Below are 57671 nucleotides of genomic sequence, written 5' to 3'. Positions count from 1 at the left end.
CTGGATCTCGTTGAGGTTGTCGCTGGTGGGGGTGGTTTCATTCACCCCTGCTGGTGTATTTGGGTTTGTGGTCAAGCTCATAGTGTTTTCTGCTGTGGGCTTCAGTGTGTTGTTTGATGGTTTTTGGTCCCTAGTGCGCTGTTGGTGCGCCTGGGGGCGTGTGGCGGATGCTGGTGGGTGTGGTGGGTGTGCTACACCATGGTCTGGGTGTGGGCAAGGGTTGTGTTGCCCACCGCGGGTCTGGGTGTTGTTTTGCCTGTTCAGGAGGGGTGTGGTGGGGGTGGTGTTCCGGTTGTGTTCAAGGTGTTGTGCGTGGTTGCGACCCTGGTAGCGGGTGTGCTCGCTGGGTAGAATGAGGGCTATACAGTACATAGATGTTCGGGAAGGGTTTCGGGAGGTGACGCGGGGCGATGACGACACAACAGGTGGATCCGGTGGATTCGGTGGTGGGGTTTGTGGTGGATGATCCGCAGAATTTCATTGGTGCTGCCGAGTTGGAGGCCAATCGGGTGTTTTTACATAATTGGTTGTTGGCGACCTTTGGGTTGGATGTGCACCGGTTGAATATCCGCGCGTTGGTGAAGGAATTCGCGGTGCATAGTGGCACGTATTCTGAAGCGCGGATGTATAACATTGTGGGTGGGTGTTTCCTGCTGCATGAGCGGCTTCCCGGGTTGAAGGCGCACGCGCTGGAGCACAATTATTTGAATTATGAGCGGTTGCGGACGATTTGGTTTGCCTTGGTGACGGTGTCCTTGGATGCCCCGGGGTATGTGTGGCGTGATATCGATACTGTGCTGGTGGGGTTGTTTACCCCAACCAGGGCGAATCAGCCGTTGCCGAGTACGCGGCGGATCCGGCAGGTGCTGCGCGATACCCTGATCCGGTTACACATTGTGGAGGAAACCCCGCCGGAGGAGGCGTTAACCGAGGAGGCGATGGCCGCCCGGATTACGGCGATGTGTGGGGTGGAATTGTGGGAAAGCCCGCATGCTGGGGTCAGTGTGCTCAATGTGACCCTACCTAGTGATGAAGCCCATGAGATTAAACAGCGCCTTCAAGCTGGGGCGAAAAAATTAAACCTGCGGGAAGATGAGATCATTACCAATCGTATTTGCGGTAGTGGGGAGCAGCGGGATGCTGGGTGTACTGTCCACCTGTTTGGGCTTGGTACCCTTACCGAGGCCACGAAGGTGATCCCGGAGCGGGTGCATGGGGTGGGATTACTCACCGGGGCCCAACGCAGGCGGATTAGCGGCCGGGATATTGCCTACACCAATATTGGCGATGTGGCTGAGGTGTTGCGGGCTGCGCATGATCCCACCGAGGAGCAACGCTTGTTGATCATGGGCCGGGATGGCACCTGCCGGTTCCCGGACTGCACCATGGACGCTACCTTTTGTGACATTGATCATGTGATCAACCATGAGGTCGGTGGGTGGACCACCGCGTCGAATCTGCAGTGTTTGTGTCGGCATCACCATAATTTCAAAACCGACCGGCATGCCACCGCTTCCACCGATGCTTATGGCAATGTCACGTGGCGGTTTGCCACGGGTGCGACGATTACCACGATTCCGCAGGGGGTGCTTGCCGGCCATGTGGTGGGCTGCCCCGCAGGGATTACCACCCGCCATGGCCAGCCGACGAAAACCGATGCGGACTACCAGCAGCCGCCGATCCGGGAGGATTTCGGCCGGTGGGGCACCACCTTAATCAATTACCGCAACCGGCAACGCGCCCGCTACCTCGCCCGCCACCGGCTGGTTGCCAATATCCCCACCGAATTGCCGCCCCTACCCGAAGCCCCACACCCCGAACCCCCACCGGATGATCAATGGCCCCAAGAACCACCCACAGACTACGTACCACCCAGGCCATCATGGGCCAAACCACCCTGCCAACTGGCGAAACTGCAGAAACGCGCCCGCCAAGCCAAACACCACCGGCGAACCAACACACCGCGCAAACGCCAACGCCGCAGCTAACCAACACCCCAGCCAGCTGCGGCGTCGATAAGCGCATGGGCGATCACGTCGCGGAACCGTTGCTGCATCGGCGGCAGGGCGGTGAGCGGAAACCATGCAACGTTGGCATTTTCATCGTCGGCGATGTGCGCCTCGCCCTGCACCGGTGAACAGCGGAATGCGGTATCCATGTAGGAAGCGCGGTCGCCGTTCGGATAGGTTAATGGGCCGACGGCGCGCACCCACAATAACCGCTCGACGCGCACCGTTACGCCGGTTTCCTCCGTGCATTCGCGGCGGATCGCGGCGTCGGGCTGTTCGGCGGGGTCGCAAATGCCGGTAATCGGCGTCCACTGAAAATTATCGTTACGCTGCACGAGCAGCACCCTATCCCCCTCAATCACCACGCCCGTCACGCCCGGCAGCCACAATTCATCGTGGCCAATGCGCTCGCGGAGACGCACAATAAACTCCGGCGTGGCCATGCGTTACTCGTCCGACGCCGCGGCCGCACGACGAGCCGCATCAAGGTCAATCTGCACGCCGCCCTCGCACGCACCATTCAATGAGCACGAACCGCAACCTCCCGAAACCCCGCAATCCGACGCCGGGTCTTCCGCAGGTTTTTCGGAACAGCACCCGCGGGCATCCATCAAAGCAACAGTGTGTGCCGCCATGCCCGCGCCCATGCCCAAAAACACCAGCCACGCGGCGACGGTGACCACGACAAGCAGCCACATCCAGCCGGTGGCGCTAAAGGCTAAGAATCCCCCGAACATAAGTGTGATTCCGGCGAGGGTCCAGAGGGGGCCAGCGATGCTGTGCGCGGTATCCCAGTACTCCTTTGATTTCCGCACTTCCGGAACGCGAATGCCGATCACGCTGTTGCCGGGCAGCTTCATCCGCCATGCCAGCACCCCGACCACGGTGGTAAAAACAGCGAGCACCAGCAGCAACACAGCAAACACGATCATAGCTGTCAGTGTAGTCATCGGGCCCAAGAATCCAGCATTCCGGGCTGGCGTGAAATCCACCTCAATGAATCTGCCGGTGAGGTGCGTGCAGTAACGTCTCCCAGTGAACCAGTGTGAAGAAAAATTGGACACTATGGAGTACTCATGGACCTACTAAGAGTGGCAGCGCAATCCTTGCTGTTCCGGATCATTGTGGCGATCATCTTAGGTATCGTATGCAGCTTGTTTTTCCCAGCGGAACTCGCTCGCGTGTTCGTAACCTTTAACGGGTTGTTTGGAAACTTCCTTGGTTTCTTTATCCCCGTGCTGATCTTTTCGTTGATCACGCCAGCCATCGCAGGAATCGGCAAGGGCGCAGGAAAGTGGTTGGCCATCACCACCGCAGTCGCCTACGCATCGACCATCTTTGCCGGGTTTGTGGCGTACGGTGCCGCACTGTTCATCTACCCCAGCCTGCTCGCAGGCGAAACGGTGATGAAGAGCGTGGATATTGAGAAAGGCGCGCTGGAATCCTACTTCACCATTGAGATGCCGCCACCGATGGGCGTGCTCACCGCGCTATTGCTGGCCTTCTGCATCGGCGTCGGCATGACGGCCGTAAAGAGCGACACCATGTATGCCGGGCTGCGTGACCTAGAGCGCGTGATCATGCGGGTGATTTCTAAGTTTGTGATCCCGCTGCTGCCGGTGTTTATCTTCGGTGTGTTCCTGTCCATGGGCATGAACGGCAACCTGATGATCGTGCTGCAGCAATTTGTAAAGGTGCTGGTGCTGGCGATTGTCCTGACCGTTTTGCTATTGCTCGTGCAATTCGTTGTCGCGGGTGCCGTCTCCGGCCGAAACCCCATTACGTGCTTGATGCGCATGATGCCCGCCTACGCTACGGCGCTGGGTACCTCTTCTTCCGCCGCAACGATCCCCGTGACCTATGAGTGCGTGAAGCGAAACGGCGTGGCACCGGGCGTTGCCGGGTTTACCGTGCCATTGTGCGCAACCATTCACCTTGCGGGTTCGATGCTGAAGATCGGCCTGTTCGCGTTCGCCATCGTCTATATGGCGGGCATTGAAGTATCCACGGGGAAGGCAATCGGCTTTATCCTGATGCTGGGCATTACCATGATCGCCGCCCCCGGCGTGCCAGGCGGTGCGATCATGGCGGCGGTGGGTCTGTTGGGATCCATGCTGGGCTTTGATACCGACCAGGTGGCGCTGATGATCGCCGCCTATATCGCCATCGACTCCTTCGGTACCGCGTGCAACGTGACCGGTGACGGTGCGATTTCGCTCGTGATTAATAAGCTGGCCAAGGGCCACATCGACCGCGTGGCCCAAGAAGAAGACAGCGACGGTTTGGAATTCATTGCAGCGGACGTGCGGGCTTCCGAAGGTACCTAATCTAAAGCTGTGAATCCAACGGATTACACTGTTCTGCATGAACAATCCGAGTGAGTCACCTGCGTTTCGTTATTCCCCTCAGTTGGCCGGCACTATTGAACGGCACTGGCAGCACTATTGGCGGGACAGGGGCACGTTCCATGCCCCGAACCCGGTTGGTGCGCTGGCCACTGAGGAACCGTTGCCGCAGGACAAGCTGTTTGTTCAGGATATGTTTCCGTTTCCATCGGGGGCGGGACTGCACGTGGGTCACCCATTGGGCTATATAGCCACCGATACCTTCGCGCGTTTCAACCGCATGCTGGGCAAAAACGTGCTGCACACCCTCGGCTACGATGCGTTCGGGTTGCCCGCCGAGCAATACGCGATCCAAACCGGCACCCACCCGCGCATTAAAACGCAGGAATCCATTGACAATATGGAACGCCAGCTCAATCGCCTGGGCCTGGGCCACGATAAGCGTCGCGCCGTGGCCACAACGGACACCGACTATTACCGCTGGACGCAATGGATTTTCCTGCAGATCTTCAACGCTTGGTTTGATACCGAGCAAAACAAGGCCCGCCCGATCGCGGAATTGATTCCGTTGCTGAAGTCCGGCGAGCGCCCCGTCCCCGCAGAGTTTGGCGCGGCGGATTTCAACGAGCTTGACCACGTGCAGCAGGCCCAGGTTATTGATTCCTACCGCCTCGTTTATCGTTCGAACTCAACGGTGAACTGGTGCCCCGGCTTGGGTACGGTGCTGGCCAATGAGGAAGTGACTTCGGACGGCAAGTCCGAGCGCGGCAACTACCCGGTGTTCCGTAAGAAGCTGTCCCAGTGGATGATGCGCATTACCGCGTACGCCGATCGTTTGATCGATGACCTAGACAAGCTCGACTGGCCCGATAAGGTGCGTTCCATGCAGCGCAACTGGATTGGGCGCTCCCGGGGTGCCGAGGTGGAGTTCCGCTGCCAGGGTTACCCGATCACCGTGTTTACGACCCGACCCGATACCCTGTTCGGCGCCACGTATATGGTCCTCGCCCCCGAGCATGAGCTTGTCGACGCCCTGGTGGCCGGCGGCAGCGGTAACTACGACGGCGTCGATACGCGGTGGACGTATGGTGCGAACACGCCTGCGGAAGCCGTGGCACGGTATCGCGCGGACATCGCGGCGAAATCCGACCTGGAACGCCAAGAGAATAAGGAAAAGACGGGCGTATTCCTCGGTGCGTACGCCGTCAACCCCGTCAATGGCGCGGAAATCCCCGTGTTTATCGCGGATTATGTGCTGACCGGCTACGGTACCGGCGCCATTATGGCCGTGCCCGCCCACGATGAGCGCGACTATGAATTCGCTACGGTGTTTGGGCTTCCGATCATTGAAGTGGTCGCGGGTGGAAATGTCGCCGAGGCCGCCTTTGTGGAATCCGGCACCGGCGTGAATTCCGCCAATGATTTCGGTTTGGATATCAATGGCATGGCTAAGGACGAGGCGATCGCGGCCACGATCGCGTGGCTCGCCCAGCACGGTGTCGGGCGCGAAAAGATCCAATACAAGCTGCGCGACTGGCTTTTCGCGCGGCAGCGTTACTGGGGTGAGCCCTTCCCCATCGTGTATGACGAGGACGGCATTGCGCACGCGCTACCTGCATCGATGCTCCCCATCGAATTGCCGGAGGTGGAGGATTACAAGCCGGTATCCTTCGACCCGGACGATGCGGATTCCGAACCTCACCCGCCGCTGGCGAAGGCGCGTGACTGGGTGGAGGTTGTGCTGGATCTCGGAGACGGCCCGCGGAAGTACCGCCGCGATACGAACGTAATGCCGCAGTGGGCGGGTTCTTCCTGGTACCAGCTGCGGTATATCGACCCGGCGAACAATGACGCGTTCTGCGACCTCGAAAATGAGCGCTATTGGACCGGCCCTCAGTTCGATGGCGATTGTGGCGGCGTGGACCTGTATGTCGGTGGCGTCGAGCACGCGGTCTTGCACCTGCTGTACTCGCGCTTCTGGCACAAGGTGCTATTCGACCTTGGCTACGTAAGCTCGTTCGAACCCTACCGTCGCCTGTTTAACCAGGGATACATCCAGGCCTTCGCCTACACCGACGCCCGCGGGGTGTACGTGCCGGCCGCCGAGGTGGAAGAAAAGGACGGCAAGTTCTTCTACAACGGCGAGGAAGTCGCACAAGAGTACGGCAAGATGGGCAAGTCGCTGAAGAACTCCGTCTCCCCCGACGAAATTTGCGATAACTACGGCGCTGACACCCTCCGCGTGTATGAAATGTCGATGGGCCCGTTGGACACCTCACGCCCGTGGGCCACCAAGGACGTTGTCGGCGCGCAGCGTTTCTTGCAGCGGCTTTGGCGGTTGGCCGTCGATGAAAACACGGGTGAACTTGCGCTTATCGACGCCTCGCTCAACGACGCCGACAATAAGGCCCTGCACCGCACAATCGCAGGTGTGCGCGAAGACTATGAGAATCTTCGCATGAACACCGTGGTGGCCAAGCTCATCGAGTACGTGAATTACCTGACCAAGACGTACCCGCAGGGAGCCCCGCGTGACGCCGTGGTGCCGCTGGTCCTGATGGTTGCCCCGGTGGCCCCGCATATCGCGGAGGAAATCTGGTCGCGCCTGGGCAATGCGGATTCGTTGGCGTACCAGCCGTTCCCGTCCTTTGAGCAGCGATGGTTGGTCGATGACAGCATTGAGCTGCCCGTCCAGGTCAACGGCAAGGTGCGCGGACGCATCAATGTGGCCGTGAATGCGACGAACGATGACGTGGTCGCAGCGGCGCTTTCCGATGAAAACGTTGCCGGGCATGTGGCTGGTAAGACATTGGTGAAGCACATTGTTGTTCCCGGCCGCATGGTGAACCTTGTGGTGAAATAGCGAGGTGACTTGGTACACACTCGGAAAGAAAACAATGCGCTTCAGCTGCAGCTTAAGTACACTCTGAGTATTTCCTCGGAAGTGCCCCTTTAAAATACTTAGGGCGATCCGATAGTGTGATACCTAGCTTTGCCGACAATACCTAGGGAGCTTTGAATGACAGATCCGTATAACCCGTATGACCCAAACGCGCAGCAGCCGCAGTACAACAACCAAGGCTACGGCGGTTATCCGGGCGGTGCTCCGATGAAGCCGGAGAATTACCTGCTCTGGACAATCCTGACGACCATTATGTGCTGCCTTCCGCTTGGGGCTATTGGTATCTACTTCTCCATGCAGGTGGATAAGAATTGGGAGATGGGTCTGCCCGCTGAAGCGGCGGAGAGCGCTCGCAAAGCAAAACTATTTGCTATCGCTAGCGCGGCGAGCACGGGCGTGCTTGCTGTCCTGTACTTCGTATTTGTGTTGGTTGCCATCATTTCAGGGGCAGGCGGTACCTCCACGTACTGATGCCTCTCACAGCACTTGGCCGCGTGACGTCGACGCGGCCATTGTTGTTTTCCCCGTATGGCCTAGGACACATTTGACAAATCGCTTTTGAAAATCATTTCTGGGCGTCCGGTGTCGCCTTTGCTATGTGTCGATTTTGGCCGCGCGGATCCGGCGAGCTGAGTCGGGTCTTAAAATTTAAGCTTTGGGGAGGTAATAAAACTTAATTGCGAGCATTACCGATGCTGTGAATACCCCAATAAAGGGGTAGAAAAGGTGCTTGCAAAAGGTGTATTACTTGAGCGGCCAGAAGCGATGTTGATATGGTCGAATCGTTTTTGTGTAAAACAATCGATTCGACTAAGGAGTTCATATGACGAACCCGTTTGCTAGCGAGCCAGCATCTAACGCTGGTGGCCAAAAGCCGGAAAACTACCTAATTCTAACGATCCTCTCCACCCTCTTTTGCTGCCTCCCGATCGGCGCTTACGCGATCTATCAGTCGCTGCAGGTAGACAAGTTGTGGGGACAGGGGCAGGTTGTGGAAGCGGCGCAGGCTTCTGAAAGCGCTAAGAAGTTTGCCATTATCTCCGCGGTCTGCGGTGTCGTGGGCCTCGTCCTGTACCTGATCCTGAGCGTCTTCGTTGCAGGTTCCGTGAATGCGGGATAACGCGGACCATGCGTTAAATTAAGCACTATGCAAACTCACACTCATACATGCACCCATCAGTCACCGGCAGCTCCGCTGGCGGTGGCGGCGGGAGCGATGTGTGGGTGTTTTTTGCTGACATTGGCGGATCCAACGACGCCGGGCGGCCCGACGCCGCTGTGCCCAACCAAGGCGCTGCTGGGGATCAATTGCCCGGGCTGCGGCACCGCCCGCATGATCTATTCGCTGTGTCACCTGGATATTCCTGCGGCGGTGCACTACAACGCGGTGGGTTTCCTCGCGTTGATCCTGGTGGGGTGGAGTTGGCTTTCCTGGTTCGCCACTACCCTGGGGAAGCGGATCCCCAAGTGGAATGACTGGCGGTATTCGTCGATCGCGGTGGGGGTCGTGATCACGGTGTGGTTCGTGGTGCGGTTGTTGCCCTGGGAACCGTTCGCCTCACTCCAAGTTTAGGTTTTGGGCTTCCTATCACCGGCTGATTAGCATAGCCGATATGCCTCGACAAAACTTAAGGTTTTTGCGCTCAGCGTTAACCTTCTATGTGCTCGCCATGCTGTTTCTCACGCTCGGGAAAACATGGTTCACCATCGGCGGCCTGTGGAGCACCGGCGCGCACCAGAGGCGATCCCTTGAACTCATCCCCTTTGCGGACTTTATCACCGCGAGTACCTGGTTCGCGCCCATAGTGAACCTGGTGGGAAACCTCAGCTTGTTTTTTCCATTTGGCCTGCTGTTCGCGCTGCTTTATTTCCGCAAAGATGTTGTGCGGCAAGTATCCTTCGCCGGGTTTGGGTTCAGTTTTTTGCTGGAGACCCTGCAGTACATGTTTCGGATCGGGTATTCGGATACCGGGGACCTGATCGCCAACACGGTTGGTGCGGCGCTCGGCGCCCAAGCGGCGGTGGTCCTGATGCGCCGCGCGCAGCGGTGGCTCCGGCAGGCGGCGGTGTACGCGTGCGTGGCGCTAACGGTGTTGTTGTTTATCAAGCTAGATGTCGGCCCCACACTGCTTGATTCGCTGAATCTGGCCACGAAACTCGCGGGACCGACCTTGGGTGCGACGGGGCCGTAACAAACCCGCAAAAGGGCCTTAATCAGTTGCGCGCTGGCAATTCGGGCACCAAAACAGGTTTCTGCCCTCCAGCATCGCGTGCGCGATCTCGGCCCCGCAGCACCAGCACGGCTGCGCCGCCCGCCGGTAGACGTACACCTCTCCCCCATGATCGTCCTTGCGGGGTGGGCGGCCCATGCGCTCCGGGGAATGCTCGGGGCGCACCGTGTCGATGCGCCCAGCCGTCACCCCGTCCGCCATAAGCTGCACCAGGTCATCCCAGATAGCGTTAAACTCCGCTTCGGTCAGCGTCCGACCCGGCGCAAAGGGGTTGATGCCCAGGCGGAACAAAGTTTCGGCGCGGTAGATATTGCCCACCCCGGCGAAGAGTTTTTGATCCATCAGCAGCGACGCGATGGAGCGCGTGGAACGCTGCACTTTGTGCCAGGTTGCGGCAGGGTCGGCGTCGTCACGCAATGGGTCGGCGCCTAACTTGGCTATCGCGGCGTCCATCTCCGCGGGGGTAAGCAGCCGGCACCACTGGGGTCCGCGCAGGTCAGCGGCGGTTTTAGCGTTTGCAATGCGGAGCCGCACCTGGCCGGTCGGCGGCGCTAACGGTGCCAGGCGAAACGTGCCGATCAAACCTAAGTGAATGTGCACAATATGCTCGGGCTGCGGCGCGTCGAAGCTCACGAATAGGTGTTTGCCCCACGCTTCGGCGCTGGGAATGCGGTGGCCGGTGAGCTTGGCCGCGGCGTCGCTAAACCGTCCCTGCGGGGAGCTTACCTCCACAGCGCCGTCGGTGAAAGCAGTTTCGATGTCTGCGGCAAGCCGGTGTATGACGTGGCCTTCGGGCATAGTAGTCACATCCTAACGCTGCGGAAACGTGCACGTCGAATCCGAATTACATGCTTAGCCGACCGGCTCATGCAATAGATTGCGCGCGATGAGGACTAAGATATCCACGGTTAAGGAACCGCCATACATACGGAAGGCCAAACACATGCCGCAAGCAATTGGGTTCGATCGCGAACGTTACATTGAGATGCAATCACAGCACATCAACGAGCGGCGTCGAGCTATCGGTGGGAAACTCTATCTGGAAATGGGCGGGAAACTCTTCGATGATATGCACGCCTCCCGCGTGCTGCCCGGCTTCACCCCAGACAATAAGATCGCCATGCTGGAGCGCATCAAGGACGATCTGGAGATCGTCGTGTGCATGAACGCCAAGGACCTGCAGCGCAAAAAAGTGCGGGCCGACCTCGGCATTACCTACGAGGAAGACGTGCTCCGGCTCGTGGATGCGTTCCGCGAAGGGGGTTTCCTAGTGGAGCATGTGGTGATCACGCAGCTGGAAAAGGACAACCAGCCCGCGCACGAGTTCAAGGAACGCCTGCAGCGGCTGGGGCTAAAGGTTGCGTGCCATAAGGTGATCGCCGGCTACCCCACGGATATTCGGCGCATCGTGTCCGAAGAAGGGTTCGGGCAAAACGATTACGTGGAAACCTCCCGCGACCTCGTGGTGGTCACCGCGCCCGGCCCGGGTTCCGGCAAGCTGGCCACCTGCCTTTCGCAGGTGTACCACGAGCACCAGCGCGGGGTGAACGCCGGGTACGCCAAGTTTGAAACCTTCCCGATTTGGAACCTGCCGATCGAGCACCCCGTAAACCTGGCGTACGAGGCGGCGACCGTGGATTTGGACGATATCAACCTCATCGATCCGTTCCACCTGACCACCTACGGCAAGCAGGTAACCAGTTACAACCGCGACGTCGAGGTGTTTCCGCTGCTCAAGGCGTTGCTGATTGAGATTTCCGGGGAGTCGCCGTACGAGTCACCCACCGATATGGGCGTGAATATGGCGGGCTATTGCATCTCCGACGACGAGGTTTGCCGCGTGGCCGCCGAGCAGGAAATTATTCGCCGCTACTACAAGGCGCTCGTGGAGGAGCGGCGTTCCGACGCCGATGACACAACGCAGTCCGACCGCGCGGCGATGGTGATGAGCAAGGCCGGCATTGATACCCAAGATCGCAGCGTAGTGGCACCGGCGTTAGCGTTGGCGCAGGCTACCGGTGCGCCCGCCGCCGCCATGCAGCTTGCCGACGGCGCGATTATCACTGGGAAAACCTCCGCCTTACTGGGGTGCTCGGCGGCCGTCGTATTGAACGCATTGAAGCATCTCGCGGGGATCGATCGCGCCATTGACTTGCTTGAGCCCAGCTCGATCGAGCCGATCCAGACGCTCAAGACTGAGCACTTGGGGTCTAGGAACCCGCGCCTGCACACGGACGAGGTGCTGATCGCGCTTTCCGTTTCCGCCGCTACCAGCGACGATGCGCGTAAAGCCTTGGCTGAGTTGCGGAGTTTGCGCGGGTGTGACGCGCACACCACCACGATTTTGGGGCCGGTAGATGAGGGGATCTTCCGGAATTTGGGCGTGCTGGTGACTTCTGAGCCGGTGTATCAGCGGAAATCCCTGTACCGCAAGCGGTAACTAAGAGTTGGCATGGTAGAACAACTGAATTACTAAGAGCTCATTAGGTTTCGCTGAAAAAGAAACAAAGAAGCTATTATAGTTCAGTTGTTCTTCCGGCGTTGGCGCCATGAAAAGTCAATGCAAGGGGGATTTTGTGCAACTCTACGCATTTTCTTATCGAAGATTCTTGCTATCGATTGCGTGGAATCAGTTTTGTAACTTCATTGACTATGGTGGTTTCCGCGCAGCATAACGAGCCGCTGCCTTATAAGCTCTGTTTCTCCCCTGGGGGTGGGGGGTGTTTTGTGCCCTGGCCTGCCAAGTTTAAGAAGCGCTACCCCCACCATGTGTGGTCGTTGTTACCTTGAAAGGGGTTCTTCTGTGTGAGCACTGAAAAAAATGTCAGAGTAACGGGAGAAAAGACGTCGAAAGGAGGGTGTCTTGGTCGTGCGCGATCCGATAGCTGAAGCGCTTGCGCTGCAAGCCGCTGCCACCGAAAAAGCGTCGTGGTCATTCCTGCGTTCGCCCTTGGCGCCGGTTATTGCAGCTGCTCTAGGGGCGGTGTATACCGGTGACCGCCGCAGCATTACTGGTATCGAACTGATAGATGAATTAGACCCCTTATTGGGGGAAATGCGCGAGGCGGGATTCGAACTTCCCCGCAGCACGGCAGAGTATGTCAATGAGTGGGTTCGTGCAGGTTATCTGAATCGGCACAGCCCGCGCGGCTCCGTTGATGAGTTCTATCAATTGTCCGCCGCAGCGCATCGCGCCATGAACTATCTTTCGCAGGTTCGGGAGCCGTCGCGTTTTGCCACGCGCTCACGTTTGAATACGGTGATCGAGCAGCTGGAAAACCTTGCCTCCGATACCGACGGCGATGAGGCCCGCGTTCTCGCAGGTATTGACGATCAAATTGAAGCCCTCGAGCGCCGCAAGGAGATCATCCGGGAACGCGGCGTGGATGTGATTTCTGAGGAGCAGGCGCGCGAGCGGGCGGAGAATATCCTGCAGCTGGCCGCTGAGATTCCCGGCGATTTCGCCCGCGTGCTTGCGGAAACGGAGCAGCTGGATCAGGAATTGCGGGAGCAGATCCTGCTGAAAGAGATTTCCGCGCGCGATGTCTTGGAGAATATTTTCCGCGGCGTGGATTTGATCCAAAACTCCGAGGCGGGCCGTTCCTTCCGCGGCTTCTACGAACTTTTGTTCGACAGGGAGACTTCCGCATTATTGCAAACAACCATGGACGTGATCTTGGAGCGTCCGTTTGTCGCTGGCCTCACCCCCGATCAGCGCTCCCAACTCCGCTGGCTGATCCGCAACCTTGAGGATCAGTCCGGCGATGTTTACATTGCCATCAATGGCTTGTCCCGTTCCCTGCGGCGGTTTGTGCAATCCCGCGACGCGGAGTCTCAGCAGGCGCTGGCCACCGCCATCGCCGGCGCGCAGGCAAAGGCCCGCAAGCTGAGCCGCAGCCTGGATTGGGAATTGCCCGTCGACGTGGATATCGAGCTCACCTCGCGCGAGTTTTCTTCGGTGGGCGTGTGGGTGCTCGACGATCCCACGGATTACCGCATCGAGGGCGGCATGGAGGTCGCACCGCAACGCGAAACCGACCTGCTGGAGCTTTTCCAGCGCGTCCGGGAATCCGAGATTGACTGGGGCGACCTAGAAGCTTCTCTAAAACTTGTACTTTTGGATTATCCGCGGGCGAGCATCGCGGAAATATTTGAACTTCGACCACCCACACAGGGTCTTGCCAGTGTGGTAGGCATGTTAAAGCTTGCGCTCCAATATGCTGAACGCGGTGAAGGTACAGAGGAAGTCATGTGGACCACATCCTATGGGAATCGAAAGGTAGCACGGTTGCCACGGTATGAGTTCACGCAGTCGCCAGATTTTGGTAATTCGAGTTTGAGTTTGGATCGATTGGTGCCATGGAACGGCAGAACCGTCACAAAGGAGCATCCATGACGGAACGTAAAGAACGAGCAACAACGCTGCGGGATGGTGATTCCGGCACGTTGAGCGCGATGCAACGCCAAGCTTTCGCGGCGTTGCTGCAGGGCCCTTACGTGTCGGCGGAGCAAACACCGGAGCTATTCCGAACCATTTCCGCGAACCGGGAATTGCTTGCTCAGCAACTAGATAATTTGTTCCTTTCCCTGCATGTGGATGACTCTGCCGGCGTCGCCTACGCGAAGACGTGGGACGTCGACGTCGAGGGCAAAACCACGCTGATGCGGCGCACGCCGCTGACGTTGCTGGAAAGCGCGATATTGCTGCATTTGCGCTACGCCCTTGTGATGACTAGCCCCAGTGAACGCGCCGTCGTGGGTGCGGAGGAAGTTTTCGAGGCGATGCTTCCCTACCAGGAGGTGTCCGGCACGGAGGAATCCGCGCTGCGTGAAAAGTTCGATGCGGCGTGGAGCAAATTGGAGGCGAACGCTATCGTGCGCGCCGCCTCTACCGCTGGTCGCTTCGAGATTTCGCCCGTGTTGCGTCTGATTTTCAAGGGCGAGGAAATTTCCGCATTGTCGGCGAGCTATGAGCGCTTGATCGGTGAACACAGCGCGACCCTGAAAGAAACCTCTGAGGACGACGATGAATAGTGACGTCAACGGACAATTCCGACTATCCCAAATCCAGCTTTATAACTGGGGTACCTTCCACGGCCTGCATACCGTTGACATTGCCCGCGCTGGCCACCTGATTACCGGCGCATCCGGCTCCGGCAAATCCACGCTTATCGACGCCGTCTCCGTAGTGCTGGTCCCGCCCGTCACCGTGCGCTTCAATGCGGCGGCCCAGGATTCCGGTACGCGCTCCGGCCGTAACCTGATCACGTATTGCCGCGGCGCGTGGCGTCGAGAGCATTCGAGCGAGTTCGACGAGCTTACGCAATCGTATCTGCGTACCGGCCCGCAATGGTCCGGCGTCGCCCTGACCTACGATGACGGCGCTGGGCACCTTGTTACGGCCATGCGCCTGATGTTTTTGAGCGCGCAATGCCACCACCCGAGCGATATAGTCAACCTGTTTTTGCTGTTCCCGCGCGCCGCGGACCTTGCCGAATGCGAGGAGCTTGCCCGCGATGAGCTGAACCTGCGCCAGGCCAAGCACACGTGGCCGGAGCTATTGGTGGTCCAGCGGAACCACGCGCCGTTTATGAACGCCTTGCGCAAGGAGCTCGGCATCGCCGACCAGGGCGCGTTGACGCTTCTGCACCGCACGCAATCCGCGAAATCTTTGGGCGATCTCAATGCCTTGATGCGCGATTTCATGCTGCCGGAGCCCCCGACCCTACAGACGGCGGCCGCCGCCGTGGACGGCTTTACCGAGCTGAATGCGGCGTATCAGGCGGTGCAGAACGCGCGCCTGCAGATCAAGGCGCTGACCCCGATCCGCAAGGCCAACGAGGGCATTTCCGCCACCCGCAAGGAGCTGGAACTCGCCACCGCGGACCGCGATCACCTGGAACGCTTTATCACCGGCCACCGATTGACGGAGGCGGAAAAGAAGACGCTGGAGGTGCGCGCCTGCGTGACCAGCGTGGAGGAAGAGCTCACGGCGGCGAAGCAGCAGGTGGAGCATTACCAGCACGAGCGCGATCAGGTCCGCGATCTGATCCAGGGCCGCGAAGGGCTCGGCCTGGTGAACGCGCGGCATGACCACGAGCGCGCCCAGATCCGGCTCTTGGCCACCCAGAAGGAGCGCGACGAGTTCGAGGCCAATGCCGAGGTGCTGGACGCCACCGTCCCGGAAACCCGCGAAGGGTTTATTGATATGCGGCTCCAGGTGCAGGAGCTTTGTGAGGAACTCGAGCAAAGCGCCCTGAAATACAGCGCCCGCCGCCAGGAACTCTACGGCGCCCACCGCGTGATCCAGGATCGTCTGGAAATGCTGCGTGCGGAGCTTTCGGCCGTGCGCACCTATCATTCGGCGATGGACAGTGACCTGCTTACGGCCCGGGAGGAGTTGTGTTCGCTGCTTGACCTGCAGCACAACGATCTCCCCTTTATCGCCGAGCTAATCCAGGTAGACCCGGACGAGCACCGCTGGCAGGCCGTCGCGGAGCGCGCCATGTATGAGTTTGCCCGCACGATGCTGGTCCCCGATGAGCATTACGCGGATTTCACCGAGGCGGTGGAAAAGACCAATCTGGGGGCCAAGCTGAGCTATGTGCGTTCCACGGGTGCGGACGATCCCCGCAACCAGGCGGTGTTCCGCGCCGGAACATTGGCCACGAAGATTCAGGTGGAGCCCGGCCGTTTCCACACGTGGATTCAGCAGCAGCTGGCGCTAAAGTTTGATTACAATTGCGTGGATTCCGTCGAGGAGTTTCGCCGCCAGCGCCGCGCCGTGACCCGCAGCGGCCAGGTGAAGCACAGCGCGCGGCAACACGAGAAGGACGACCGCCAGCTGCTTACAGACCGCACGCATTGGGTGCTCAGCAGCAGCAACGACGATAAGATCGACGCCCTGACTTCCGCCATCGCCGCCGCCGAGCAACGCCTGGCCAAGGCCGATGAAGACGCCGCCGTGTTCGAGGAGAACACGAACCGCGATTACGAGTGCCTGCGAGCCGGCCGCGAGATTATCAATGTCACCGACTTCTCCGCCATCGATACTGAGGCGTGCAAGCGGGAGGTGCACCGTTGCCAGGGCCGCATCGACGAGCTTGTCGACGCCCAGGTGGAGCTGAAGCAGCTTAAGCAGCGCTTTACCGGGGTTGAGGACCGCCTCCGCGAATCCATGACCCTCGCCGAGGAGCTGACCAGCCAGCGCGGTGGCTACCTGCAGGAACTCCGTCAGTCCGAAGACCTGTGCCGCGAGCTCAAGGAAAAGGCTGAGGACTTTGGGGAGCTTACCGACGAGGTCAAGGAACGCCTGAACGGCCGCTTCCTCAACTACACGCGTTCCATCCGCTCGGACAATATCCTGCAGGTCAAGGACCGCGTGAGCAAGGAACTCAACCAGCAGATCACCAAGTGTAACCGGGAGATCCAGCGCCAGGAGCGGCTTGCTATGGAGGCCATGCTCGGCTTCCTGAGCCGTTGGCCCGAGCGTTCCGGCGACCTGGTTGCGGAGCAGGCCTACCGCGGGGATTTCGCCGCCCTATTGGCCCGCCTCGAGGAGGATGACCTGCCCAACTTCGAGGCCCGCTTCCGCGAAATGCTGCGGGAGCAGACCAAGCAGAACCTAAACAAGCTGTTGTACCAGATCCAGAGCGCCCCGCGGGAGATCCGGGATGCTATGGAGCTGATCAACGAGTCGCTTTCCACCACGGAGTTCGAGCCGGGCGCCCACCTGCAGATCGAGGCCCGCGAGGCCCTGCCCGCCGAGGCGCGCGACTTCGTGGCAAAGCTGCGCGAGGTTGTGGACGGCGTGCTCAATGACGAGGACGCCCTGGATAGCGAAGAGCGCTTCCTCAAGCTCAAGGAAGTCATTGAGCTGCTCAAGATTTCCGATGAATCCCCCGAGCGGATCTACCGCCTCCGCCTAGATACCCGCAAGCACGTCACCTTCCTAGGCGTCGAGCTGAACCTGGACGGTTCCCGCGGCGCAGTGTACGACTCTGCCGAGGGCTTGTCCGGCGGCCAGGCGCAAAAGCTCGTGTTCTTCTGCCTTGCGGCCGCCCTGCGTTACCAACTCACCGGCGCTGGCTTGAGTGAGGCCCGCGCCCGGACGTGCGTGGTCGGCGATTGCTCGCGCTACGGCACGGTGATTCTCGACGAAGCGTTTGACCGCGCCGACGCCCGCTTTACGCGCCGCGCGATGGACGTGTTCACCAAGTTCGGTTTCCATATGGTGTTGGCTACCCCCGAAAAGATGCTGCAAACCGTGCAGGATTATATCGGCGGCGTGACCGTGGTGACCTGCGCGGATCGCAAGAAATCCATGACGAGCCAGTTCCTAATCCAGGACGCGCCGGAGCCGGCTGCCGACACGGACGAAGAACAACCGGAAACCGCCACGGAACAGGATGAAGAGAGTGTAGAATCTCTACTAGATGCGGATGACGCAGAGACCACTATTGGTGAGGAAGAGGAAGAATAAAGCTCTTAGGTGAGCTAGGTACGGGCAGCGCCGCGCTTCCAGTATCCAGAGAACAGGATCCGTTTTTTCGGAACCTGCTGGGCTACGAGGGCGCGGCGCATGCCTGTTGCCAGGGCCGCTTCCCCGCACAGCCACGCATAACTTAACTCGGCGGGGTCTAACCTAGGGTGGACAGTGATCGTACGAGGTTGCGGGCTTGAAAGTTACACTGGGAAGGTGAGTTCCGATCCACAATTGGTCGCTTACGGTGATGAGTCATCTGTTTTGCGCAGTCCTGAGTCGCAGGAATATCTTATCTGCGCGACAATTCTAGAACGTGCCCAGTTTGAGCAGCTGCGCAACCAACTGTTGCCCCTGTTACTACCGGGCCAGATTAAGTTGCACCGGACTGATGAAAGTGCCCCTCGGCGACGCTCCATCGTTAAGACCATCTCCGAGATTGAGTCGATCCAAGTGATTGTGACCAACAGCAGCGAAAAGAGCAAGAAAACCGAACGCTACCGTCGCAAATGCCTTGAAAGACTTTATTACGAGCTGGTGGAACTGAAGGTCTATCACCTCACCCTAGAGTCTAGACAGGAAGCTCAGAATCGGAAAGATATTAAGCATCTCGCGGCTTTGCAGAGTTCTGGTGTGTATAGAGGCTTAAGAATCTCTCATGCACGCGGTGGCGATGATCCATTGTTGTGGATCCCTGACGTCGTGTTAGGTGCTTTGAACGCCACAAAGCAGGGGAATCCCGAGTACTGGGATTTGCTGAAAGGTAATGTTCTTTCTTTCTGCAAGGCAGAAGATTCGCTGTAGAACAAAGCGAGGACCCTGGGTCCAGTCGTCCGGCTGGGGTCCCAAGGCCCTCTTCCTCTCCTGTCGTAACAGGCGGTTCTGGCTCAAAGGTATCACACGTTGCGGGAAAGCACCATAGAACCTTTCTAGGCACCACACAAACCGGGTGACTAAAACAAATTGTGAAAGTCAGGAGCTAGGTACGGGCAGCGCCGCGCTTCCAGTATCCAGAGAACAGGATCCGTTTTTTCGGAACCTGCTGGGCTACGAGGGCGCGGCGCATGCCTGTTGCTAGGGCCGCTTCCCCGCACAGCCACGCATAACTCAACTCGGCGGGGTCGAACGGTAGATCCTGCATATATTCTTCCACGCTTTGATCCCGTGCCATCGAACCCAGGCCAGCGGTGGGGAAATGTGGTTCCAGTTCGTCAGCCACGCCGTTGAGAAGCACGTGGGTGCGGGCCTTTTCCGCCGCCGGTAGGGTTTCCAAGATGCTGCGCAATGCGGGGGCCGCGGCCGGATCCGCCAAGTAGAATTGCGGCCCGGTGTGCTGGTAATGGCAGGAATTCATAAAGCGCACGCCCACCTCGTCACCGGCCTTTGCAAGTAATGTCCAGGTGGAGCCGGGCCCCGAGGTGCCGTGGGTGACTATGTCAAGGTCGACCTCCGCGGCGTCGTTACGCAATTCGCGGATGGTGTACCAGCGTAAGTTCACGGGCAGGTGCTTTACCGCCGCGCGCACGTTCAACACATTCGGATCGGGCATCACCAGCGTCTCCCCCGGCTTCGGCATAATCAAGCCCACGTATTCATCGGCACCGCCCAATTCAATATCGTGGAACAGCGCGGCACTTAAGGTGATCCGGCGCAATTGCGGGGCTAAATTCACCGCGCGCACCACCCGCGCCTGGCATAATTCCGTGCGGGGCTCGCGGTCCGGCAAGTCCATGTTTCGTGACACCGCGCGGGTCATCCCTTTCACGGTGGCCTTGTATAACGTGTTTTTAAGCGACATAAACAAAGGGTAGCCTAAATCGAATTTGGGGCGGGTACCGGGGATTACACTAAGCACATGGCCCAGAGCAAGATTCTCCTGTACTACAAATTCCAGCCCATTGCGGACCCCAAGGCGATCATGCTTTGGCAGCGTGACCTGTGCGAATCCCTCGGGCTGCGGGGCAGAATCTTGATCTCCGAACACGGCATCAACGGCACCGTCGGCGGGGATATGGCCGCCTGTAAACGCTACGTGCGCAAAACCAAGGAATACTTCAGCGGAATCGAATTTAAATGGTCCGAAGGCGGGGCGGAGGATTTTCCGAAACTATCTGTGAAAGTGCGCAATGAGATCGTTGCGTTCGGGGCGCCAGGGGAACTGAAGGTCGATGCGGAAGGCGTTATCGGCGGCGGCGTCCACCTCTCCCCCGCCGAGGTAAACGAACTGGTTGCCGAACGCGGCGACGAGGTGGTCTTTTTCGACGGGCGCAACGCCATGGAAGCCCAGATTGGCAGGTTTAAAGGCGCGGTGGTGCCGGACGTGCGCACCACCCACGACTTTATCCCCGAGCTGGACTCCGGCAAGTACGACCACCTGAAAGACAAACCCGTGATCACGTACTGCACCGGCGGGATCCGCTGCGAGATCCTGTCCGCGCTGATGATCAATCGCGGGTTTACCGAGGTGTATCAGGTCGATGGCGGCATCGTGCGGTACGGCGAGAAGTTTGGCAACCACGGGTTGTGGGAAGGCTCCCTGTATGTGTTTGACCGCCGCATGCACGTGGAGTTCGGTGACGACGCTGCGCAACTCGGCCATTGCATCCACTGCAATGCCCCGACGAACACGTTTGTGAACTGCGATAATGGGGAATGTCGGGAGCAGGTACTTATGTGCGAATCCTGCGCGGGCACCCCGGAGCTGGTTCACTGCGGAAATGATGCATGTCAAAGTTAGTTTTAGGGTAGGCTACGGCGTATGAGCATCGTGAAAATTAACGCACTTACTGTTCCCGAAGGTGAAGGCGCGGAACTTGAAAAGAGGTTCGAAGCCCGCAAGCATGTGGTGGATGACTCCCCCGGCTTCGAAGGCTTCCAGCTACTCCGCCCCGTTGCTGGTGAAACGCGCTATTTCGTGGTTACGCAATGGGCCGACGAGGAATCCTATGTTGCGTGGCGGGATGGCGACGCCCGCAAGGCCCAAAAAGACAATTCGCCCGCACATGGTGGCGAAAAGAAGCCGGTAGCAAGTAAGGCCGAACTCTTAGAGTTCGAGGTGGTACTTGGCTCAGGCGCCTAAGCTGCGCCTCGCCGCAGACACCGTATTGCTCGACCCCCGCGACGTCGATAAGCTCGTTCCGGGGGTTGTTGAGCTGCGCGCCCCGGCAATAGCGCAGGTCAGTGGGCATATCCTCGTGGCATGCGACGCGCGCACCCCGCCCGTGCACGCCGATTGGGAAGCCATCGGAGGGGCCATGGCAGCCGACCTGCCCAACCCAAACTCCCTGGTCATGATGCGTGACGGCGTTGTGGAGGTGCTGCGGAGCGGGGCAGTTGAGCCGCAAACGGGGTTTTCGGACCCATCGCTGATATCCGACGGCGCGCGGGTGGTCCTGTTCCATGCCCGCAGCGCCGATGTTGGGTTTTTCGGTTCGCGGCCGTGGCGGGGCGATGACGCGCGCGATACCTTGCACGTGGATATCGGTAGGTCCGCAGATGGCGGATTGACCTGGGAGTTTTCTACGATTACCGGGGCGGTTGCGGGGGAATATAGCGGGGTATTTGCCACCAGCGGGCACGGCTTGGTTGTGGGATCGACATGGCTGCAACCTGCGGTGATGCGGCTGGCGGACGGTAGGACGCGGCACGCCACTTGGCGCAGCGAAGACGCCGGCAAGACCTGGAGCTCGGGGGCCGCGTGCGGACACGATTGCGATGAATCCGCGCTCGCATATATTGGCGGACGGCTGGTGATGTCTGCCCGTTCGACGGCGGCCTTTCGCAGTGGTGCTTTGGGTCGTTGGTGGAGCGTATCGGAAGACCTCGGCCTGACCTGGGCGGAACCGCACTGGAGTTCGGAAATCCCGGCGGCGGCATGTAATGCCAGCCTCGTGGACACGCCCCATGGGCTCGCATGCATTTACGCCGAAGCCGGGCGGATCGGGGGCCGAATCATGCTGCTAGACCATAGGAATCAATGGCGCGAATGGGCCAAACTCGGTACCGGCCGTGCGTTCGGATACGCGGACGCGCTGTGGGCGGGCGATGAACTGGTGGTGGTGTATGAATCCGATGGGGCGTTGCGGCGGGTAGTTGCGGTGGCGGAGTGACGGCGCGGGTTAGCGTTGGCCGATGATAAGCATGGTCCCGAATCCGGTCATCCACGCGAGGGTAAAAGGCATAAGGAACCAGATGATCGCCAGCCACGGACGCCACCGCCTGTAGGCGCGCCATTTCAGGTAGGTGATCCAGGCTGCGAGGATGGTTCCCGAAAACGCGATGACCCCGGGGATGACCGGGAACAGGATTTCAAATTGGCGGCTGCAAATCCAGTCGGAGATTCCGGCGTCGCACAGCGGGCCGCCGGAAGTGCGAGAAATGATCGCAATGATAAAGGCGGTGAGGAAGGTCACGGCCGGAACGGCCACGGCGAAACCGATAGCCTGGCGGGTGGAGTCGCGGTTACGTTCGAGCCTTAGCAGCGGATCACTGGCGTCGTCGGGTTTCTGTTCCCCGGGTTCTTTTCCCATGGGCGTTTCGATGGCACGACGCAGCTCTTCCGAAATCTCGTGGATTCCCGGAAGGTCATTTTCTGGGTGGTGGGGGAAACGCTCATGGGGGTCGTGCATACTTTGACTCTAATGGGTACGGGGGCGAAGTATCATCTCGTTTGGCTCACAATCATCGGGGGTGTTTAATGCGTACACCACCGCAGCCGCCACCGTGCTCGCCCGGAGATACTGGGCGGGATCGTAATCGCCTTGTTCCTGTTCGACGATGTGTTTTTGCATTGGGGTATCGATGCGGCCGGGATGGACACTGGTCACGCGGATTACTGGTTCCTCTGCGCGCAATGCATCACACCAGGCACGCGCTGCGAACTTACTTGCGGCATAAGCCCCCCAATTGGGGTTAGCCCGATGTCCTGCTCCCGAATTCAAATAGACAACGTGGCCGTGCGCGGCCCGCAAGGCGGGCAGCAACGCATTGGTCACTGCGACCGGGGCGTGCAGGTTCACTGCCATTGCGGTCAACCAATCTTGCTGGGGAGCTTCACTGACCCTGCCCAGTGTGGCCACCCCGGCGCAATGCACGAGCGCATCGAGTTCGTGGATTTCCGGTAATTCGTATTCGGCGCAGAGATCCGCCTGCCACCAGGTCACGCCGTCGATTTCCCTCGGTTGGGTTCGATAGTGCGCGATCACTTGCCAGCCTGCATCGCTCAATTGGCGGGCAACTTCTAAGCCAACCCCGCCACTTGCTCCTGTAATAAAGGCTTTCCTCATGTTTGCAGAGGCTACCTTGAAGCGGCGGGTTTAATCAGCATGGGAACGCGTGTGTGACGGAGAATTTCGTTGGTGGCCGAGCCAACAAAGACCCTTTCAAAGTGCCCAAGCGGGGTTGAACCAACGTATAACAAGTCCCCCTTTTTCCATTTGAGGGCGTTAATCGCGCCGGACCAGCCTTTGCCGGAGCCAATTTCAGTAGTAATGGAAAGCTGTGGATGCCGCTCGAGGACCATGTCATGAATGCGGTCAAGGAACGCCAAAGAGTGTTCCCGCCATTCGTGGGATAACTCATTTTCTAGGTCAAAGTTACGGCCGAGGTCTTCGGTGAGCTCGTCGGGGGCGAAGGTGACAATCCGAAGGGGGACGTTCCACAGCTCGGCGAGATCGGCCGCGCTGTTGATGAGCGAGTCCGCGTCTTCAAGATCGATAAAGGCACACGTGATACGCGTGACGCCTCGTTTCGATAGTTTGACCGAGCGGGGCGTGAGGCCAAGCGGCAGGGGCGAGGAATGCAACATGGCGTCGGCGGTAGAGCCGGCGCGAAACTTTCCTTTCGGTGCGCCGCCATGGGAACCTAATACGACCAGGTTGGCCTTAAATGCGGTGGCGGCTTGCGTGAGCAGCGCGGTCTCGGAGGTGCCGTCAAGGAAGACGGAAACCTCATCGTCCCAATACTCTTTGGGGACGCCAGCGTTGGTCAGCTCTTTTTTGATAGCTGCGGAGTAGCGGGCAGACTCCTTTTTCAGCCACTTGTGGTACTTAGTGCCGATTTTGTTCAGCGAGGCGGTGGGCCACGGGCGGGTAAATACCGTGACCGCGCGAACTTGGATGGGCGTGGTTCGCGCCAACCAGGCTGCAAATTGAATAGCTTCGGTGCCGGAATCCCCGTCACGCCAAGCGATGAGTACACGTAACGGCTCGAGCGCACCAGCGTTTTTGCGAGCGCTGGTTGGGTGCTTCTTGGGCATCGAGCAGCTAAACCTCCGGGCTGATGTTAGTCCTTGGCGTCGTCCTTAAACGTTGCAGAGGTGTAATTTACTGCCAGTTGCTGGATGAGTGGGGCCAAGGCGCTGATGGTTTCCAGTTGTTCTGGTTCCAGTGTACTGAGCATCTCGGCGAGATATCGGGTGCGTTCTGCACCCACGCGTTCTAGTTCGGTGCGGCCCAGCGCCGTAAGTCTCACCCGCACCCCACGGCGATCTGCGGTATCGCGCAATCTTTCGATCATGCCGCGTTGTTCAAGTTGGTGGAGCGCATTGGATGCGGTGGGCATCCGGATACCCTCGCGGCGGGCAACTTCATTAATACGCGACGGGCCGTTTTCGGCGAGGCGCGTCATGATCGTGAGCTGCGGTCCGGTGAGATCGGATTGATCGGCACGACGGAAGTAGGTCACATACAACTGGGTCAGGGACGGACGGATAAGGGCGGCAATTTCCTCAGGCGAAGCATTCGACATGGCTTATATAGTACTCCTTAGCGCGCAACAATTAGGTCAAAGTCAACGGTTTTTCAAAGTTTATCGCTGATGAAAGTCGAGGTCATGGCCACAAAGTCTCAATTTTGCCAGTACAAAAAATCTTTGCGGCGTTAGCCGCACGTGTCAAATACAATAGCGAATCTGGGGTCGGCGCGGAGCCGTGTGTTCTAGGGTGTCGTATAAACAATCGTGTCCTTTCCAGCACAAAGGGGTGTGGAGACACCAAAAGAATCAGTAGAGATGCTTGCTATGGGCGTTAGACTGGCGGGGTGGTCGTATATCGTAACGAAGTAAGTCACCAGTGGGCGCGGCGTCGCCTGCTGGAGCAATGGCGTTCGGGTGCGGTACCTAAGGATGCTGTATGCGATGCGAGTTTCCTGTTAGTGACGGCAGCCCGCTTTCATGGTCGCCCAGCGGGCCACGTTTGTCCTGTCTGTGCCTCTGATGAGTTGCGGGTGGTGTTGTGGGTATTTGCCGATACCCTAGGGAAAGCATCAGGTACTGCCCGTAGCGAAGAGGAGATTGCTGCATTTACAGAGTCTGGGCACGATGTAACAGTTCATACGGTCGAAGTATGCCCGGCATGCAGATGGAACCATCTGGTCCGGGCAACAACAGCCTCAGCAGCGTGACACCGTGATTGCGCTTCCCCGTGAGGGAGCGTTCGGGCATAAAGAAGCAAACAATGGAGTGGAACCCTAGGTGAACGAACAAAAGCAACAAAAAAGAAGGACGAGGACGAAGGAGAAAAAGTCCCGGCTTGGCCGGAACGTCGGCATTACCTTCCTCGTGGTCACCCTGGTCGCGGTATTAGGACCAGTTGTGGCGTTTATGGTCGCATATGTCACCGCTCAGGTGCCCAAGCCCGATGAGCTGGTGAACAAGCAGATTTCTTATATTTACGCAGCTGACGGCTCTACCGAATTGGCGCGCGTGGTGCCGCCGGAGGGCAACCGCCAGCAGGTGAAGTTTGATGATATTCCCAAGCACCTTCGCGATGCCGTCCTCGCCGCCGAGGACCGCGAATTTTACAGCAATGCCGGCTTCTCGATCTCGGGTTTCGGCCGCGCGGTGCTGGGCCAACTTACCGGTAACGACAGCGCCGGCGGCGGTTCGACTATTACGCAGCAGTATGTGAAGAACGCTGTAGTGGGTAATGATCGCACCATGACGCGCAAGTTTAAAGAGCTCGTCTATTCGTCCAAAATGGCCAATGAGTGGTCAAAAGACGAAGTGTTAGAGGCCTATCTAAACACGATTTATTTTGGACGCAATTCATACGGCGTTTCCGCCGCCGCGCAAGCCTATTACGGAAAGCCGCTCGGCGAAATCACCGTCTCCGAGGCGGCCTTCCTGGCTGGCGCAATTCAACGCCCCAGCCAATTGGATCCATGGATGAATCGCCCAGATGCGGAAGAGCGGTGGAATTACGTTCTCGACGGCATGGTTCAGACCGGCGCGATTACGCAACAGGAACGCAATGAACAAACGTTCCCAGAAGTTATCGACCCCGCTCAGAACAGCGCCTATACGGAGGCCGCGGGCCCGAACGGCCTGATCAAAAACCAGGTTATTTCGGAGCTGGCTACCCTCGGCATTTCCGAAACGGATGTGCAAACCCGCGGCCTGCGCGTGATCACCACCATCGATCCGGTCGCCCAGGAAGGCGCGGTGGATGCTGTGCATAGCGTGATGCAGGGCGAGCCCGACAAGCTGCGTGTCGCCGTGGTGGCGATCGAACCGGGTAACGGTGCGATCCGCGCCTACTACGGCGGCGAGGACGCCACGGGTTGGGATTACGCCAATGCCGCCCTGCAAACCGGCTCCACGTTCAAGGTGTTCGGCCTAGCCGCCGCGCTGCAGCAGGGCATTCCGCTGTCCAAGCTGTATAGTTCGGCGCCGGTGCAAACGGGCAATATCACCGTGACCAATGTGGAGGGCGTGGGCTGTGGCACCTGTGCCATCCAGGAGGCGTTGAAGCGCAGCCATAACACCAGCTTTATTCGCCTGCAGCAGGACCTTGAGAACGGGCCGCAGGACGTTGCTGATATGGCTCACGCGCTGGGCGTCGCAAAGTCGCTGCCGGGCATCCCCGAAACTTTGTCCGAAAACGGTGAGTCCCCCTACGAGGGCATTATCCTCGGCCAATACCAATCGCGCCCCACGGACATGGCGGAGGGCCTGGCCACGCTGGCGAACGAAGGCGTGTGGCACAAGGAACACTTTGTGCAGAAGGTGGAAACCGCGGGCGGCGAAGTGCTCTACGAACACAGCGACGACGATGGGGAACGCCGCGTCTCCGCCAATGTGGCCAATAACGTGATGGCGGCCATGCTGCCGATCGCGGCGTATTCGAACGGAAATACGTTGGCGGGCGGGCGGCAGTCGGCGGCGAAGACGGGCACCACGCAGCTTGGCGACACCGGCCAGAACAAGGACGCGTGGATGATCGGCGCTACCCCGCAATTAGCGACGGCCGTGTGGGTCGGCACCGAAGACAACGCACCGCTGACCAACGCCTGGGGCGCTTCCATCTATGGTTCCGGCCTGCCTTCGCAGATTTGGAAGGCGACCATGGATACGGCGCTTTCCGGAAAGGATTTTGAAACCTTTAACAGTCCGTCCGGAGACCTGGGTTATAGCCCGAACCCGCAGATCGTGGGTCCGACGCAAAACCAGAACAACGCCCCAGCAACCACGATGAACACCGTCCCGCAGACCAGCGAGGAATTGGTGCCGGCGCCGGAATTGCCCGCGCTTCCCGAGGTTCCGGAGGCTCCCGAGCCGGTGGAAATCGCACCGGGGATCCGCGTGCCAAACATATTTGGCCCGCAGCAATAGTTCACAGACACACAACACGGACGGGGTTTTGCTTCGCCCCGTCCGTTCTACGCCATCGGAGTTCCATGAAAACCCAAACATCGATCCTGGATCGTGATACCCACAGAGTGCAGCCAGCCCACACCGAACCCGCTGCGCAGAGTTTCGTGGAATTCCTTGGCGGACCCATGGGGCGCTTCGCCGCCATCGGTCGCGCCCGCTTCTTTACGCCCCAGCGCACCCTGATCATTACGGCCCTGCTGTTTCTCGGTGCCGGGTTCTTTACCAAGGCGAATTGCATGGTGGGCACGCGCGTTGACTGGGGCGTGCAGCTGGATTGGTCGGGGCGTCGACAATATCTCTCCGCGTGCTACAACGATATCGTTCCGCTGTATGGCGCGGAAGGGCTCGACCAAGGCGCGGTTCCGTACTTTTATTCGTGGGTCGAGGACGGCGTGGTCCGCTTTATGGAATACCCGGTCCTCGCAGGTTTGTTCCAATGGATTAACGCCACGATCACCCGCTTTACCTATCCCCTGCTGGACCATATCGCGCCCGGCCACACGCTGCCGGAGGCGGGCCTGTACTTTATTATCACCGCGCTGGCGCTGACCACGTTCTGGCTCCTAGCAGTGATTATGGTGCGCGAGCTTACCGGCAATCGGGTGTGGGACACGGTGCTTATGGCCGCCTCCCCGCTGGTGGCGGTGCACGCTTTTACCAACTTTGACACGCCCTCGATCGCGCTGACCGTTGCGGCCATGCTTGCGGTAAAAAAGGGCAAGCTCTGGCGGGCGGGCGTCTGGATCGGCCTCGGATGCGCGTTCAAATTGTGGCCAATCTTCCTGCTTGGGGCGTACCTGGCGCTGGCGTTGCGCTACCGCAGGTTGGGCGCGTGGCTGAAACTCCTTGCCGGCGCCTGCATCGCATGGCTGGTGGTGAACGTGCCGCTGATTATCCTCGCCCCGGCAGGTTGGGCGGAGTTCTTCCGCCTGAATCAACGTCGCGGCTGGGAGGGCACCACCGTGTATGCCGTGGTGTCGCGGGTGACGGGCTGGCAGGGTTTCGACGCTCCGGGCAGCTCGGCGATCCTCAATGCGGTGAGCCTGGCCGCCTTCGTGTTCTGCTGCGTGCTGATCCTGTACGCGGGGCTTAAGAGCCCGAAGCAGCCGCGCGTGGCGGAGCTGGCGATGCTGATTGTGGTGGCATTCCTGATGACCAATAAGGTGTGGAGCCCGCAATATTCGCTGTGGCTGGTGCCGCTCGTGGTGTTGGCCGTTCCGCGCTGGCGGCTGGCCTGGTGCTGGATGTGCGCGGAGGCTGCGGTTTGGCCGATTCTGATGTGGCATATGCTGGGCGTTGAAGATAAAGGCATTAACCATGAGCTTCTCGACGTCGTGATACTCATCCGCGGCGGTTTGCTATTGGCGTTGACGGTACTCGTCCTGCGCCAGCTGTGGGGCCGGAGCGTGGACCCCGTATTGGAGGCACATGGCGGCCAAGACCCGCTCGCGGGACCGTTTGTAGCAAGGAGCACGTCGCATGTCTAACATGTCCATGATTGTCACGATTTCGAGTGTTTTCTTGGGGTTTCTGTGCTTTGGCGGGTCCTTTGCCAGCTTTATGTATAAGAAACGGCCGGTGCAGATCTGGGGGTTGTTTATCGCCGCGATCGTATTGATCACAGTGATTCCGGTGACTATTGCGGTGTTTTGGGCAACATTATTTTTGTCTTAGGTGGTTGTGGGGTACCTTTGAAGGGTTGCTGACGCAACGACCCTCCTGCCACGCCATCGGGGCGTGGCCGACTAAGAATTTCTAGACCACAGGAGGTGATGAGGTCCGTGCGTCAATACGAAATCATGATCATCCTTGATCCGAATCAGGATGAACGCACTGTTGCCCCGTCCCTAGACAAGTTCCTCGATGTTGTTCGCAAGGAAAACGGCGCCGTGGAAAAGGTTGATATTTGGCCGAAGCGCAAGCTCAGCTACCCTATCAACAAGCAAGAAGAAGGCATTTACGCTGTCGTCGACCTCAAGTGCGAGTCCGCTACGGTGCTCGAACTTGATCGTCTGCTGAACCTCAGCGATACCGTTCTTCGTACCAAGGTTCTGCGCAGCGACCGCTAATCAGCGACACAGCGGGCAACGATAGTACTATTATCGCTTTTGCCTTGTGAAAACACTGCATCCACACAGCATTCACTGCATACGTCGCACAGAAAGGCAGCTCAAGCCATGGCACAGGGAGAAACCACAATCACGGTCGTAGGCAATCTTGTCGCCGACCCAGAACTCCGCTTCACCCCTTCCGGGGCGGCGGTTGCGAACTTCCGAATCGCCTCTACCCCACGTCGGTTTAACCGGCAAACAAATCAGTGGGACGACGGCGAAGCCATGTATTTGACATGCAATGTGTGGCGGCAGGCGGCGGAAAACGTCGCCGAGTCCTTGACCAAGGGCATGCGTGTGATTGTGTACGGTCGGCTCCGGCAGCGCTCGTTTGAAACCCGCGAGGGCGATCGGCGTAGCGTGTTCGAGATCGAAGTTGATGAGGTTGGTCCCTCCCTGAGCTTCGCAACCGCCCAAGTCAACCGCGTTCAACGTGGTGGTGGCCAGGGTGGTTATGGCGGTGGCCAGGGCGCTAGCCAAGGCGGCGGTGCACCTGCCCAACAGCAGCAGGCACCCCAGCAAAACCAAGGCGGTTTTGGTGGCTTTGGCGGCGGCGGTGGCCAGCAGCAGCAAAGTCAACAGCAAGGTGGTTTCGGTGGCAGCACCGCGGCCCCTGATAACGATCCGTGGAATTCCGCACCGGCAGCTGGTGGATACGGTCCTGCAGATGATGAACCGCCGTTCTAATCAGGTGCGTGAGGGTTATTCCTCACCCCAGATCAACTGTTAGTTTTCCTCGTTGCGCTTGAACAAAGCGCAGCGGTATGTACAACGAAAGGCAGGGATCATGAAACTGATCCTCACCGCCGCCGTTGACAATCTCGGTGTCCCCGGCGACATCGTCGAGGTCAAGGCCGGCTATGGACGTAACTACCTGCTTCCCCGCGGCCTCGCCATTGTTGCGACCCGCGGCGCTGAAAAGCAGGTTGAGGGCATCAAGCGTGCCCAGGAAGCTCGCGCTATCCGCGACCTTGATCACGCACGCGAGGTGAAGGCACAACTCGAGGCGCTGGAAGGCGTGACCATCGCAGTTCGTTCCGCCGATAGCGGCAAACTGTTTGGTTCCGTCAAGGCGGACGATGTTGCGGCTGCAGTCAAGAAGGCTGGCGGCCCGACTTTGGACAAGCGTTCCATCGAGTTGCCGAAGGCTCACGTGAAGAGCACCGGCAAGTACCAAGTCAACGTAAAACTGCATGACAACATCGCAGCCACGGTGAACTTTGAGGTCGTCGCTGCGTAACACACGCCAGACGACGGCGGCTAACTGAGGTTAGCCCAACGACAACAGCACACATGCGGCCCCAGTCCACAGACCCCGATTTTTCATTGGGGGTTGTGGGTGGGGCCGCATGTGATTTTCTGCCTTCGGGAGCCCAAATTCCACGTGAACTGGAGGTTTTCCACAAATGTTTCACATGTGACTGTGGATAACAATGATAAAGTTGGGAAAAGCGCAGGTCAGCGGGGGTATTTCGGAGCGTTTTTCACAGCGTTTTTCACACCCTATCCACATAGTTATCCACAGGCTGGACGCGCCATGTGAATGTTTGTGCGCTGCCTGTGGATAACTCCGTAACACCGTGGATAAATTGTTGGCAAAGCGTTATCTTTTGGCGCGTTGTTCACCGCTCCCCGATCGCCCGCCGGCACCCCAACCTTTGTTACAAAGGACCCTATGGATCGTATTCTGGTGGTGGACGATGAACCCGGCATCCGCGACGTGCTCGTCGCCTACCTGCAGCAAGAAAACTTCCAGGTTCGGCAGGCCGGCACCGCCCAGGAGGCGCTCGAAACTATCTCCGAGTGGCCCCCCGAACTCGTGTTGTTGGATATCGGCCTCCCCGATGTTGATGGCCTCGAGGTGCTGCGGCGAATCCGAGCACAGTCCAGCGCATTTGTGATTTTGGTTACGGCTCGCACGGATGAGACCGATATCCTCGTCGGCCTTGGCGTCGGCGCGGACGATTACATCACCAAGCCGTTTAGCCCGCGCGAGGTGATCGCCCGCGTCAAGGCAGTGCTGCGCCGTAATCGCCCAGCAGCAGCCACCGATACCTCGCTGCTTCGCGTGGATACGGCCCGCCGCGAGGTATTGCTCGAAGGCAAACCCGTGCAGCTTAGCGCCCTCGATTTTGACCTCCTCGCCGCGCTCGCCGAGTCCCCCGGCCGCGTGTTCTCCCGCGCGCAGCTTTTAGAATCTGTGTGGGGATACGATTTTTTCGGCGATGAACGCGTCGTGGACGTGCATATACGGACGATCCGGCACGTGCTTGGGGACGACGCGACGTCGCCACGCATAATCGCAACTGTGCGCGGCGTCGGCTACAAGTACATTGGCGGCGATGCTCGATGAAACTATCGATGCGTTTGGTGCTTTCGCACCTCCTCGTGGTGGCGTGTGGCGCGATCGTGACGTTTAGCGTCGTGGCGTCCGTGGCCCCCGGCGACTTCGACCGCCGCATCGGCCCCGAGCCTCCCGAACACTTCGGCGGACCTGCGGTGCGTGAAAACTTCTCCGCCACGCTTACCAACACCCTGTTCCTAGGCACCGCGATCGGGGTGCTCCTCGCCGCGTTTTTGGGCATTATTCTCGCACGTCAATTGCTGCGCCCATTGGAAACGGTAAGCGCGGCGGCGGGGGCGATGGCGCGCGGCGACTACGGCTACCGCGTGGACATCCCTAACGAGCCGGAATTAGCAATCTTGGCCGAAGACATTAATGCCCTCGGCGAGGCGTTGGCGGAGGTTGAAGCGACGCGCATGCGGCTGATCGGCGAGGTCGCCCACGAAATGCGCACCCCCCTCACGGTCATCGACGGCAACGTCGAAGGAATGATCGATGGCGTGCTCGCCTGCGACCCCGAACGTTTGAGCCTAATCAGCGCCGAGGTGCGCAGGCTTCGCCGGCTTAGCGACGACCTCACGGCCCTTTCCCGCGCCCAAGAAGGCCGCATCCGCATTCGCCTCGACACCGTAGCGTTAGAACAGCTTATCGACGCCGTGCTCGCCCGCTTCGCTGTGCAGGCCGAAGATGCCAACATTGCCCTCTCCCGCACCGGCTATTTCCCCGCCGTATCTGGGGACGCCGATCGCATCACCCAGGTGCTCACAAACCTGATCGGAAATGCACTACGCGCCACACCTCCCGGTGGCAAGATCACCCTTATCGGTGAAGCCTCGGGAAATGTGGCGCGCATACACGTCCGCGATACCGGCATCGGCATCGCCAGCGAAGACCTAGAGCGTATTTTCGAACGTTTCTATCGGGTCAGCGACGGTGTCGCCCACTCCGAAGGATCCGGGGTGGGCCTCACCATCGCCCGCCAACTCATGCGCGGCATGAATGGCGAACTCACGGCGGCATCTGAGGGGCTAGGAAAAGGCACCACCTTTACCCTCGAATTGCCAACCGCGGCTACCTCCTAGCTGGAGCGCTCGGTGGAAGGCTGTTCAGTCGTGCTGTCCTGGCTGGTATCCTCCTGCTGGCGCTTCTCACCCTTGCCGCGCTTCCCGTCTTGAGGACGTTCATCCTCTACGGTTTCCCCGTTGGCGGCGAGGGTAAAGCGGTCAAGGTGCTTTTCGGCGGCACCGCGAAGGCGTTCCAAGGCCTCCTTGGTTTCCGCGGAATCGGTGGATTCGAGGGCCTTGTCCACGGCGGCGATATTGTATTCCTCCGCCTCAATGGCCACCTTGTAAGCCTCATCCAGCGACGTCTTGGCGCGCTTTAACAGCTCGTCGTAGCGCTTTTGCACGTCCGCGTTCTCATAGGTGCCGGGCATGTGCTGCTCGTCCGGAGCGCCGCCGCCATCAGGGCCGCCTTCGGGGCGCTGCTCACCCTGCGGAGCATCGGAGCGCTCGGGCCCACCGCCGCCGCGGCCCGGGCCGCCGTTCTTATCGAACCGCTCAAACAGGGTGGACTCCTCGTAGTGCTCCGCGATCGCGGTGTAGAGGTCGCGGGTCATGCGGAAGTTCTCGCCGACCTCGGAGAGATTTTCGTCGGAGGAGAAGTCAATCTTGCCCGGACGCTGCGGCTTACCCGCGTCCCCCGTGTTCGAATCCTTATTTGCATCGGTGGTGGAGGTGCTCGAGGTTGCGGACGTGCTGATGTTGGTGGCCAGCGCATAGGTTGGCATGGCCAGCGCCCCAGCGGCGAGAATTCCAGCGGCGATCAGTGCTACACGGGAGTGCAGTTTCTTCATAGTGAAGCTCCTTTCTTGGTGTACCTCCTAATCAACACCCTGAATGTGAAGCATCAACGGTTGCTTCTGTGAAGATTGTGTGAAGGTTGCGGAGAGCTCATATGTGGGCCAATTGACCCACACAATCGTGGCTTCGTTATACTCGCAGAACGTATCGTGGATATTGGCGTCCGAATAACCCCGGTTGCAAGCGATAAAGGAGCTGGTCAATGAGTGATTCACTGAACGCCAGCTTTGACGACGACTACCTTCCACCACCGCCGCCGAGTTACCCCTACGACGATGCTGCAGATATGGCGCTGCCCACCCCGGCATTCGCCCGAGATGTGAGCGGATCGCGTGCGCAGTACTACCAACCGGGCGGCCCACCGAATCCTCCGAACCGGGAGTTTGGCCGCCAGCCGCCGCACGATAACGAGGCTGAGCAGGGCGTTTTAGGGGCTATGCTGATGAGCCAGGCCGCCATCACAGACATTATTGAAGAACTCACCCCGGAGGACTTCTACCGCCCGGCGCATCAATTGATCTACAAGGCGATCCTGGATCTTTTTAGCGATAACAAAGAGGTAGACCCCGTTATTGTCGCTGGCCGCCTCGATCGCCATAATGACCTTGAACGCGTGGGCGGTGCGCCCTATCTGCACACGCTGTTTCAAATCGTGCCCACGGCGGCGAACGCGCGCTATTACGCGGAGATTGTGGCGGAAAAGGCGGTGCTCCGCCGCCTTGTCGACGCAGGTACGCGCATTGTTCAGCTCGGCTACGAGGGCACGGAAGGCGCCGAGGTTGACGCCGTGGTGGACATGGCGCAGCAAGAAGTCTTCGCCATCGCGCAGAAAAAGGTTTCGGAGGATTACTCCATCCTCGCGGATATCCTCCAGCCCACCATGGACGAGCTGGATAAGATCGCCGCGGACGGCGGGCTTGCCACCGGCATCCCCACGGGATTCGCGGACCTTGATCACCTGACCAATGGTTTCCACGGTGGGCAAATGATCATCGTCGCCGCGCGCCCAGGCGTGGGTAAATCCACAATAGCCCTCGACTTTATGCGCGCGTGTTCGATCAAGGAACGCAAGGCTTCCGTGATCTTCTCCCTCGAAATGTCCAAGGTAGAGATTATGTTCCGGCTGCTGTCCGCCGAATCCTCGGTGAAGCTTTCGGATATGCGCGGCGGCCGCATGACCGATGAGGAATGGGCGAAGCTCGCCAACCGCGCCGGCGAAATCGAAGACGCCCCCCTTTTTATCGACGACTCCCCCAACCTCACCATGATGGAGATCCGCTCCAAGGCCCGCCGCCTGAAGCAGCAATACGACCTCCAAATGATCGTGGTCGACTACCTCCAGCTCATGAGCTCCGGCAAACGCGTGGAATCCCGCCAGCAGGAAGTCTCGGAGTTTTCCCGCCAGCTGAAACTCTTAGCCAAGGAGCTGGACGTTCCCCTCGTGGCTATCTCTCAGCTCAACCGTGGCCCCGAATCCCGCACCGACAAAAAACCCCAAGTCGCGGACCTGCGCGAATCCGGTTCGCTGGAGCAGGACGCGGACATAGTCATGTTGCTCTACCGCCCGGACTCCCAAGATCAAGATAGCGAGCGCCTCGGCGAGGCGGACATCATCGTGGCCAAGCACCGTGGCGGCCCCATCGGCACTATCCCAGTCGCGCACCAGCTGCACTATTCTCGCTTCGTCGATCTCGCCCGCGGCTAACCGACCCCACCCCAGGCAACCTTAGCTACCCTTCCGAAGTCCGGCGCACCACCCGCGTCACGGGCACGATGGACGCGAATGTTACCGCCGCCCCGATAAGCAGGCAGGTAACGTAGCCGAATTGCGGCCCGAGAATGGAGAGCGCGAAGGGCGCGAAAAATCCGACGTACGTGAGCGAATAGAAGGCGGCGATAAGCGCCCCGAGCTCGTCTGGGGGCGTGAGTTGTTCCACTTCGCGCAGCCCCGAGACCATCATGGTGCCGTAGCTGGCACCAAGCAGCACGGCGGTGGGTAGCAGCAGCCAGGGGTTGAGCGTCCAGGCGACGATCGCGCCGCAGATCAGCCCGATGGTGGCGGTGCTGAGCCCGGCGATGGCGGGCGGTACGTAGCTATTGCCCAGCCGCCCGGCCAGGGGTTGTACCGCCACGCCGGTGAGCATGGTGAGTGCGCCGATCATCCCGGTAAAGGCGATCGGCGCGGGCGTGTGCATGGCCACCAGCGAGGTAAGGGTGGCAAAGGAGATTGTTGCGGTGCCGAACACCCATGGCGCCCACGCGGCGATGGCCCAAATAAAGCGCGCTGTAAAGGCCGTGCGTGGCACCAATTTACGTTTTTGCGTGACCACGACCTCCGGGGCCGGCGCATTCCATACCAGCGGCGTGATCAGGGCTAAGAGCGCCAAATGGATCAGGAATGGCCAGAGGTCGGGCTGTGGGAGCCATTCGGCCACCACGCCTCCCACCAGCGGCCCGCCGCCGAAGCCTGCGGAGAGCGCGATGGTGGCCCTGCGTGCGCCCGCTTGCGGCGAGTCCGTGGATACTTGTTTCAGCCAGGCCGCCCCCGCCGCCATGACCAATCCGACCGCGATGCCGGCGATGCAACGACCGACGGTGAGCAGCCATTGCGGCCCGACGCCGCCTCCGATGATCACTATTGAACCTAATGCTGAGCTTATAAGTGCAGGTCGGATAAGGGCGCGCCGCCCTAGCCTATCTGATAAGGGGCCGCCGATTAGCAATGCCGGCACTAATCCACCAACATAAATGGCAAAGATCCAAGTGACTTGTGTGGCGTTCAATCCCTCAAGGCGCTGATACACGGGTAAGAGAGGTGCGAAGACGTTGGCACCAAAAGCGATCGCGAATAATCCGAGCGCAACACGTAGCCACGTTGGTAGCACGCAGCACCTCCACTCATAAAAAGTGATTCAAATTACATGATCGTATCGCTTGACGGTATCAGCGCCTAAAATTAGCCCCACTTCAGGGGCGGTCCGCCGCACGCGTAGAAGGAAGGTGAACCTACCGGATGGAAGCGCTGTTAGTGGTCATGGGGGTGCTTTTGGCCACCATGATCGTCGTCGCTATCGGCGACCGCATTGGGCTCCCGTGGCCCGTGCTGCTCACGCTCGTCGCGGCCGCAACCATGGTGTTGCCGGGCATCCCCGAGCTGAAGATTCCCCCCGAGCTCATATTGCCAATCTTTATCCCGCCGCTGTTGTGGGCGCTGGCCCGCCGCACTAGCTGGGGTCAGATCAAGGAGCAGCGCGCTACCCTATTGAGCCTGTCGGTATTGCTGGTGTTTGCCACCACCGGGGCCGTTGCGGGCGTTTCCATGTGGCTTTTGCCGTCGTTGGGGCTCGCCGGCGCGATTATTTTGGGCGCGGCGCTCGCTCCCCCGGATCCGGTTGCGGTTGACGCTGTCGCCGAGCCCGCGGGCGTGCCACGCCGCCTTACCTCCACCCTGCAGAGCGAGGGTTTGTTTAACGACGCCGCGTCTATCGTGGCCTTCCACGTAGCCCTCGGCGCGCTCACCGCAGGCGAGGACCTGAGCTTCCAGACCGGCATCGAGGAATTTTTGTATTCCGCCGTGGTGGCCACCGTCTTAGGCCTGGTTATCGGTTTTTGCGCGGCAAAGCTCACGGACTGGATGCACTCCACCGTCGCCCGTAATGCGCTGTCTTGGGTGATCCCGTTTGTTACCTACGTGGTGGCCGAGGAACTTCATGCTTCCGGCGTGATCGCCATCGTGATCGCCGCCGTGGAAATGAATTCGCGGGTGAGCGTGAACGCCGAGGATCGCCTCACCGGGCACGCCTTCTGGGAAACGGTGGAAATGCTTTTTACCGGCGTGGCCTTCGGGCTGATCGGCCTGTCCGTCCGAGACGCCGTGAACGAGGTCGGTTCCGAGCTTTGGCACGCGGTGTTTGTGGGTGTGGTGCTTTCGCTGGTCCTGATCGTGGTGCGTTTCGCCTGGATGTGGCTCTATTGCAAGTGGAATATTCATAAGCGCCGTAAGAATGTCGCGCCGCTGCGGTTGCAGGAGGTGCTGCTGCTGACCTGGGCGGGCATGCGCGGCTTGGTCACCCTGGCCCTGGTGCTATCGATCCCCATGGATGTGGTACCCCTGCATCACGAGCTCACGGTGATCGCCCTGGTGGTGCTGTTGATAACCATGGTGCTGCCCGGCCTGACGCTCCCCTGGCTTATGCGCCAGCTCAGTCTGGAGCGGGGGCCGGATGCCCATGGGGATATCGCCCGCGCCGCGCTTTCCAAACGCGCGCATGACGCTGCGGTTGAGGTATTGCACAGGCATGCGGAAGAGCTGCCGGTGGGTACTGTGGCGAGTTTCCAGGCGTGGCTCTCCCGGGAAATCGGTGTGGAGCACGTCGATGTGCTTGACGACGAACGCTTTGACGAGCTGCGTCGACACGTCGCCGGGATTCGCGCCGAAGCCCTAACCGCCGCCCAGCAGGAATTATTGGACGCCCGGCAGGAACGCGGCATAGATCCCGCGATCGTGGACGAGGTGTTGCACACCGTAGACCGCATGATCGTCGCCTCACGGCGCCACTAGGAAAACCTCTTGAGGCGCAGGGAATTGGTCACCACGAACACCGAGGACGCCGCCATCGCGGCCCCCGCCAACATCGGGTTGAGCAAGCCCAGCGCCGCCACCGGGATCAGCACCACGTTGTAGGCGAACGCCCAAAACAGGTTGCCCTTGATCGTGCGCAGCGTGGCCCGCGAAAGGCGGATGGCCTTGCTGGCGGCGCGCAGGTCATTTTGCATCAGGGTGATATCGCTGGCCTCGATGGCAACGTCGGTGCCGGCGCCCATCGCCAGGCCCAGGTCGGCCTGCGCCAGTGCCGCGGCATCGTTGACGCCATCGCCGACCATGGCCACCTTGCGGCCTTGCTCCTGCAGCTTTTGGATCTCCGCCACCTTGTCTTCCGGCATCACCTCGGCGATCACCCGTTCGATGCCCACCTCCGCGGCCACCACGCGCGCCACCTGCTCGTTATCGCCGGTCAGCAGCACGGGCGTGAGCCCCAGGGCCTTGAGTTCCGCCACGGCTTCCGGCGAGCTTTCCTTTACCGTGTCACGCACCGCGATCAGACCTGCGGGCGCGCCATCGACGGTGACGGCGACGGTGGTCGCGGCGTCGATACGCTCCGTGGCGCGACCCACCGTAACGTTTCGCTTATCGACGACCCCGTGCACGCCCACCCCGGCCTCGTTACGGAAGTCCGTCACTGGGCGTGGTTCGCCGGCCTCGGTAATCGCACGGGCGATCGGATGTTCGCTCGCGGATTCGACGCTGGCGGCGAGGTTGAGCACCTCTTCCTCGGTAAAGCCGGGGGCGGGGCGCACCGAGGTCACCGCCATAATGCCCGTGGTGACCGTGCCCGTCTTATCCAGCACGATCGTGTCCGCACGGCGGGTGGACTCCAGGATCTCCGGGCCCTTGATCAGCAGGCCCAATTGCGCGCCGCGCCCCGAGCCCACCAGCAGGGCCGTCGGGGTGGCCAGGCCGAGGGCGCACGGGCAGGCGATAATCAGCACGGCGACGGCGGCCGCAAAGGCGTCCGTGACGGGGTTACCGGCCAAGACGTGGCCCGCGAGGGTAAGCATGGCGGCCGCGATAACGATGGGGACGAAGACTTGTGCGATACGGTCTACAAGCCGTTGCACCGGTGCCTTGCTGGCCTGCGCATTGGTGACCAGCTGGGTGATCTGGGCGAGCTTGGTATCCGCACCGACCCGCTCCGCGCGCACCACCAAGCGGCCGGAGGTATTCAATGTGGCACCGGTGACCCGGGAGCCGACGCTCACCTCCACCGGCACCGACTCCCCCGTCAACATGGATTCATCCACCGCCGACGCACCGGCCACCACTACCCCATCCGTGGCGATCTTTTCACCTGGGCGGACAACAAAGAGGTCGTCCACGCGCAAGGCGGAAATCGGGCGGCGGGTTTCGCGGTCGTCGATAAGCACGGAAACGTCCTTGGCGCCGAGGTCGAGCAATGCGCGCAACGCCTCGGAAGACTGCCCCTTTGCGCGGGCCTCAAACCAGCGCCCCAGCAGCAGAAACACAATCACCATCGTGGCGGTATCCAGGTAAATCTCGTGCAAACCGCCGCCCGCGTGCGCAGTCAAACTGAAGTGCATCACCATGCCCTTCTCCCCCGCGCCGCCGATAAACAGCGCCACCAGCGACCACAAAAACGCCGCCGTAGTGCCCAAGGAAATCAGCGTGTCCATGGTGAAGGCGCCATGGCGCAGATTCGTCCACGCCGCGCGGTGGAACGGCCAACCACCCCACACGTACACCGGCGCCGCCAGCGTCAACGAAGCCCACTGCCAATAATCAAATTGCAACGCCGGGACCATGGACAACACCATCACCGGCACGCCAAGCAGCGCGGACACCACCAGCCGATGCCGCAGCTCCCCGTCCTGGGTTTCCGTTGGAGTGGGTTGATTCGGCTCTGGAACGTCGGCAACTGGTGCGTCGGTATTGGTGAAAAACGCGCCGTAGCCGGTCTTTTGGATCGTAGCCATCAAATCCTCGGCGGAGACCGCGGCGGGGTTAAAATCCACGGACGCCGTTTCGGTGGCAAAGTTCACCGTGGCCGTGACGCCGTCCAGCTTATTGAGCTTGCGCTCCACGCGGGACGAGCACGACGTGCACGTCATGCCGGTCACACCGATATCAACGTGCTGCAATTCCAGCGTGGATTCACTCATACCGACCCATCTCCTACCGGGAAAATCGAAAACTACCTAGGCCCTACAAGCAATAACCCGCGGCGCAGCGAGTGCATTCCGCGGGCTCAAAGCGGCAGGTGAGGGTTAGCTTACAACCTTATAGCCGGCCTCCTCGACGGCGGCCTGGACACCTGCATCAGTAAAACCTTCGCCGGAGACGGAGACCACGCCGGCGGCGACATCCACCGCTACGCCGGTGACGCCGGCGAGCTCGCCGACCTCGGTCTTTACGGCCTGCGCGCAGTGTTCGCAGGTCATGCCGGAAACGTTGTATTGCTTGGCGCTCATAGGAGACTCAATCCTTCAGTTGGGAAACTACTTGAAAAACGGTGAGAAGCAAGAAATCTTGCGGAAACATCCGTATCCTTTATACGGCGAGATCAAGATCGCCGCGACCCCCTCGCGCATGGGAATGCGGGAGCCGCAAACAGTGTTGGTCTGTCTAGACATGCTGGCGAACGCCGGACCCAAACACAATGCATAAGGAGAACACCGAACATGGCCACCATCGACATTACCGACGAGACTTTCGAAGGCGTTGTGTCCCAGGAGGGCATCGTATTGCTGGATTGCTGGGCGCCGTGGTGCGGGCCCTGCCGTCAGTTCGGCCCGATCTATGAAAAGGTTTCCGAGGCGCACCCCGACAAGGTGTTTGCCAAGCTGGATACGGAGGCGCACCAGGGTATCGCCGCGGCGCTGCAGATCCAGTCGATCCCCACGCTGATGATCTTCCGCGATGGGATTTTGGTGTACCGCGAGCCGGGTGCCATCCCCGCCCAAACCTTGGAAGGGCTGATCACCCAGGTGGCGGAGCTGGATATGGATGATGTGCGCCGCCAAATTGAGGAGCACCAAAAAGAACAGCAATAAAGCACACAACGTAAACCCCACCCTGAACGGTGGGGTTTATTGCTTTTTGGCAACCTTCGATTCAAATGTGAGCGCAAACCCTGTGAGCGCCGGTCCATTCTGCGTAGGATGGTGACGGATTCAACACCCCCGCACTCCCCTATGAAAGGTGGTTTAGCTCACATGCCAAATCCGTTGAGCAAGGGTTGGAAATACCTCACCGCTTCGTTAGATCGCGCGATAGATGAAAATGCGGACCCGAAAGTCCAATTACAACAAGCTGCGGACGAGGCAAAGCGGCAACATAAGTCAATTGTGGACCATGCGGCGGCATTGCTGGGCGATCGCCGACAATGGGAATTAAAGCTGCATCGCCTGCAAGAACAACAGCAGAAACTCGAACAGCAGGCGCGGGCCGCAATCAACGCCGGCGACAATGAAGTGGCGGAGGCGTATGCCACGCAATTGGTTACGGTGGAGCAGCAGCTCGAAGACGCAAAAACCATGCATGGCCAGGCGGTATCCGCTGCCGAAAAGGCGCAACAAATGGCGAAGGAATCCGAGCTGCGCCTGCGGGACCAGATGGCGCAATTGGACCAATTGCGGGCGCAGGCGGATCAGGCCGCCATGCAGCAGGCCAGCGTGAAAGCCATGGGAAGCATGGACGAAGTGCTCGGCCGCGACCCCGATGCCAATGTGCCCACGCTGGATTCGGTACGCGAGAAGATCGAACGCAGGTACGCCACGGCGTTGGGCGCGCAGGAGCTGGCGGAATCCTCGTCCGCGACGTCCCGCATGGAAGAAATCATGTCCGGCGCGTCCGATATGCGCGCCAGCGCCCGCCTCGAGGAAATCCGCGCGCAATTGGCCACCGAAACCACCGGCGAACTGGAAGCCGGCAAGGGCGAACGCGTTGTCGATGACGCGGAGATCGAGGAAGATGGCGGTGGGCAGGAGGCGCCCGAGCCGGATGAGGCGGAAGTGTCGGAGGAGATGGAAGAGGTGGCCGACTCTGAGGAGGCGCCCGAGCAGCCGAACCCGACGCCCGTATACACCGAGGTCAAACGCGACCTGGGTGCGGACGTCCATGCGCCCCTCGATGAGAAGCCGGGTTCCGAGCGCTAGGAGTTTCGCCTGCCCGATTGATTAATCAGCACCATGCGGATGCCTGCGTGAAAACCATCGCGCAGGCTCACGCGCTGCACCTCTGAAAGCGTGTATTCGTGCAGCGTTTCGCACGCGAATTGCAGCAGCGGACGGTCGATCTCCGGAGGCAATCCGCCGCCCGAAAGCATGTGCGCATTGTCGCGTTGGTCGGTGGATGCGGCGTTTTCGTACCACCAGGACGCATATTGTTGTCCCACATCGTAGGGTGTTTGAATGCCGGCGGAGGCCCACACCTCATTGGGCAGCGGCACATAGCGCGAGCGGAGTTTGCGGCGCGGTGCCATCATCGACGGATTTGGCCGTGACGTGGTCTTTGGCACCGACGCTGGCGTAGGTTTGGGGCTGTCCACCTCCGCCTCATTAAACTCGCGCGACGTGGGCGTTTGCCCATTTTCCGAATCGCTTTTCGACGCCGCGTCTGCCGGCTCTTCCTGCTGAGTCCGCTGCATTGCGTCATGCAGGCCCGCCTCCACAGCGGACAATTCGTCTTCTTCTTCGGAATCGAGGGAGGCCACCGCTTCCGGCGGAATTGGTTGATAGTCGTTGGCGGGGGACATGGTGGTGGCGGAGTGCGGCGACATTACGATGCGTTCTTGCTCCGAGATCGCCAAGCCGGGCACCGAGGTCGGGCCGGATTCCTCGAGGGGTTCCGCGTCCCCCACTGGCTTGCATCGGATCGTCGGCGGCAGCGGCCCCTCCAGTACTTGCAGCTGCATGCAATCCGAGAAATCTTCGCGCGGATCCAGGATCGTGGTGGAATCGCACGCGTGCCGGAGCGCCGAAGACATGGACTCCCACCCGAACGCATACAAATGGACACGAACCCCTGCCGCCGTCGCCTCTTGTACGCCCGGAATCATGTCCGCATCGCCCGAAACCAGCACGATATCGGAACAGGTGCCACGTACGCCCGCGAGCACCATATCGGCTACGAGGCGCGTATCCACGGCCTTTTGGGTGCGTCGCTCGCCCCACTCGATGAGCTGTCCGGCGCGCAGCTGCACGCCATCGCAGGTGCGTAGCGCGCGCTGGTAGCGATGCGGTCCGGACTCAGGTATGCCGTCGTACCACAATTGACGCTGGATCGGTTGACTTAATTGCTCCTCGATCATCGCGCCAAGAACGTTGACTACTTCTGGTAGATCGATTTCTAACTGCGCGCGCGCTCCCGTTTCCCATGAGTTGTAAAAGCTTGCCAGTAGATAAGAGGTATCGACAAAGACAGTTGTGCGCTCAAGCATGGCTCCTAATTTCCGTTCACTAGCGAATTTAAGTCAGTTTGGGTACCAGTGTGCCCTACGGTGGGGGGTCTCGTCGAAGTGCGGTCACTGAAAATGGGGCATTGGCCATTTGGGAAATGTGTTGTGTGCTGGGGGAAGAGGAGTGCGTGGTGGGGTTGGGAAATTATGCTTCGCAGCTGGTATTACGGGCCCTACATGTCGCCTTATCAATTGCGTGCCCTTTGGTGGCACGCTGCGCAATTTTGGAAAACCGCCGCTTATGCGGTTAGCTACCTAGGTAACCAACCGACCATCCGCGATCGGAGATACCCATGGACGAGGCCACGGCGCCGCTGTTCCGTCAGATCGCCTCGCTCATTGAGGATGCAATCGCCGAGGAATCCCTGCGCGAAGGGGAGCGCGCTCCCTCCACCAATGAATTGGCCACTTTTCACAGCATTAACCCGGCCACCGCGCGCAAGGGGTTAAGCCTGTTGGTGGACACTTCCGTATTGGAGAAGCGGCGCGGCATCGGGATGTTTGTTGCGGAAGGGGCACGGGCGCGGATTGTGGCGCGGCGCCGAGAAGCGTTTGCCGCCCACTACCTAGCGCCGCTTATCGACGAAGCCGTGAAGTTGGATATGAGCCGTGCGGAATTGCACTCGCTTGTGGAACGGGTTGCCGAAAGCCGCGGCATGTATCGGTGATCGCGCGCGGGCGTTCGTTAATTTATGCGATTGACCTGCGGGTTTGTTGGTTTGTGGTGGGGTGTGTAGATTGGTTCGAGTCACCGCGGCGGGGTCCTTGTGGGTTTTGGTTGTGGTTTAGCTGTGTTGTTTGAGAACTCGATAGTGTGTCATGTTTGTTTTGTTGTTGTTGGCTGGTTGTGGCTGTTTTGTTGTGGTTGGTTTGGTTGCTGGCGGGGTTTGTGCTTCGTGAGCTGGCTTTGGGCTGGTCGCAGTGGGATGGTTGGGATTGGTTTTTCAACTGTTTTGTTTTTGTTTTTTTGGACAACTGATTGTTTTGTTGGTTGTTTGTTTTTTGTTGGGGTTTGGCTTTTCATTTAAGCTGATTTTGTTTTTGTGGAGAGTTTGATCCTGGCTCAGGACGAACGCTGGCGGCGTGCTTAACACATGCAAGTCGTACGGAAAGGCCCTGGCTTTGGTTGGGGTGCTCGAGTGGCGAACGGGTGAGTAACACGTGGGTGATCTGCCCTGCACTTTGGGATAAGCCTGGGAAACTGGGTCTAATACTGGATAGGACCATGCTTTTGTGTCATGGTGGAAAGGCTTCTGTTTTGGGGGCTGGTGTGGGATGAGCTTGCGGCCTATCAGCTTGTTGGTGGGGTAATGGCCTACCAAGGCGTCGACGGTAGCTTACCTGAGAGGGTGTACGGCCACATTGGGACTGAGATACGGCCCAGACTCCTGCGGGAGGCAGCAGTGGGGAATATTGCACAATGGGCGCAAGCCTGATGCAGCGACGCCGCGTGAGGGATGACGGCCTTCGGGTTGTAAACCTCTTTCGCTGGGGACGAAGCTTTTTTGGTGACGGTACCTGGAGAAGAAGCACCGGCTAACTACGTGCCAGCAGCCGCGGTAATACGTAGGGTGCGAGCGTTGTCCGGAATTACTGGGCGTAAAGAGCTCGTAGGTGGTTTGTCGCGTCGTCTGTGAAATTCCGGGGCTTAACTTCGGGCGTGCAGGCGATACGGGCATAACTTGAGTGCTGTAGGGAGTGGAATTCCTGGTGTAGCGGTGAAATGCATAGATATCAGGAGAACACCGATGGCGAAGGCAGATCTCTAGTAACTGACGCTGAGGACGAAAGCGTGGGTAGCGAACAGGATTAGATACCCTGGTAGTCCACGCCGTAAACGGTGGGCGCTAGGTGTGGGGGTCTTCCACGACTTCTGTGCCGTAGCTAACGCTTTAAGCGCCCCGCCTGGGGAGTACGGCCGCAAGGCTAAAACTCAAAGGAATTGACGGGGGCCCGCACAAGCGGTGGAGCATGTGGTTTAATTCGATGATACGCGAGGAACCTTACCAGGGCTTAATATGCAGGATCGACGCCTTTAGAGATGGTGTTTCTTCGGACTTGTATTACAAGGTGCTGCATGGTTGTCGTCAGCTCGTGCCGTGAGGTGTCAGGTTAAGTCCCGCAACGAGCGCAACCCTTGTCTTATGTTGCCAGCACGTGATGGTGGGGACTCATGAGAGACTGCCGGGGTCAACTCGGAGGAAGGTGGGGATGACGTCAAATCATCATGCCCCTTATGTCCAGGGCTTCACACATGCTACAATGGTCGGTACAGTGGGTTGCGAGACCGTGAGGTGGAGCGAATCCCTTTGAAAGCCGGCCTCAGTTCGGATTGGGGTCTGCAACTCGACCCCATGAAGTCGGAGTCGCTAGTAATCGCAGATCAGCAATGCTGCGGTGAATACGTTCCCGGGCCTTGTACACACCGCCCGTCACGTCATGAAAGTTGGTAACACCCGAAGCCCATGGCCTAACCAGCGTTTGCTGGGGGGAGTGGTCGAAGGTGGGATTGGCGATTGGGACGAAGTCGTAACAAGGTAGCCGTACCGGAAGGTGCGGCTGGATCACCTCCTTTCTAAGGAGCTTTTTTGTGTGGTGCTGTGTGTGGTGGTTGCTGTAGGTGGTGGCCGCTGAATATGTGTGCAGCACTGTTTTGTTTTTTGTTTTTTCCAGGTGGACTTCCAAACTGTTGGTTACTACTTGATGGTTGTGGTTGGTTGATGATGATGGGGCATTCGTGGCGCGCTGTTGGGTGTCTGGGGCAGGCACAGATATATGCATGTTCTGATTGATCTGATGTGTTGTTGGGTTGGTTTGAGGGTGTGTGTTGTGGTTGTTTTGGTGTTGTTTGTGGAACTGTATAGTGGACGCGAGCATCTTTATTGTTTGTGTGTGTTGTTGTGTTGGAAGGGCACACGGTGGATGCCTTGGTATGCTGAGCCGATGAAGGACGTGAAAGGCTGCGTTAAGCCTCGGGGAGTTGTCAATTGAGCGTTGATCCGAGGGTGTCCGAATGGGGTAACCTGGCCATGGTTGTGCATGGTCGCTGTGCTGGTGAATGAAATAGCTGGTGTGGTGGTGACGCGGGGAAGTGAAACATCTTAGTACCCGTAGGAAGAGAAAACAATATGTGATTCCGCTAGTAGTGGCGAGCGAACGTGGATGTTGGCTAAACCATGCGCGTGTGAGACTCGGCAGGGGTTGCGTGTGTGGGGTTGTGGGATGCGGTTGTTGCAAGTGCTGCCGTGCTTGTGGTGTGGTGCGTTGTGTTAGGGGAAGTGGCTTGGAATGGTCTGCCGGAGTGGGTGAGAGTCCCGTACCTGAAAATGTGGCGTGTTGTGCTTGATCGTATTCCCGAGTAGCAGTGGGCTCGTGGAATCTGCTGTGAATCTGCCGGGACCACCCGGTAAGCCTGAATACTCAGTGTGACCGATAGCGGAGAAGTACCGTGAGGGAATGGTGAAAAGTACCCCGGGAGGGGAGTGAAAGAGTACCTGAAACCGTGTGCCTACAAGCCGTCAGAGCATGGTCYGYYGCCTTKKGTGGTGGGGTGTGTGATGGCGTGCCTTTTGAAGAATGAGCCTGCGAGTCAGCGGCATGTCGCGAGGTTAACACGTATGGTGTGGTAGCCGTAGCGAAAGCGAATCCTAAGAGGGTGTAGTGAGTGGCATGTTCTGGACCCGAAGCGGAGTGATCTACCCATGGCCAGTGTGAAGCAGCGGTAAGACGCTGTGGAGGCGCGAACCCACTTAGGTTGAAAACTGAGGGGATGAGTTGTGGGTAGGGGTGAAAGGCCAATCAAACTCCGTGATAGCTGGTTCTCCCCGAAATGCATTTAGGTGCAGCGTTGCGTGTTTCTTGCTGGAGGTAGAGCGACTGGATGGTTGATGCGGGACTATCATCTTAGCGATGCCAGCCAAACTCCGAATGCCGGCAAGGTGAGAGCGTAGCAGTGAGACTGCGGGGGATAAGCTTCGTAGTCGAGAGGGAAACAGCCCAGATCGCCGGCTAAGGCCCCGAAGCGTGTACTAAGTGGAAAAGGATGTGGGATCGCGAAGACAGCCAGGAGGTTGGCTTAGAAGCAGCCATCCTTGAAAGAGTGCGTAATAGCTCACTGGTCGAGTGGTTCTGCGCCGACAATTCAGTGGGGCTCAAGTACACCGCCGAAGCCGCGGCACCGGCCCTTGTTGGGGTTGGTGGGTAGGGGAGCGTCGTGTTTGCGTGGAAGCTGCCGAGTGATCGTGTGGTGGAGTGGATGCGAGTGAGAATGCAGGCATGAGTAGCGAATGACGAGTGGGAAACTCGTCCGCCGGATGACCAAGGGTTCCTGGGTCAAGTTCATCTTCCCAGGGTGAGTCGGGACCTAAGGCGAGGCCGACAGGCGTAGTCGATGGATAACGGGTTGATATTCCCGTACCCGCATGTGTGCGCCCATGGTGAATCAGTGATACTAACCACCCGGCCTAGGTTATGTGTGCTGCCAGCTTTTGTGGTTGGTGGTGTGTGTGGCTTGTGGTTGCGTGGGATCTGAGCTGGTAGTAGCCAAGCGATGGGGTGACGCAGGAAGGTAGTCAAGCCACTGATTGGATTGTGGTGTAAGCGTGTAGCCCGTGTGGTAGGCAAATCCGCCACACAGGTATGGGTGAGACGTGATGCGTACCCAACTTGTTGGGGATGTTGATGATCCTCTGCTGCCGAGAAAAGCCTCTAGTGAGTGCATGTGCGGCCCGTACCCCAAACCGACACAGGTGGTCAGGTAGAGAATACTAAGGCGATCGGGAGAACTGTGGTTAAGGAACTCGGCAAAATGCCCCCGTAACTTCGGGAGAAGGGGGGCCTGGTTGGGTGGCCCACCCTTGGCGGTGGGTGCGCGTGGCCAGGCCGCAGAGAATAGAGGGAAGCGACTGTTTACTAAAAACACAGGTCCGTGCGAAGACGATAAGTCGAGGTATACGGACTGACGCCTGCCCGGTGCTGGAAGGTTAAGAGGACCCGTGAGCGTCAAGCGAAGCGGAGAATTTAAGCCCCAGTAAACGGCGGTGGTAACTATAACCATCCTAAGGTAGCGAAATTCCTTGTCGGGTAAGTTCCGACCTGCACGAATGGCGTAACGACTTCCCTGCTGTCTCAACCACAGACCCGGCGAAATTGCACTACGAGTAAAGATGCTCGTTACGCGCGGCAGGACGAAAAGACCCCGGGACCTTCACTATAGCTTGGTATTGATATTCGATACGGTTTGTGTAGGATAGGTGGGAGACTGTGAACACGCCACGCCAGTGGTGTGGGAGTCGCAAGTTGAAATACCACTCTGATCGTATTGGGTATCTTCAACCTCGGCCCGTGATCCGGGTCAGGGACAGTGCCTGGTGGGTAGTTTAACTGGGGCGGTTGCCTCCCAAAGAGTAACGGAGGCGCCCAAAGGTTTCCTCAGCCTGGTTGGCAATCAGGTGGCAGAGTGTAAGTGCACAAGGAAGCTTCACTGCGAGACTGACACGTCAAGCAGATACGAAAGTAGGGACTAGTGATCCGGCACCGGCTTGTGGAAGCGGTGTCGCTCAACGGATAAAAGGTACCCCGGGGATAACAGGCTGATCTTCCCCAAGAGTCCATATCGACGGGATGGTTTGGCACCTCGATGTCGGCTCGTCGCATCCTGGGGCTGGAGTAGGTCCCAAGGGTTGGGCTGTTCGCCCATTAAAGCGGCACGCGAGCTGGGTTTAGAACGTCGTGAGACAGTTCGGTCTCTATCCGCCGCGCGCGCAGAAACGTGCGGAACGCTGTCCCTAGTACGAGAGGACCGGGACGGACGTACCTCTAGTGCGCCAGTTGTCACGCCCGTGGCACGGCTGGTTAGCTACGTACGGACGGGATAACCGCTGAAAGCATCTAAGCGGGAAGCCCCTTCCAAGATAACGTTTCATCAACCAGGTGCCCCACAGAACATGGGGTCGATAGGCCGGAATTGCACGCACCGCAAGGTGCTCAGATGACCGGTACTAATCCACCGAACACCAACAACCACCACGCGTCCACTACACAGTATCCACCACCAACACCACCCCAAAAACCAAACAAAAAAACTTGTCGGTGGCAACAGCGGCGGGGAAACGCCCGGACCCATCCCGAACCCGGAAGCTAAGCCCACCAGCGCCAATGGTACTGCACACGGCAGTGTGTGGGAGAGTAGGACACCGCCGACACCCAAAACCAAACACCAACGGCCCGGACACACCAACCGGGCCGTTTCCATATATTCCGCTTGAATCAGCGATCGAAGAATTCCTGTTTGCTGCTAAAAATTTTAGCGGGTAGTGGCTCACGGTGTACGGGCTCTGATGTCGTTGAATATTATTTAAATACTTTCCTCAATTAGCCAACACAGGCTAACCTTAGGCAATGGCCCAAATTGGTTCGACATCGGGTACACATTGCCAGTTCGCTACGGCTGAACCCACAATTACAGTTGCATCAAACTCGATGCAAAAATCTGCAAATAATCACGCTACATCGGCGACAAAAAAGGTAGCTGGCCTACTAGGCATGATGGCCCTTCTGGCGCTTTTAGTGTTAGCGAGTGTCATCCTTGGTGCGAAAATCACGACCACCGCACAGGTATACGAGGCAATGCCATTAGCTTGGGAAATGCTGCAATCGCATACAGACGTGGCATCAGCTATAGCCGCTGGGCACGGTGAAGAGCTTACCGAAATTGCTGGAATCATTGCCACGATGCGTATTCCTAGGACAATTCTTGCCATGCTTGTCGGCGCTGCGTTGGGTCTCGCGGGTTCAGTGATTCAAGCTCTTACTCGTAATCCGTTAGCTGATCCCGGCATGTTGGGTGTCTCTGCCGGAGCCGCCCTCGCAGTGGTGAGTGGGCTTTACCTTTTTGGTATTTCCTCCATGATGGGCTCGCTTTGGCTTGCGTTCGCTGGTGCTGGAATCACTTCGCTCTTAGTACTTGGTATTTCCAATTCTGGGTTAGGTAAGGGCGATACGTTAGGGCTGGTGCTGGCTGGTGCCGCATTGTCAGCCACGTTAGCGGCAGTAACTTCCGGGATCGTCTACATTGACCCTCAAGCGCTCGATGCATTGCGATTCTGGCAGGCGGGATCAGTCACTGGTCGCGGGTTCGATGTTATTATGCCCGTTCTTCCACCAATTTTGCTCGGCGCAGTAGTTGCACTCAGCCTTGGGCCATCGCTCAATCTCTTGAGTTTAGGTGCCGAAACTGCCCAGAGCCTCGGCGCTAATGTGGCGCGTATTTCGCTGTTAGGCTTCGCCGTTATTACCGTGCTTGCCGGTGCGGCTACTGCCGCTGCGGGACCGATTGGTTTTGTTGGTTTGATGGTTCCACATATTGTGCGTGTCTTTACCGGCCCAGATTATCGCTGGTTATTACCTTACTCCGCCCTGGGCGGTGCAACATTGCTTCTTCTGGCTGATGTGGCGGGCCGAGTCATTCTGCGCCCTGGTGAGATGCAAGCCGGGGTAATCGTTGCGCTTATAGGCGCACCTGCCTTTATCTGGCTGGTCAGGAACCGAAAGCTGGTCGCACTGTGAACCTAAAAATGAAACAACGAGCATCGTTGCCCATGTCGTCACTGGGGCAACTTCAAGCAGGCACAGTATCTTTGCTTGTCCATAAACGTTCGGCCATCGCCACTGTCTTGGTTCTTTTCATCTGTGTTTTGGTGTGGCTAGCAAGTTTAGCGTTGGGGGAATACGCCCTCACTATTTCTCAAGTAGTTACTGTGCTGTTTGGTGGCGGTTTGGACATAGAACGAACCGTGGTTATCGACTGGCGGTTAGCAAGGTCAGTCGTGGCTCTTGCGGTTGGTGCTGCACTCGGGTTGTCTGGTGCTATCACCCAGATCATCGCCAGAAATGGGCTTGCCAGTCCCGATATTTTAGGTATCAGCCGAGGTGCGTCCACGGTGGCAGTATCGCTTATGGTTTTCAGTGGAGGTGCCACCTCAACGATCATGAGCACTATCGGTCTTCCCTTTGCCGCGATGTTTGGCGGCTTGCTAACCGCTTGCTTGATCTGGCTCTTGTCACATCGTTCCGGCTCAGACATGTTCCGGCTGCTGCTTATTGGCATTGGAGTCAATGCGGCACTGCAAGCGCTGATTACCTACATGATGGCAACGACCGATCTGAATACTGCAGCTGCCGCCAAAGTTTGGATGATCGGTACCGTTAATGGCCGGAGCTTTGAACACCTTTGGCCGACGTTATGCCTGCTAGTAATCGCGCTCATAATGCTGTTAAGGCTGAGCATTTACCTTCCGGCAATAGCCCTTGGCCCCGATGCGGCTCAAGGCTTGGGGGTGCCGCTGAAAAAAGTGAATATCACTTTGTTGATAATCTCTGTCGCTTTAGCTTCCGTGACAGTTTCTGCTGTTGGCCCAGTCGGGTTTGTTGCTTTTGTGGCACCGCAAATCGCGGCACGTATCGCGGGTGTCGGCGCCCCGCCAATCGTGCTGTCTGCGGCGATGGGGGCTGTGCTTTTGTCAAGTGCTGATCTTGCTGCCCGAATGGCGTTCCCTTGGGAAGTGCCTGTTGGCATTGTGACCGCAGCCATAGGTGGTCCATTCTTAATCTGGTTATTGCTGCGAACCAGCCGAGCCAAAGCAAAGTGAGGCAAAAAACCTTCTTGCATTATCACCACGCGGGTTATTCCGCCGCAGCGGAGGTTTTTGGCGGGCAGACTGGCAGTAGCCTAAACCTGAACATATCAAAGGATTTTGCAAGATGTTTGTTCTGTGAAATCATCTCTTGGCCGAGGATAACCTAGCTTGCTAGGTTTTGAGTGCGCCAACCTTGGACGAGTGTTCATCGACAGCACCACAGCGGCAACACTAGAGGGCATTAGTGAAACCGCCGGGAAGTGGCCTGACTGCCAACTGCATATCAACATTACCAGGCGCACAATACAAACCCCCACCAAGCTACTCTTGTGCATAAAACCAGTTGATTTAGGGTTCAAGCAAACGATTTCCCAACTTTTTATTCAATTTTGCTTACAACATTCGCATACCTTAAACTACATAGGTTAGGCTATCTTTCATGAGTAACTCATCTTCATTTCGTATGAGCCAACCCATCACCCGCCGCGGATTCCTTGGCCTAGCCCTCGCCGCGGGTGCCGCTACGTTGGCTGCCTGCACCTCAAGCTCGGACTCTTCCTCTGATTCCACTTCGGCAACTAGTAGCAGTGCAGAAGCAACCTCCGGTAATGACGCTTCTCGGGTGGTTGTGCTCAACACCGGCCAACTGGATAACATGCTGCTCCTAGGGATTTTGCCGGTGGGTGCAGCCAAAGCTAAAGGCGCAGACCTGATTCCCGAGTTCATTTCCGAACGATTTGGTTCCGAATTTGATCTGAGTACCATCAAGGACTGCGGGGTGCGCGCCAATCCCGACATGGAGGCAATTGCGGCCCTGAAACCCACGCTCATTTGCGCTAATGACCGCACTGATGAAGCTATATTGGAACAGCTACGCAAGATAGCTACGGTGGTTACTGGTTCCGGCGGTGGCGAAAACTGGAAAGAAGACTTTGTTACCATTGCCGACGCCGTGGGCAAAAAGTCTGACGCGGAAACTCTGCTCAAGGAATTTGAAGAGTCCTGTAAAACATGGGGCGAATCCTTGGGAGATAAAGCGCCCACCGTCTCCTTCCTGCGCACTAAAGATGATGCCTTCCAGATCTTTGGTGCACAATCCATGGCTGGGATTGTCGCTGCGGATTGTCTTCTGAATCGGCCAGAAAGCCAACAATTTACCGATAAAGCCGGTAAAGAGCTTTCTGCCGAACAACTTGAAGAAGCCGATGCAGATTGGTTGTTCTATGCAGTTCAAGACGGTGCCAATGATCCCACCACAACCTCCACATGGAGCACCCTGAAGGCGGTGCAAGACAAACACGTCGTCGAGGTTGACTACGATGCTTGGTACGTCAATGCATCCTACCTGTCTGCTACCATCATCCGCGATGGCCTGAAAGAGCACATTGGTAGCTAAAACTGCAACACCATCTCGGCTTAAAGCCAGCGGCATCAGCCTGGGTTACCAGGAACGAGTCATTGCGCGTGATGTCAGTATTGAAATCCCAAATGCTGCAATTACCTCCATCATTGGCGCTAATGGCTGCGGAAAATCTACTTTATTAAGAGGACTTTCCAAACTCTTGCTCCCTAGCACTGGCACGGTGACGTTAGATGGTAAGGACCTAAGAGACTACCGACAGCGAGATTTCGCAAAATTGGTCTCGATGCTGCCACAGTCTCCTATCACCCCACCTGGGGTGACTGTGGCAGATTTGGTCGCGCGAGGCAGGCATCCGCATCAAAGCTGGTTGCAGCAATGGTCGAGTGCGCACTCGACTGCAACCACCCGCGCCATGGAGATGACCGGCATCCTAGATTTAAAGGACCGCGAGGTTGATCAACTGTCTGGTGGACAGCGCCAACGTGTGTGGATCTCTATGGTGCTTGCCCAAGATACCGACATTATTTTGCTGGACGAGCCGACGACCTACCTAGATTTAGCGCATTCCATTGAGGTATTGGATCTTGTAAGTTGCTTGAACCGGTGCCACGGCAAAACCGTAGTCATGGTGTTGCATGACCTGAATCTAGCCGCACGTTACTCCGACCAACTAGTGCTTATGAAAAACGGAGAAATTATTGCAACTGGTTCCCCGGCGGACATCCTCACTCCGGAATATCTCGAAGAGGCATACGGATTAAAGTCTCGGGTCATTACGGATCCGTGCGCTGAGGGGCCGTTGGTAGTACCAGAGCTGAGCAAACATCGCAGCCATTAGCTTTGCCGTGGCCGAAACTATTGGCCCCGACGCAACGCCCTATGAGATGTAATCACTCTCGCGATCTGTAACCTGACTTTATTGACCAAAGTCAGGTTTAATCGCTTTGTTCGGCAGCGTCATTGTCTCGCTGGAGGTTCTACATCGCTGGAGGTTGTATGCGCAGCGCGGCGGTCAGTACTCATGATCAGCCACGAACACAGACTGCTCGACGCCGTCTGCGACAACATCAAGCTACTAGGCTAACACCCCCACCAGCCCCGAAAACCGCTACAGTAACGCCTAGACATCCAACGGTTCCTACTTTGAGAGGTGAGGATAGCAATGGCTGGCCATAGCTTTGACAGTGCAATTCCGGTGGTCGCTGTGTCGAACTACGCAGCATCGCGCAGTTGGTACGTAAACCTTCTGGGCGAACCTGCTGTCGAACCGGAGACTGGAACGGGAGAGTGGGCGATCGGCTCGTCTTGGTTGCAAGTAACCGAGGACCCGCAAAGGGCGGGGCATTCAATCGCTATTCTTGGGTCGACGGATGTCGAAGAGCAGGTTGCGGCATGCTTAGCAGCTGGGTGCAGCGTGTCACCGATCCAAGATTATGGATTCATCAAGCTCGCTGAACTTTCCGACCCTGATAACAACAAGCTTCAGATCGTCCAAGAAATCGAAGGAAGCTAGGCGTTCGCCCCGACGATGGTGTTTTCAAACTGGCGCTGAACCACAATTGTATCGCTGCACTAGGATCGGGATCCCCGTTGTTTCCCAAAACTGGGTACTGACGTATCCGCTGCTCATGCCGCCGTGGGAAAAGCGTTTGATCCAGTAATGCGCGTGTGTCGGGTCCTGTCGATCGGGTAGGGGGTTGGCAGCTTCAGTATTAATGATGTCGTACAGGGCCTGCCTAATGAGTCGTTCACATTCGCGTGCGCTAGCCGGCAATGGGACCTGGGAAAATCGGTCTTTTAGCTCTCTCCACATAAATGGATCGCCGCGCAGACCCCACTGTTTCGGTTCCTCCTCGAATAGGCTGCCAACAGTTTTCAACAGTTCTCTCACCACCTTTGTGCTTTTATGAAGTGTTGCGTCGGATACAGGGCGGACGCGTCGTTGTCGAGGACGGCGCAGCAGTATCAGTAAGGCTTACCATTAAAGATTTTGTACGCTGCGGTGCGCATTGGGAAGTTTGTGTACTTGGCACTCTAAGTTACTAGCGCGTTGTATCGTCTGGTTGATTCCAAGTCCAGACAGAGGGTTGAAGTTTTTCGAGGTTGTAATCGCTAGCGTTTCCAGTATGAAAAAGTTGTATACAGCAGCGGCGAGTTACGCCGTGCTTGGTTTGGTGTCCGGCGTGTTCTACCGCGAGTTTGGTCGATTGAATGATTACTTCGGTCCGACGCGGTTGTCGACGCTGCACACGCACCTTTTGGTCCTCGGCATGTTCTTTTTCCTGATCGCACTGGCGCTCAACGCGGCTTTTCGCTTAGATGCTGATAAGCGATTCAACGCGTTTTTCTGGACGTACAACGTTGGTGTGCTGTGGACAACCACAATGATGATCTTCCGTGGCGTCAATGAAGTTATCGAACCAGGCTATGTTCTCCCGGCTGCGTTAGCTGGCATCTCTGGGCTCGGCCACATCATCCTCACGGTGGGGATCGTTCTTTTCTTTATGGTGCTAGGCAAGCAAACCTCGAAGGTGCAGCGGGCGTCGTAAAGCCTGGACCAGATGCTTAATGTAACTTCAGAAAGTGTCAATAACCTGCTGATTTGTACTGGTCTAAAAGGTTGTGTAGATTAGATCAGGTCAGCGCGTTACGCCCCCTTGTGTGGCGGGTTCGCGTTGCTCGTTCAAACTCTTCGATTCGGTGCCATTGATTGGTGGCGCTTGATTGTGGTTTGGCTGTGTTGTTTGAGAACTCGATAGTGTGTCATGTTTGTTTTGTTGTTGTTGGCTGGTTGTGGCTGTTTTGTTGTGGTTGGTTTGGTTGCTGGCGGGGTTTGTGCTTCGTGAGCTGGCTTTGGGCTGGTCGCAGTGGGATGGTTGGGATTGGTTTTTCAACTGTTTTGTTTTTGTTTTTTTGGACAACTGATTGTTTTGTTGGTTGTTTGTTTTTTGTTGGGGTTTGGCTTTTCATTTAAGCTGATTTTGTTTTTGTGGAGAGTTTGATCCTGGCTCAGGACGAACGCTGGCGGCGTGCTTAACACATGCAAGTCGTACGGAAAGGCCCTGGCTTTGGTTGGGGTGCTCGAGTGGCGAACGGGTGAGTAACACGTGGGTGATCTGCCCTGCACTTTGGGATAAGCCTGGGAAACTGGGTCTAATACTGGATAGGACCATGCTTTTGTGTGTCATGGTGGAAAGGCTTCTGTTTTGGGGGCTGGTGTGGGATGAGCTTGCGGCCTATCAGCTTGTTGGTGGGGTAATGGCCTACCAAGGCGTCGACGGTAGCCTACCTGAGAGGGTGTACGGCCACATTGGGACTGAGATACGGCCCAGACTCCTGCGGGAGGCAGCAGTGGGGAATATTGCACAATGGGCGCAAGCCTGATGCAGCGACGCCGCGTGAGGGATGACGGCCTTCGGGTTGTAAACCTCTTTCGCTGGGGACGAAGCTTTTGGTGACGGTACCTGGAGAAGAAGCACCGGCTAACTACGTGCCAGCAGCCGCGGTAATACGTAGGTGCGAGCGTTGTCCGGAATTACTGGGCGTAAAGAGCTCGTAGGTGGTTTGTCGCGTCGTCTGTGAAATTCCGGGGCTTAACTTCGGGCGTGCAGGCGATACGGGCATAACTTGAGTGCGGGAGACTGGAATTCCAGGTGTAGCGGTGAAATGCGTAGATATCGGAGGAACACAGTGGCGAAGGC

51 protein-coding genes and 4 rRNA genes (1 of these 55 cut by a window edge) are annotated in these 57671 nt (G+C 58.4%); 39 read left to right on the top strand and 16 right to left on the bottom strand.

All coding sequences use genetic code 11. The features are described from left to right. The first annotated feature begins 410 nt into the window (after window positions 1-410). A complete protein-coding gene (locus CCANI_RS13385) occupies window positions 411-1988 on the top strand; it encodes an HNH endonuclease signature motif containing protein (RefSeq protein ID WP_290211431.1) in 1578 nt (525 codons plus the stop codon). On the opposite strand, the gene CCANI_RS13380 is transcribed toward CCANI_RS13385, so the two are convergent. Both CCANI_RS13380 and CCANI_RS13375 read right to left on the bottom strand, forming a co-directional pair. Then, window positions 1985-2452 carry an NUDIX hydrolase gene (locus CCANI_RS13380; RefSeq protein ID WP_146325246.1) on the bottom strand — a complete coding sequence of 156 codons (468 nt, stop codon included), beginning with the start codon at window positions 2450-2452 and terminating at the stop codon, window positions 1985-1987. The two genes, CCANI_RS13385 and CCANI_RS13380, sit on opposite strands and share 4 nt — an antisense overlap. A gap of 3 nt (window positions 2453-2455) precedes the next feature. Continuing rightward, the gene (locus tag CCANI_RS13375; protein ID WP_246118283.1) at window positions 2456-2941 is read right to left on the bottom strand and encodes an SdpI family protein; all 486 of its coding nucleotides are present in this window, start codon (window positions 2939-2941) and stop codon (window positions 2456-2458) included. Window positions 2942-3085: 144 nt separating this feature from the next. Between CCANI_RS13375 and CCANI_RS13370 the strand changes: the two genes are divergently transcribed. From CCANI_RS13370 to CCANI_RS13345, 6 genes are all read left to right on the top strand, one after another. Continuing rightward, entirely contained in the window at window positions 3086-4336 is a 1251-nt protein-coding gene (locus CCANI_RS13370) for a dicarboxylate/amino acid:cation symporter (RefSeq protein ID WP_146325248.1), read from the top strand. Between the two features lie 37 nt (window positions 4337-4373). Next, the gene (gene leuS, locus CCANI_RS13365; protein WP_146325249.1) at window positions 4374-7217 is read left to right on the top strand and encodes a leucine--tRNA ligase; all 2844 of its coding nucleotides are present in this window, start codon (window positions 4374-4376) and stop codon (window positions 7215-7217) included. Window positions 7218-7373: 156 nt separating this feature from the next. Then, window positions 7374-7727 (top strand): CD225/dispanin family protein, encoded by a 354-nt coding sequence (locus CCANI_RS13360; protein WP_146325250.1) that lies wholly within the window; start codon window positions 7374-7376, stop codon window positions 7725-7727. Between the two features lie 352 nt (window positions 7728-8079). Then, the gene (locus CCANI_RS13355) at window positions 8080-8376 is read left to right on the top strand and encodes a CD225/dispanin family protein (protein WP_146325251.1); all 297 of its coding nucleotides are present in this window, start codon (window positions 8080-8082) and stop codon (window positions 8374-8376) included. 27 nt (window positions 8377-8403) lie between these two features. Then, window positions 8404-8829, top strand: a complete 426-nt coding sequence (locus tag CCANI_RS13350; RefSeq protein ID WP_246118284.1) for a DUF2752 domain-containing protein — start codon at window positions 8404-8406, stop codon at window positions 8827-8829. Between the two features lie 40 nt (window positions 8830-8869). After that, window positions 8870-9448 (top strand): VanZ family protein, encoded by a 579-nt coding sequence (locus CCANI_RS13345; protein ID WP_146325252.1) that lies wholly within the window; start codon window positions 8870-8872, stop codon window positions 9446-9448. A gap of 18 nt (window positions 9449-9466) precedes the next feature. On the opposite strand, the gene CCANI_RS13340 is transcribed toward CCANI_RS13345, so the two are convergent. Next, window positions 9467-10285, bottom strand: coding sequence for an Fpg/Nei family DNA glycosylase (locus CCANI_RS13340; protein ID WP_146325282.1), 819 nt, complete (start codon window positions 10283-10285; stop codon window positions 9467-9469). A 145-nt stretch (window positions 10286-10430) separates the two neighbouring features. Between CCANI_RS13340 and CCANI_RS13335 the strand changes: the two genes are divergently transcribed. The 4 genes from CCANI_RS13335 to CCANI_RS13320 all read left to right on the top strand — a co-directional run bounded on the left by CCANI_RS13335 (window position 10431) and on the right by CCANI_RS13320 (window position 17969). Further along, on the top strand, window positions 10431-11927 hold the full coding sequence (locus tag CCANI_RS13335) for a DUF1846 domain-containing protein (protein WP_146325283.1): 1497 nt from the start codon (window positions 10431-10433) through the stop codon (window positions 11925-11927). A 429-nt stretch (window positions 11928-12356) separates the two neighbouring features. After that, the gene (locus tag CCANI_RS13330) at window positions 12357-13883 is read left to right on the top strand and encodes a DUF3375 domain-containing protein (protein WP_186750345.1); all 1527 of its coding nucleotides are present in this window, start codon (window positions 12357-12359) and stop codon (window positions 13881-13883) included. After that, window positions 13880-14521 (top strand): DUF4194 domain-containing protein, encoded by a 642-nt coding sequence (locus CCANI_RS13325; RefSeq protein WP_146325254.1) that lies wholly within the window; start codon window positions 13880-13882, stop codon window positions 14519-14521. Before CCANI_RS13330 ends, CCANI_RS13325 begins: the two co-directional genes overlap by 4 nt. Beyond that, on the top strand, window positions 14514-17969 hold the full coding sequence (locus tag CCANI_RS13320; protein WP_146325255.1) for an ATP-binding protein: 3456 nt from the start codon (window positions 14514-14516) through the stop codon (window positions 17967-17969). Before CCANI_RS13325 ends, CCANI_RS13320 begins: the two co-directional genes overlap by 8 nt. Before the next feature lie 14 nt (window positions 17970-17983). On the opposite strand, the gene CCANI_RS13315 is transcribed toward CCANI_RS13320, so the two are convergent. Beyond that, complete coding sequence (locus tag CCANI_RS13315) at window positions 17984-18148, bottom strand: SIP domain-containing protein (protein WP_146325284.1); 165 nt, start codon at window positions 18146-18148, stop codon at window positions 17984-17986. A 37-nt stretch (window positions 18149-18185) separates the two neighbouring features. On the opposite strand from CCANI_RS13315, the gene CCANI_RS13310 reads away from it, so the two are divergent. Continuing rightward, window positions 18186-18773: a hypothetical protein gene (locus tag CCANI_RS13310; protein WP_246118285.1), complete on the top strand. Its 588-nt coding sequence runs from the start codon at window positions 18186-18188 to the stop codon at window positions 18771-18773. 175 nt (window positions 18774-18948) lie between these two features. On the opposite strand, the gene CCANI_RS13305 is transcribed toward CCANI_RS13310, so the two are convergent. After that, entirely contained in the window at window positions 18949-19767 is an 819-nt protein-coding gene (locus CCANI_RS13305; RefSeq protein ID WP_146325256.1) for a siderophore-interacting protein, read from the bottom strand. A gap of 57 nt (window positions 19768-19824) precedes the next feature. On the opposite strand from CCANI_RS13305, the gene trhO reads away from it, so the two are divergent. The 3 genes from trhO to CCANI_RS13290 are packed head-to-tail and all read left to right on the top strand — an operon-like array spanning window position 19825 to window position 22078. Continuing rightward, window positions 19825-20706, top strand: a complete 882-nt coding sequence (gene trhO, locus CCANI_RS13300; protein WP_146325257.1) for an oxygen-dependent tRNA uridine(34) hydroxylase TrhO — start codon at window positions 19825-19827, stop codon at window positions 20704-20706. A gap of 21 nt (window positions 20707-20727) precedes the next feature. Then, window positions 20728-21048 carry an antibiotic biosynthesis monooxygenase family protein gene (locus tag CCANI_RS13295; protein ID WP_146325258.1) on the top strand — a complete coding sequence of 107 codons (321 nt, stop codon included), beginning with the start codon at window positions 20728-20730 and terminating at the stop codon, window positions 21046-21048. Further along, window positions 21032-22078 carry a sialidase family protein gene (locus CCANI_RS13290; RefSeq protein WP_146325259.1) on the top strand — a complete coding sequence of 349 codons (1047 nt, stop codon included), beginning with the start codon at window positions 21032-21034 and terminating at the stop codon, window positions 22076-22078. The genes CCANI_RS13295 and CCANI_RS13290 overlap by 17 nt, the downstream gene beginning before the upstream one ends. Before the next feature lie 9 nt (window positions 22079-22087). Here CCANI_RS13290 and CCANI_RS13285 read toward each other — a convergent pair whose 3' ends face one another. Genes CCANI_RS13285 through CCANI_RS13270 form a run of 4 tightly spaced genes read right to left on the bottom strand, consistent with a single transcriptional unit; the run spans window position 22088 to window position 24716 of the window. Continuing rightward, a complete protein-coding gene (locus CCANI_RS13285) occupies window positions 22088-22597 on the bottom strand; it encodes a hypothetical protein (protein WP_246118286.1) in 510 nt (169 codons plus the stop codon). Between the two features lie 9 nt (window positions 22598-22606). Further along, window positions 22607-23254: an SDR family oxidoreductase gene (locus CCANI_RS13280; RefSeq protein ID WP_146325260.1), complete on the bottom strand. Its 648-nt coding sequence runs from the start codon at window positions 23252-23254 to the stop codon at window positions 22607-22609. A gap of 11 nt (window positions 23255-23265) precedes the next feature. Next, entirely contained in the window at window positions 23266-24225 is a 960-nt protein-coding gene (locus tag CCANI_RS13275) for a universal stress protein (protein ID WP_146325261.1), read from the bottom strand. 26 nt (window positions 24226-24251) lie between these two features. Next, window positions 24252-24716: a MarR family winged helix-turn-helix transcriptional regulator gene (locus tag CCANI_RS13270; protein WP_146325262.1), complete on the bottom strand. Its 465-nt coding sequence runs from the start codon at window positions 24714-24716 to the stop codon at window positions 24252-24254. A gap of 290 nt (window positions 24717-25006) precedes the next feature. On the opposite strand from CCANI_RS13270, the gene CCANI_RS13265 reads away from it, so the two are divergent. The 9 genes from CCANI_RS13265 (at window position 25007) to CCANI_RS13225 (ending at window position 33157) form a co-directional block, all read left to right on the top strand. Further along, window positions 25007-25369, top strand: a complete 363-nt coding sequence (locus CCANI_RS13265) for a DUF5318 family protein (protein WP_146325263.1) — start codon at window positions 25007-25009, stop codon at window positions 25367-25369. 70 nt (window positions 25370-25439) lie between these two features. Beyond that, window positions 25440-27578, top strand: coding sequence for a transglycosylase domain-containing protein (locus CCANI_RS13260; protein ID WP_246118287.1), 2139 nt, complete (start codon window positions 25440-25442; stop codon window positions 27576-27578). A gap of 65 nt (window positions 27579-27643) precedes the next feature. Next, window positions 27644-29107 carry a glycosyltransferase family 87 protein gene (locus CCANI_RS13255; RefSeq protein ID WP_146325264.1) on the top strand — a complete coding sequence of 488 codons (1464 nt, stop codon included), beginning with the start codon at window positions 27644-27646 and terminating at the stop codon, window positions 29105-29107. Beyond that, entirely contained in the window at window positions 29100-29294 is a 195-nt protein-coding gene (locus CCANI_RS13250; protein WP_146325265.1) for a hypothetical protein, read from the top strand. Before CCANI_RS13255 ends, CCANI_RS13250 begins: the two co-directional genes overlap by 8 nt. A 107-nt stretch (window positions 29295-29401) precedes the next feature. After that, entirely contained in the window at window positions 29402-29689 is a 288-nt protein-coding gene (rpsF, locus tag CCANI_RS13245) for a 30S ribosomal protein S6 (RefSeq protein ID WP_186750347.1), read from the top strand. Between the two features lie 108 nt (window positions 29690-29797). Continuing rightward, entirely contained in the window at window positions 29798-30418 is a 621-nt protein-coding gene (locus CCANI_RS13240; protein WP_146325267.1) for a single-stranded DNA-binding protein, read from the top strand. 100 nt (window positions 30419-30518) lie between these two features. Further along, on the top strand, window positions 30519-30971 hold the full coding sequence (rplI, locus tag CCANI_RS13235; protein WP_146325268.1) for a 50S ribosomal protein L9: 453 nt from the start codon (window positions 30519-30521) through the stop codon (window positions 30969-30971). A 435-nt stretch (window positions 30972-31406) separates the two neighbouring features. Next, window positions 31407-32084, top strand: coding sequence for a response regulator transcription factor (locus CCANI_RS13230; protein ID WP_146325269.1), 678 nt, complete (start codon window positions 31407-31409; stop codon window positions 32082-32084). Then, window positions 32081-33157: a sensor histidine kinase gene (locus CCANI_RS13225; protein ID WP_146325270.1), complete on the top strand. Its 1077-nt coding sequence runs from the start codon at window positions 32081-32083 to the stop codon at window positions 33155-33157. Before CCANI_RS13230 ends, CCANI_RS13225 begins: the two co-directional genes overlap by 4 nt. On the opposite strand, the gene CCANI_RS13220 is transcribed toward CCANI_RS13225, so the two are convergent. Beyond that, the gene (locus tag CCANI_RS13220; RefSeq protein ID WP_146325271.1) at window positions 33154-33930 is read right to left on the bottom strand and encodes a DUF2202 domain-containing protein; all 777 of its coding nucleotides are present in this window, start codon (window positions 33928-33930) and stop codon (window positions 33154-33156) included. The genes CCANI_RS13225 and CCANI_RS13220 overlap by 4 nt on opposite strands. 209 nt (window positions 33931-34139) lie before the next feature. Between CCANI_RS13220 and dnaB the strand changes: the two genes are divergently transcribed. Beyond that, window positions 34140-35642, top strand: coding sequence for a replicative DNA helicase (dnaB, locus tag CCANI_RS13215; protein ID WP_146325272.1), 1503 nt, complete (start codon window positions 34140-34142; stop codon window positions 35640-35642). A gap of 25 nt (window positions 35643-35667) precedes the next feature. On the opposite strand, the gene CCANI_RS13210 is transcribed toward dnaB, so the two are convergent. After that, window positions 35668-36822: an MFS transporter gene (locus tag CCANI_RS13210; protein WP_146325273.1), complete on the bottom strand. Its 1155-nt coding sequence runs from the start codon at window positions 36820-36822 to the stop codon at window positions 35668-35670. Window positions 36823-36950: 128 nt separating this feature from the next. Between CCANI_RS13210 and CCANI_RS13205 the strand changes: the two genes are divergently transcribed. Then, window positions 36951-38498: a cation:proton antiporter gene (locus tag CCANI_RS13205; protein WP_146325274.1), complete on the top strand. Its 1548-nt coding sequence runs from the start codon at window positions 36951-36953 to the stop codon at window positions 38496-38498. Here the strand turns inward: CCANI_RS13205 and CCANI_RS13200 are convergent. After that, a complete protein-coding gene (locus CCANI_RS13200; protein WP_146325275.1) occupies window positions 38495-40675 on the bottom strand; it encodes a heavy metal translocating P-type ATPase in 2181 nt (726 codons plus the stop codon). The two genes, CCANI_RS13205 and CCANI_RS13200, sit on opposite strands and share 4 nt — an antisense overlap. A 105-nt stretch (window positions 40676-40780) precedes the next feature. Continuing rightward, window positions 40781-40984, bottom strand: a complete 204-nt coding sequence (locus CCANI_RS13195) for a heavy-metal-associated domain-containing protein (protein ID WP_146325276.1) — start codon at window positions 40982-40984, stop codon at window positions 40781-40783. Between the two features lie 210 nt (window positions 40985-41194). Between CCANI_RS13195 and CCANI_RS13190 the strand changes: the two genes are divergently transcribed. Further along, window positions 41195-41566: a thioredoxin family protein gene (locus tag CCANI_RS13190; protein ID WP_146325277.1), complete on the top strand. Its 372-nt coding sequence runs from the start codon at window positions 41195-41197 to the stop codon at window positions 41564-41566. 162 nt (window positions 41567-41728) lie between these two features. Continuing rightward, complete coding sequence (locus CCANI_RS13185) at window positions 41729-42670, top strand: PspA/IM30 family protein (RefSeq protein WP_146325278.1); 942 nt, start codon at window positions 41729-41731, stop codon at window positions 42668-42670. Here the strand turns inward: CCANI_RS13185 and CCANI_RS13180 are convergent. After that, window positions 42667-43953, bottom strand: a complete 1287-nt coding sequence (locus CCANI_RS13180) for an NYN domain-containing protein (RefSeq protein WP_146325279.1) — start codon at window positions 43951-43953, stop codon at window positions 42667-42669. The two genes, CCANI_RS13185 and CCANI_RS13180, sit on opposite strands and share 4 nt — an antisense overlap. A 311-nt stretch (window positions 43954-44264) precedes the next feature. On the opposite strand from CCANI_RS13180, the gene CCANI_RS13175 reads away from it, so the two are divergent. Further along, complete coding sequence (locus CCANI_RS13175; RefSeq protein WP_146325280.1) at window positions 44265-44639, top strand: GntR family transcriptional regulator; 375 nt, start codon at window positions 44265-44267, stop codon at window positions 44637-44639. Window positions 44640-44788: 149 nt separating this feature from the next. Here the strand turns inward: CCANI_RS13175 and CCANI_RS13170 are convergent, their stop codons facing one another. Further along, window positions 44789-44995 carry a hypothetical protein gene (locus CCANI_RS13170; RefSeq protein WP_146325785.1) on the bottom strand — a complete coding sequence of 69 codons (207 nt, stop codon included), beginning with the start codon at window positions 44993-44995 and terminating at the stop codon, window positions 44789-44791. Between the two features lie 16 nt (window positions 44996-45011). Between CCANI_RS13170 and CCANI_RS13165 the strand changes: the two genes are divergently transcribed. The 9 genes from CCANI_RS13165 to CCANI_RS13125 all read left to right on the top strand — a co-directional run bounded on the left by CCANI_RS13165 (window position 45012) and on the right by CCANI_RS13125 (window position 56519). Beyond that, window positions 45012-46546 (top strand): 16S ribosomal RNA (locus CCANI_RS13165). Between the two features lie 319 nt (window positions 46547-46865). Next, window positions 46866-49995: ribosomal RNA gene (locus tag CCANI_RS13160) — 23S ribosomal RNA — on the top strand. A gap of 62 nt (window positions 49996-50057) precedes the next feature. Then, a 5S ribosomal RNA gene (gene rrf, locus CCANI_RS13155) occupies window positions 50058-50174 on the top strand. Together the 16S, 23S and 5S rRNA genes form the textbook arrangement of a ribosomal RNA operon. 277 nt (window positions 50175-50451) lie before the next feature. Continuing rightward, the gene (locus CCANI_RS13150) at window positions 50452-51537 is read left to right on the top strand and encodes a FecCD family ABC transporter permease (protein WP_146325757.1); all 1086 of its coding nucleotides are present in this window, start codon (window positions 50452-50454) and stop codon (window positions 51535-51537) included. Next, a complete protein-coding gene (locus tag CCANI_RS13145) occupies window positions 51534-52619 on the top strand; it encodes a FecCD family ABC transporter permease (RefSeq protein ID WP_246118322.1) in 1086 nt (361 codons plus the stop codon). The genes CCANI_RS13150 and CCANI_RS13145 overlap by 4 nt, the downstream gene beginning before the upstream one ends. Window positions 52620-53070: 451 nt before the next feature. Then, entirely contained in the window at window positions 53071-54003 is a 933-nt protein-coding gene (locus CCANI_RS13140; RefSeq protein ID WP_146325758.1) for an iron-siderophore ABC transporter substrate-binding protein, read from the top strand. Continuing rightward, window positions 53993-54808 carry an ABC transporter ATP-binding protein gene (locus tag CCANI_RS13135; RefSeq protein WP_146325756.1) on the top strand — a complete coding sequence of 272 codons (816 nt, stop codon included), beginning with the start codon at window positions 53993-53995 and terminating at the stop codon, window positions 54806-54808. Before CCANI_RS13140 ends, CCANI_RS13135 begins: the two co-directional genes overlap by 11 nt. 324 nt (window positions 54809-55132) lie before the next feature. Then, window positions 55133-55483 (top strand): VOC family protein, encoded by a 351-nt coding sequence (locus tag CCANI_RS13130; RefSeq protein ID WP_146325755.1) that lies wholly within the window; start codon window positions 55133-55135, stop codon window positions 55481-55483. 613 nt (window positions 55484-56096) lie between these two features. After that, window positions 56097-56519, top strand: coding sequence for a DUF2871 domain-containing protein (locus CCANI_RS13125; protein ID WP_146325754.1), 423 nt, complete (start codon window positions 56097-56099; stop codon window positions 56517-56519). Between the two features lie 214 nt (window positions 56520-56733). Here CCANI_RS13125 and CCANI_RS13120 read toward each other — a convergent pair whose 3' ends face one another. Beyond that, entirely contained in the window at window positions 56734-56940 is a 207-nt protein-coding gene (locus CCANI_RS13120; RefSeq protein ID WP_146325785.1) for a hypothetical protein, read from the bottom strand. A gap of 16 nt (window positions 56941-56956) precedes the next feature. Between CCANI_RS13120 and CCANI_RS13115 the strand changes: the two genes are divergently transcribed. Next, window positions 56957-57671: ribosomal RNA gene (locus CCANI_RS13115) — 16S ribosomal RNA — on the top strand (it continues 819 nt past the right edge of the window).

This window comes from Corynebacterium canis (assembly GCF_030408595.1).
In the GTDB taxonomy this organism is placed as follows: Bacteria; Actinomycetota; Actinomycetes; order Mycobacteriales; family Mycobacteriaceae; genus Corynebacterium; species Corynebacterium canis.
Note: the sequence above shows the minus strand (reverse complement) of the source record. Positions and strands in the feature narration are given on the sequence as shown.

Bases quoted from the DNA above. Each gene is read 5' to 3' on its own strand.
- CCANI_RS13225 (WP_146325270.1), top strand. From the start codon at position 32,081: ATGAAACTATCGATGCGTTTGGTGCTTTCGCACCTCCTCGTGGTGGCG.
- CCANI_RS13325 (WP_146325254.1), top strand. From the start codon at position 13,880: ATGACGGAACGTAAAGAACGAGCAACAACGCTGCGGGATGGTGATTCC.
- CCANI_RS13175 (WP_146325280.1), top strand. From the start codon at position 44,265: ATGGACGAGGCCACGGCGCCGCTGTTCCGTCAGATCGCCTCGCTCATT.
- CCANI_RS13205 (WP_146325274.1), top strand. From the start codon at position 36,951: ATGGAAGCGCTGTTAGTGGTCATGGGGGTGCTTTTGGCCACCATGATC.
- CCANI_RS13320 (WP_146325255.1), top strand. From the start codon at position 14,514: ATGAATAGTGACGTCAACGGACAATTCCGACTATCCCAAATCCAGCTT.
- CCANI_RS13375 (WP_246118283.1), bottom strand. From the start codon at position 2,941: ATGATCGTGTTTGCTGTGTTGCTGCTGGTGCTCGCTGTTTTTACCACC.
- CCANI_RS13295 (WP_146325258.1), top strand. From the start codon at position 20,728: ATGAGCATCGTGAAAATTAACGCACTTACTGTTCCCGAAGGTGAAGGC.
- CCANI_RS13345 (WP_146325252.1), top strand. From the start codon at position 8,870: ATGCCTCGACAAAACTTAAGGTTTTTGCGCTCAGCGTTAACCTTCTAT.
- CCANI_RS13360 (WP_146325250.1), top strand. From the start codon at position 7,374: ATGACAGATCCGTATAACCCGTATGACCCAAACGCGCAGCAGCCGCAG.
- CCANI_RS13240 (WP_146325267.1), top strand. From the start codon at position 29,798: ATGGCACAGGGAGAAACCACAATCACGGTCGTAGGCAATCTTGTCGCC.
- CCANI_RS13130 (WP_146325755.1), top strand. From the start codon at position 55,133: ATGGCTGGCCATAGCTTTGACAGTGCAATTCCGGTGGTCGCTGTGTCG.
- leuS (WP_146325249.1), top strand. From the start codon at position 4,374: ATGAACAATCCGAGTGAGTCACCTGCGTTTCGTTATTCCCCTCAGTTG.
- CCANI_RS13200 (WP_146325275.1), bottom strand. From the start codon at position 40,675: ATGAGTGAATCCACGCTGGAATTGCAGCACGTTGATATCGGTGTGACC.
- CCANI_RS13255 (WP_146325264.1), top strand. From the start codon at position 27,644: ATGAAAACCCAAACATCGATCCTGGATCGTGATACCCACAGAGTGCAG.
- CCANI_RS13185 (WP_146325278.1), top strand. From the start codon at position 41,729: ATGCCAAATCCGTTGAGCAAGGGTTGGAAATACCTCACCGCTTCGTTA.
- CCANI_RS13270 (WP_146325262.1), bottom strand. From the start codon at position 24,716: ATGTCGAATGCTTCGCCTGAGGAAATTGCCGCCCTTATCCGTCCGTCC.
- CCANI_RS13385 (WP_290211431.1), top strand. From the start codon at position 411: ATGACGACACAACAGGTGGATCCGGTGGATTCGGTGGTGGGGTTTGTG.
- CCANI_RS13230 (WP_146325269.1), top strand. From the start codon at position 31,407: ATGGATCGTATTCTGGTGGTGGACGATGAACCCGGCATCCGCGACGTG.
- CCANI_RS13120 (WP_146325785.1), bottom strand. From the start codon at position 56,940: ATGAAAAGCCAAACCCCAACAAAAAACAAACAACCAACAAAACAATCA.
- CCANI_RS13335 (WP_146325283.1), top strand. From the start codon at position 10,431: ATGCCGCAAGCAATTGGGTTCGATCGCGAACGTTACATTGAGATGCAA.
- trhO (WP_146325257.1), top strand. From the start codon at position 19,825: ATGGCCCAGAGCAAGATTCTCCTGTACTACAAATTCCAGCCCATTGCG.
- CCANI_RS13340 (WP_146325282.1), bottom strand. From the start codon at position 10,285: ATGCCCGAAGGCCACGTCATACACCGGCTTGCCGCAGACATCGAAACT.
- CCANI_RS13190 (WP_146325277.1), top strand. From the start codon at position 41,195: ATGGCCACCATCGACATTACCGACGAGACTTTCGAAGGCGTTGTGTCC.
- CCANI_RS13280 (WP_146325260.1), bottom strand. From the start codon at position 23,254: ATGAGGAAAGCCTTTATTACAGGAGCAAGTGGCGGGGTTGGCTTAGAA.
- CCANI_RS13285 (WP_246118286.1), bottom strand. From the start codon at position 22,597: ATGCACGACCCCCATGAGCGTTTCCCCCACCACCCAGAAAATGACCTT.
- rplI (WP_146325268.1), top strand. From the start codon at position 30,519: ATGAAACTGATCCTCACCGCCGCCGTTGACAATCTCGGTGTCCCCGGC.
- dnaB (WP_146325272.1), top strand. From the start codon at position 34,140: ATGAGTGATTCACTGAACGCCAGCTTTGACGACGACTACCTTCCACCA.
- CCANI_RS13170 (WP_146325785.1), bottom strand. From the start codon at position 44,995: ATGAAAAGCCAAACCCCAACAAAAAACAAACAACCAACAAAACAATCA.
- CCANI_RS13195 (WP_146325276.1), bottom strand. From the start codon at position 40,984: ATGAGCGCCAAGCAATACAACGTTTCCGGCATGACCTGCGAACACTGC.
- CCANI_RS13125 (WP_146325754.1), top strand. From the start codon at position 56,097: ATGAAAAAGTTGTATACAGCAGCGGCGAGTTACGCCGTGCTTGGTTTG.
- CCANI_RS13250 (WP_146325265.1), top strand. From the start codon at position 29,100: ATGTCTAACATGTCCATGATTGTCACGATTTCGAGTGTTTTCTTGGGG.
- CCANI_RS13350 (WP_246118284.1), top strand. From the start codon at position 8,404: ATGCAAACTCACACTCATACATGCACCCATCAGTCACCGGCAGCTCCG.
- CCANI_RS13380 (WP_146325246.1), bottom strand. From the start codon at position 2,452: ATGGCCACGCCGGAGTTTATTGTGCGTCTCCGCGAGCGCATTGGCCAC.
- CCANI_RS13275 (WP_146325261.1), bottom strand. From the start codon at position 24,225: ATGCCCAAGAAGCACCCAACCAGCGCTCGCAAAAACGCTGGTGCGCTC.
- CCANI_RS13150 (WP_146325757.1), top strand. From the start codon at position 50,452: ATGCAAAAATCTGCAAATAATCACGCTACATCGGCGACAAAAAAGGTA.
- CCANI_RS13140 (WP_146325758.1), top strand. From the start codon at position 53,071: ATGAGCCAACCCATCACCCGCCGCGGATTCCTTGGCCTAGCCCTCGCC.
- CCANI_RS13370 (WP_146325248.1), top strand. From the start codon at position 3,086: ATGGACCTACTAAGAGTGGCAGCGCAATCCTTGCTGTTCCGGATCATT.
- CCANI_RS13220 (WP_146325271.1), bottom strand. From the start codon at position 33,930: ATGAAGAAACTGCACTCCCGTGTAGCACTGATCGCCGCTGGAATTCTC.
- CCANI_RS13180 (WP_146325279.1), bottom strand. From the start codon at position 43,953: ATGCTTGAGCGCACAACTGTCTTTGTCGATACCTCTTATCTACTGGCA.
- CCANI_RS13305 (WP_146325256.1), bottom strand. From the start codon at position 19,767: ATGTCGCTTAAAAACACGTTATACAAGGCCACCGTGAAAGGGATGACC.
- CCANI_RS13355 (WP_146325251.1), top strand. From the start codon at position 8,080: ATGACGAACCCGTTTGCTAGCGAGCCAGCATCTAACGCTGGTGGCCAA.